This window comes from Paenibacillus lupini, assembly GCF_011761355.1.
GTDB lineage: Bacteria > Bacillota > Bacilli > Paenibacillales > Paenibacillaceae > Pristimantibacillus > Pristimantibacillus lupini.
The window spans coordinates 519,043-576,713 of sequence record NZ_JAASRW010000002.1; the positions used below are offsets into that span (position 1 = coordinate 519,043).

General features: G+C 46.1%; 59 protein-coding genes, 1 tRNA gene, 1 pseudogene and 1 riboswitch (1 of these 62 running past the window's edge). Of the genes and pseudogenes, 53 read left to right on the forward strand and 8 right to left on the reverse strand.

Going from position 1 to position 57,671, the window contains the following annotated elements; genetic code table 11:
- Positions 1–13: 13 nt before the first annotated feature.
- Together FHS17_RS07830 and FHS17_RS07835 are read left to right on the forward strand one after the other, a co-directional pair.
- A complete protein-coding gene (locus tag FHS17_RS07830) occupies positions 14–904 on the forward strand; it encodes a carbohydrate ABC transporter permease (RefSeq protein WP_167277583.1) in 891 nt (296 codons plus the stop codon).
- A gap of 21 nt (positions 905–925) precedes the next feature.
- Positions 926–1,759 carry a carbohydrate ABC transporter permease gene (locus tag FHS17_RS07835; RefSeq protein WP_167277585.1) on the forward strand — a complete coding sequence of 278 codons (834 nt, stop codon included), beginning with the start codon at positions 926–928 and terminating at the stop codon, positions 1,757–1,759.
- A gap of 106 nt (positions 1,760–1,865) precedes the next feature.
- Here the strand turns inward: FHS17_RS07835 and FHS17_RS07840 are convergent, their stop codons facing one another.
- Positions 1,866–2,513 (reverse strand): SIMPL domain-containing protein, encoded by a 648-nt coding sequence (locus FHS17_RS07840; RefSeq protein WP_167277588.1) that lies wholly within the window; start codon positions 2,511–2,513, stop codon positions 1,866–1,868.
- Between the two features lie 361 nt (positions 2,514–2,874).
- Here FHS17_RS07840 and FHS17_RS07845 point away from each other — a divergent pair, with 361 nt between their 5' ends.
- From FHS17_RS07845 to FHS17_RS07920, 16 genes and pseudogenes are all read left to right on the forward strand, one after another.
- Positions 2,875–3,084 carry a hypothetical protein gene (locus tag FHS17_RS07845; protein WP_167277590.1) on the forward strand — a complete coding sequence of 70 codons (210 nt, stop codon included), beginning with the start codon at positions 2,875–2,877 and terminating at the stop codon, positions 3,082–3,084.
- Between the two features lie 20 nt (positions 3,085–3,104).
- The gene (locus FHS17_RS07850) at positions 3,105–3,827 is read left to right on the forward strand and encodes a hypothetical protein (protein ID WP_167277593.1); all 723 of its coding nucleotides are present in this window, start codon (positions 3,105–3,107) and stop codon (positions 3,825–3,827) included.
- The gene (locus FHS17_RS07855) at positions 3,824–5,020 is read left to right on the forward strand and encodes a glutathionylspermidine synthase family protein (RefSeq protein WP_167277595.1); all 1,197 of its coding nucleotides are present in this window, start codon (positions 3,824–3,826) and stop codon (positions 5,018–5,020) included. Before FHS17_RS07850 ends, FHS17_RS07855 begins: the two co-directional genes overlap by 4 nt.
- 4 nt (positions 5,021–5,024) lie before the next feature.
- Positions 5,025–5,699, forward strand: a complete 675-nt coding sequence (locus tag FHS17_RS07860; RefSeq protein ID WP_167277597.1) for a hypothetical protein — start codon at positions 5,025–5,027, stop codon at positions 5,697–5,699.
- Complete coding sequence (locus tag FHS17_RS07865) at positions 5,696–6,088, forward strand: DUF350 domain-containing protein (protein WP_167277599.1); 393 nt, start codon at positions 5,696–5,698, stop codon at positions 6,086–6,088. The genes FHS17_RS07860 and FHS17_RS07865 overlap by 4 nt, the downstream gene beginning before the upstream one ends.
- A gap of 388 nt (positions 6,089–6,476) precedes the next feature.
- A complete protein-coding gene (locus FHS17_RS07870) occupies positions 6,477–9,548 on the forward strand; it encodes a galactose-binding domain-containing protein (protein ID WP_167277601.1) in 3,072 nt (1,023 codons plus the stop codon).
- 138 nt (positions 9,549–9,686) lie between these two features.
- On the forward strand, positions 9,687–10,526 hold the full coding sequence (locus FHS17_RS07875; protein WP_167277604.1) for a DegV family protein: 840 nt from the start codon (positions 9,687–9,689) through the stop codon (positions 10,524–10,526).
- 127 nt (positions 10,527–10,653) lie between these two features.
- Complete coding sequence (locus tag FHS17_RS07880; RefSeq protein ID WP_167277606.1) at positions 10,654–10,995, forward strand: hypothetical protein; 342 nt, start codon at positions 10,654–10,656, stop codon at positions 10,993–10,995.
- Positions 10,996–11,118: 123 nt separating this feature from the next.
- Positions 11,119–12,375 carry an FAD-binding protein gene (locus tag FHS17_RS07885; RefSeq protein WP_167277608.1) on the forward strand — a complete coding sequence of 419 codons (1,257 nt, stop codon included), beginning with the start codon at positions 11,119–11,121 and terminating at the stop codon, positions 12,373–12,375.
- A 121-nt stretch (positions 12,376–12,496) separates the two neighbouring features.
- Positions 12,497–12,976, forward strand: a complete 480-nt coding sequence (locus FHS17_RS07890; RefSeq protein WP_167277611.1) for a hypothetical protein — start codon at positions 12,497–12,499, stop codon at positions 12,974–12,976.
- 25 nt (positions 12,977–13,001) lie between these two features.
- Positions 13,002–13,751, forward strand: coding sequence for a metallophosphoesterase (locus FHS17_RS07895; protein ID WP_167277614.1), 750 nt, complete (start codon positions 13,002–13,004; stop codon positions 13,749–13,751).
- Positions 13,752–13,794: 43 nt separating this feature from the next.
- A complete protein-coding gene (locus FHS17_RS07900; RefSeq protein ID WP_167277616.1) occupies positions 13,795–14,277 on the forward strand; it encodes an NUDIX hydrolase in 483 nt (160 codons plus the stop codon).
- A 3-nt stretch (positions 14,278–14,280) separates the two neighbouring features.
- Positions 14,281–14,707, forward strand: a pseudogene (locus tag FHS17_RS31220) (HIT family protein).
- On the forward strand, positions 14,704–15,462 hold the full coding sequence (locus FHS17_RS07910; RefSeq protein ID WP_167277618.1) for a hypothetical protein: 759 nt from the start codon (positions 14,704–14,706) through the stop codon (positions 15,460–15,462). The pseudogene FHS17_RS31220 and the gene FHS17_RS07910 overlap by 4 nt, the downstream one beginning before the upstream one ends.
- Positions 15,463–15,883: 421 nt before the next feature.
- Complete coding sequence (locus FHS17_RS07915) at positions 15,884–17,344, forward strand: CoA-acylating methylmalonate-semialdehyde dehydrogenase (protein ID WP_167277621.1); 1,461 nt, start codon at positions 15,884–15,886, stop codon at positions 17,342–17,344.
- Between the two features lie 33 nt (positions 17,345–17,377).
- On the forward strand, positions 17,378–18,736 hold the full coding sequence (locus FHS17_RS07920) for an aspartate aminotransferase family protein (RefSeq protein ID WP_167277624.1): 1,359 nt from the start codon (positions 17,378–17,380) through the stop codon (positions 18,734–18,736).
- Positions 18,737–18,826: 90 nt separating this feature from the next.
- Here FHS17_RS07920 and FHS17_RS07925 read toward each other — a convergent pair.
- Together FHS17_RS07925 and FHS17_RS07930 are read right to left on the reverse strand one after the other, a co-directional pair.
- Positions 18,827–18,902: transfer RNA gene (locus tag FHS17_RS07925), tRNA-Thr, on the reverse strand.
- Between the two features lie 79 nt (positions 18,903–18,981).
- The gene (locus FHS17_RS07930; protein ID WP_167277627.1) at positions 18,982–19,194 is read right to left on the reverse strand and encodes a YrzA family protein; all 213 of its coding nucleotides are present in this window, start codon (positions 19,192–19,194) and stop codon (positions 18,982–18,984) included.
- Positions 19,195–19,362: 168 nt separating this feature from the next.
- Positions 19,363–19,449, forward strand: a riboswitch (cyclic di-GMP riboswitch).
- Positions 19,450–19,538: 89 nt separating this feature from the next.
- On the opposite strand from FHS17_RS07930, the gene FHS17_RS07935 reads away from it, so the two are divergent.
- A complete protein-coding gene (locus tag FHS17_RS07935) occupies positions 19,539–21,317 on the forward strand; it encodes a methyl-accepting chemotaxis protein (protein WP_167277630.1) in 1,779 nt (592 codons plus the stop codon).
- Positions 21,318–21,391: 74 nt separating this feature from the next.
- Here FHS17_RS07935 and FHS17_RS07940 read toward each other — a convergent pair whose 3' ends face one another.
- A complete protein-coding gene (locus FHS17_RS07940; protein ID WP_167277632.1) occupies positions 21,392–21,907 on the reverse strand; it encodes a DUF6886 family protein in 516 nt (171 codons plus the stop codon).
- Between the two features lie 135 nt (positions 21,908–22,042).
- Between FHS17_RS07940 and FHS17_RS07945 the strand changes: the two genes are divergently transcribed.
- The 11 genes from FHS17_RS07945 (at position 22,043) to thiI (ending at position 31,646) form a co-directional block, all read left to right on the forward strand.
- Entirely contained in the window at positions 22,043–22,996 is a 954-nt protein-coding gene (locus FHS17_RS07945; protein ID WP_167277635.1) for an ABC transporter ATP-binding protein, read from the forward strand.
- The gene (locus tag FHS17_RS07950; RefSeq protein WP_167277638.1) at positions 22,989–23,747 is read left to right on the forward strand and encodes a DUF2705 family protein; all 759 of its coding nucleotides are present in this window, start codon (positions 22,989–22,991) and stop codon (positions 23,745–23,747) included. Before FHS17_RS07945 ends, FHS17_RS07950 begins: the two co-directional genes overlap by 8 nt.
- Positions 23,748–23,791: 44 nt before the next feature.
- Complete coding sequence (locus FHS17_RS07955; protein ID WP_167277640.1) at positions 23,792–24,187, forward strand: GntR family transcriptional regulator; 396 nt, start codon at positions 23,792–23,794, stop codon at positions 24,185–24,187.
- A gap of 4 nt (positions 24,188–24,191) precedes the next feature.
- Positions 24,192–24,890, forward strand: coding sequence for an ATP-binding cassette domain-containing protein (locus FHS17_RS07960; RefSeq protein ID WP_167277643.1), 699 nt, complete (start codon positions 24,192–24,194; stop codon positions 24,888–24,890).
- Positions 24,887–25,642 carry a hypothetical protein gene (locus FHS17_RS07965; protein ID WP_167277645.1) on the forward strand — a complete coding sequence of 252 codons (756 nt, stop codon included), beginning with the start codon at positions 24,887–24,889 and terminating at the stop codon, positions 25,640–25,642. Before FHS17_RS07960 ends, FHS17_RS07965 begins: the two co-directional genes overlap by 4 nt.
- Before the next feature lie 177 nt (positions 25,643–25,819).
- On the forward strand, positions 25,820–26,740 hold the full coding sequence (locus FHS17_RS07970) for a prenyltransferase (RefSeq protein ID WP_243865240.1): 921 nt from the start codon (positions 25,820–25,822) through the stop codon (positions 26,738–26,740).
- Positions 26,741–26,781: 41 nt separating this feature from the next.
- Positions 26,782–27,522: a DUF6081 family protein gene (locus tag FHS17_RS07975; protein ID WP_167278191.1), complete on the forward strand. Its 741-nt coding sequence runs from the start codon at positions 26,782–26,784 to the stop codon at positions 27,520–27,522.
- Positions 27,523–27,735: 213 nt separating this feature from the next.
- On the forward strand, positions 27,736–28,335 hold the full coding sequence (locus FHS17_RS07980) for a nitroreductase family protein (protein WP_167278192.1): 600 nt from the start codon (positions 27,736–27,738) through the stop codon (positions 28,333–28,335).
- A gap of 140 nt (positions 28,336–28,475) precedes the next feature.
- Entirely contained in the window at positions 28,476–29,165 is a 690-nt protein-coding gene (locus FHS17_RS07985; RefSeq protein ID WP_167277648.1) for a lytic transglycosylase domain-containing protein, read from the forward strand.
- Between the two features lie 98 nt (positions 29,166–29,263).
- Positions 29,264–30,424, forward strand: a complete 1,161-nt coding sequence (locus FHS17_RS07990) for a cysteine desulfurase family protein (protein ID WP_167277650.1) — start codon at positions 29,264–29,266, stop codon at positions 30,422–30,424.
- 1 nt (position 30,425) lies between these two features.
- On the forward strand, positions 30,426–31,646 hold the full coding sequence (gene thiI / locus FHS17_RS07995) for a tRNA uracil 4-sulfurtransferase ThiI (protein WP_167277653.1): 1,221 nt from the start codon (positions 30,426–30,428) through the stop codon (positions 31,644–31,646).
- Between the two features lie 18 nt (positions 31,647–31,664).
- On the opposite strand, the gene FHS17_RS08000 is transcribed toward thiI, so the two are convergent.
- Complete coding sequence (locus FHS17_RS08000) at positions 31,665–32,375, reverse strand: TerC family protein (protein ID WP_167277655.1); 711 nt, start codon at positions 32,373–32,375, stop codon at positions 31,665–31,667.
- Between the two features lie 156 nt (positions 32,376–32,531).
- Between FHS17_RS08000 and FHS17_RS08005 the strand changes: the two genes are divergently transcribed.
- The 7 genes from FHS17_RS08005 (at position 32,532) to FHS17_RS08035 (ending at position 37,669) form a co-directional block, all read left to right on the forward strand.
- Entirely contained in the window at positions 32,532–33,191 is a 660-nt protein-coding gene (locus tag FHS17_RS08005; RefSeq protein WP_167277658.1) for a YjbE family putative metal transport protein, read from the forward strand.
- Positions 33,192–33,349: 158 nt separating this feature from the next.
- Positions 33,350–33,838: a hypothetical protein gene (locus FHS17_RS08010; RefSeq protein WP_167277660.1), complete on the forward strand. Its 489-nt coding sequence runs from the start codon at positions 33,350–33,352 to the stop codon at positions 33,836–33,838.
- A gap of 52 nt (positions 33,839–33,890) precedes the next feature.
- A complete protein-coding gene (gene typA, locus FHS17_RS08015; protein ID WP_167277663.1) occupies positions 33,891–35,735 on the forward strand; it encodes a translational GTPase TypA in 1,845 nt (614 codons plus the stop codon).
- Positions 35,736–35,763: 28 nt separating this feature from the next.
- The gene (locus tag FHS17_RS08020; protein ID WP_167277665.1) at positions 35,764–36,078 is read left to right on the forward strand and encodes a YlaH-like family protein; all 315 of its coding nucleotides are present in this window, start codon (positions 35,764–35,766) and stop codon (positions 36,076–36,078) included.
- Positions 36,075–36,347 carry a hypothetical protein gene (locus FHS17_RS08025; protein ID WP_167277667.1) on the forward strand — a complete coding sequence of 91 codons (273 nt, stop codon included), beginning with the start codon at positions 36,075–36,077 and terminating at the stop codon, positions 36,345–36,347. The genes FHS17_RS08020 and FHS17_RS08025 overlap by 4 nt, the downstream gene beginning before the upstream one ends.
- 20 nt (positions 36,348–36,367) lie before the next feature.
- A complete protein-coding gene (locus FHS17_RS08030) occupies positions 36,368–37,414 on the forward strand; it encodes an LCP family protein (protein ID WP_167277670.1) in 1,047 nt (348 codons plus the stop codon).
- A gap of 72 nt (positions 37,415–37,486) precedes the next feature.
- Entirely contained in the window at positions 37,487–37,669 is a 183-nt protein-coding gene (locus FHS17_RS08035; protein ID WP_167277671.1) for a hypothetical protein, read from the forward strand.
- Positions 37,670–37,715: 46 nt separating this feature from the next.
- On the opposite strand, the gene FHS17_RS08040 is transcribed toward FHS17_RS08035, so the two are convergent.
- Positions 37,716–38,258, reverse strand: a complete 543-nt coding sequence (locus FHS17_RS08040; RefSeq protein WP_167277672.1) for a YhcN/YlaJ family sporulation lipoprotein — start codon at positions 38,256–38,258, stop codon at positions 37,716–37,718.
- Between the two features lie 117 nt (positions 38,259–38,375).
- Between FHS17_RS08040 and FHS17_RS08045 the strand changes: the two genes are divergently transcribed.
- Positions 38,376–39,707, forward strand: a complete 1,332-nt coding sequence (locus FHS17_RS08045; protein ID WP_167277674.1) for a PhoH family protein — start codon at positions 38,376–38,378, stop codon at positions 39,705–39,707.
- Between the two features lie 247 nt (positions 39,708–39,954).
- On the forward strand, positions 39,955–41,235 hold the full coding sequence (locus FHS17_RS08050; protein ID WP_167277677.1) for an extracellular solute-binding protein: 1,281 nt from the start codon (positions 39,955–39,957) through the stop codon (positions 41,233–41,235).
- On the opposite strand, the gene FHS17_RS08055 is transcribed toward FHS17_RS08050, so the two are convergent.
- Positions 41,207–42,307, reverse strand: coding sequence for a coiled-coil domain-containing protein (locus FHS17_RS08055; RefSeq protein ID WP_167277679.1), 1,101 nt, complete (start codon positions 42,305–42,307; stop codon positions 41,207–41,209). The genes FHS17_RS08050 and FHS17_RS08055 overlap by 29 nt on opposite strands.
- A gap of 93 nt (positions 42,308–42,400) precedes the next feature.
- Between FHS17_RS08055 and FHS17_RS08060 the strand changes: the two genes are divergently transcribed.
- Positions 42,401–43,561, forward strand: coding sequence for a class I SAM-dependent methyltransferase (locus tag FHS17_RS08060; protein ID WP_167277682.1), 1,161 nt, complete (start codon positions 42,401–42,403; stop codon positions 43,559–43,561).
- Between the two features lie 53 nt (positions 43,562–43,614).
- Here the strand turns inward: FHS17_RS08060 and FHS17_RS08065 are convergent, their stop codons facing one another.
- Positions 43,615–43,851 carry a DUF2626 domain-containing protein gene (locus FHS17_RS08065; protein ID WP_167277685.1) on the reverse strand — a complete coding sequence of 79 codons (237 nt, stop codon included), beginning with the start codon at positions 43,849–43,851 and terminating at the stop codon, positions 43,615–43,617.
- Positions 43,852–44,117: 266 nt separating this feature from the next.
- Here FHS17_RS08065 and FHS17_RS08070 point away from each other — a divergent pair, with 266 nt between their 5' ends.
- The 13 genes from FHS17_RS08070 to FHS17_RS08130 all read left to right on the forward strand — a co-directional run.
- Positions 44,118–44,768 carry an RsfA family transcriptional regulator gene (locus tag FHS17_RS08070; RefSeq protein WP_167277688.1) on the forward strand — a complete coding sequence of 217 codons (651 nt, stop codon included), beginning with the start codon at positions 44,118–44,120 and terminating at the stop codon, positions 44,766–44,768.
- A gap of 233 nt (positions 44,769–45,001) precedes the next feature.
- Positions 45,002–45,937 (forward strand): ketopantoate reductase family protein, encoded by a 936-nt coding sequence (locus FHS17_RS08075; RefSeq protein ID WP_167277691.1) that lies wholly within the window; start codon positions 45,002–45,004, stop codon positions 45,935–45,937.
- A gap of 31 nt (positions 45,938–45,968) precedes the next feature.
- A complete protein-coding gene (locus tag FHS17_RS08080; RefSeq protein WP_167277693.1) occupies positions 45,969–46,364 on the forward strand; it encodes a DUF3397 domain-containing protein in 396 nt (131 codons plus the stop codon).
- A gap of 209 nt (positions 46,365–46,573) precedes the next feature.
- The gene (gene bshC / locus FHS17_RS08085; RefSeq protein ID WP_167277696.1) at positions 46,574–48,211 is read left to right on the forward strand and encodes a bacillithiol biosynthesis cysteine-adding enzyme BshC; all 1,638 of its coding nucleotides are present in this window, start codon (positions 46,574–46,576) and stop codon (positions 48,209–48,211) included.
- 37 nt (positions 48,212–48,248) lie between these two features.
- The gene (locus FHS17_RS08090; protein WP_167277698.1) at positions 48,249–49,511 is read left to right on the forward strand and encodes an adenosylhomocysteinase; all 1,263 of its coding nucleotides are present in this window, start codon (positions 48,249–48,251) and stop codon (positions 49,509–49,511) included.
- Between the two features lie 251 nt (positions 49,512–49,762).
- On the forward strand, positions 49,763–50,956 hold the full coding sequence (locus FHS17_RS08095) for an ornithine--oxo-acid transaminase (protein WP_167277701.1): 1,194 nt from the start codon (positions 49,763–49,765) through the stop codon (positions 50,954–50,956).
- Entirely contained in the window at positions 50,953–51,852 is a 900-nt protein-coding gene (rocF, locus tag FHS17_RS08100) for an arginase (RefSeq protein WP_167277703.1), read from the forward strand. Before FHS17_RS08095 ends, rocF begins: the two co-directional genes overlap by 4 nt.
- Positions 51,853–51,930: 78 nt before the next feature.
- Positions 51,931–52,977 carry a DUF4349 domain-containing protein gene (locus FHS17_RS08105; protein WP_167277706.1) on the forward strand — a complete coding sequence of 349 codons (1,047 nt, stop codon included), beginning with the start codon at positions 51,931–51,933 and terminating at the stop codon, positions 52,975–52,977.
- A 131-nt stretch (positions 52,978–53,108) separates the two neighbouring features.
- Positions 53,109–53,546 carry a division/cell wall cluster transcriptional repressor MraZ gene (mraZ, locus tag FHS17_RS08110; RefSeq protein ID WP_167277708.1) on the forward strand — a complete coding sequence of 146 codons (438 nt, stop codon included), beginning with the start codon at positions 53,109–53,111 and terminating at the stop codon, positions 53,544–53,546.
- Between the two features lie 30 nt (positions 53,547–53,576).
- Positions 53,577–54,527 (forward strand): 16S rRNA (cytosine(1402)-N(4))-methyltransferase RsmH, encoded by a 951-nt coding sequence (gene rsmH, locus FHS17_RS08115; protein ID WP_167277710.1) that lies wholly within the window; start codon positions 53,577–53,579, stop codon positions 54,525–54,527.
- 19 nt (positions 54,528–54,546) lie between these two features.
- On the forward strand, positions 54,547–54,933 hold the full coding sequence (gene ftsL / locus FHS17_RS08120; RefSeq protein WP_167277713.1) for a cell division protein FtsL: 387 nt from the start codon (positions 54,547–54,549) through the stop codon (positions 54,931–54,933).
- A gap of 9 nt (positions 54,934–54,942) precedes the next feature.
- Complete coding sequence (locus tag FHS17_RS08125) at positions 54,943–57,150, forward strand: penicillin-binding transpeptidase domain-containing protein (RefSeq protein ID WP_167277715.1); 2,208 nt, start codon at positions 54,943–54,945, stop codon at positions 57,148–57,150.
- Between the two features lie 101 nt (positions 57,151–57,251).
- Positions 57,252–57,671, forward strand: partial view of a stage V sporulation protein D gene (locus FHS17_RS08130; protein WP_167277717.1) — the 5' end (the start) only. 1,518 nt of this gene lie beyond the right edge of the window; only the first 420 of its 1,938 coding nucleotides appear in the window; the start codon lies at positions 57,252–57,254; its stop codon lies off the right edge, out of view.

A 57,671-nucleotide genomic window follows, 5' to 3' on the forward strand; every position in this document is an offset into this window, starting at 1 on the left:
GAGGAAGACGAGAATGAGCAGTTTGGCCGTTCAAGGCATGGAGAAGCGGCGAAAAACATGGACCTGGGTTTATTTTTTACTGCCCTCCGTGGCGATCATGCTGGTGTTTTTTATTTATCCAATTCTACTGACAGTATTCTATTCCTTTACTAACCTTGCTCTAACGGGAGAAGCTGCCAAGGATTTGCAGTTTGTTGGGCTTGATAACTATACGCGAATGTTCGAGGATCCGACGGTACGGACCAGCATTTGGAATACACTCGTATTTCTGATCGGTTCAGCTGTCATAGGTCAGCAGGTATTAGGCTTCTTGATCGCACTCTTCATGAAACACAGAAATAAATGGTTTCGCAGAGTCATCGGTACCATTGTATTAGCGGGCTGGGTTACGCCGGAGATCGTGTGCGCGTTGTGCTTGTACAGCTTTTTCGGCGATGAAGGGACTCTGAATGCTATTCTGCAATCCTTTGGTATGAGTGAGGTTACTTGGCTGTATACCGTTCCGATGATTACGATCATCCTCGCAAATATTTGGCATGGGACAGCCTTCTCGATGCTAGTGTTCCAGGCGGCATTAGATGATGTACCAAGCGAGATTGAGGAAGCTGCTATTGTGGATGGAGCTTCAAAATGGCAGGTATTGATGCGGGTAACGATCCCATACATAAAAGAAACCATTACGACCAACATGATGCTTGTAACGCTTCAGACACTAGGGGTGTTTGGTCTGATTTACGCCATGACAGGCGGGGGGCCAGGAACATCCACGACCACATTGCCAATCTTTATGTATAATCAGGCGTTCGTCAATTATCAGCTTGGTTATGGTACGGCCATTTCATTGTTGCTGCTGTTCATCGGTATCATCCTGAGCTTGTTCTATATCCGCTCGATGAAAGAGTAAACGGACAAGGAGAACAATTGTATGAGTGCAAAACAACGAAAATGGATTTTTCAAATATTGCCTTACTCCATATTGGCTTTAATCGGAGTCTGCTTCCTGCTCCCCCTGTTATGGGTGCTAGTAGCCTCCGTTGATACAAATGCGATGCAATCCTTGAAGACGCCAACTCATCTGACAGGCAATAACTATGTAGACGTACTGACGAACAAAGACAATCAGCGCGCCTTTCTGATCGGCCTCTTTATGTCTGGTGGCCAAGCTGTTCTGGTCGTTATACTTGGCTTGCTTGCGGCCTATCCGTTGTCACGTTATCAACTTAAATATAAGAAACCATTTATGCTGACCATCCTGTTTATGACCTCATTGCCAATAACAGCGGTTATGGTGCCGGTATATCAATTGTTCCTGAGTCTTAAGTTGTATAACAATATCTTTGGCGTTATTCTGTTCTTTGTAGCATCTGCTATGCCGTATGGCATATGGATGCTGAAGAACTTTATGGACTCTGTGCCTTCCGAGCTGGAAGAAGCGGCATGGATTGATGGAGCTTCCGTGTTCGTAGGGATCCGAAAGGTGGTTGCACCACTCATGATTCCAGGTATTTGTACTGTAGCGATCTTTACCTTCTCCGGCAGTTGGGGGAACTTCTTTGTACCGTACATCCTGCTGCAATCCCCGGAGAATTTCCCGGCTTCACTTAAGATCTACCAATTTTTCGGACAATATGGCATGGCCGACTACGGCAAGTTAGCCGCATTCTCCGTCATGTACGCCATTCCATCGGTGATGCTGTATATCTTGTCCCAGCGCTTTATGTCCAAAGGCTTTGGCATGCAGGGTGGGATGAAGGGATAGGGTAGAGGTGAGGGCATAGTGGGTAATCAGAAAAAACCTTGAAAGGGTTTGTGCCTTTCAAGGTTTTTTGGTTTGTTTATTATGGTGAGATATTCAAGAATATTTCTTACCCATATACATACCAAGCGCGGACAGAGGCTTTAAAGGTTAGCATCCCAGGTTCAATCGAAGTCCCGGTGTCGCCGGCCGGCATAGAAGCCGCCTTGAACATGACTGGCTCGAAGCCGTTCCGGGATGTTTCCATGACCTTGCAAGGAATGGCAGACAGGGAGACACCAAGGGTTGCGGCAACGGCAAGTGCCTTCGCACCGGCGTCGCGTACGGCCAAGGTTAATGCCTCGCGCTGAGCTTCATCTGCGTGTGAGGAACGGAACATCACATCGGATACCATGTTTGCTCCCGCGGCAACAGCGGCATCGATAATTTGTCCCGTATCCTTCGCTCCGTCAATCGTGACGCGTAATAGATGAACGGCTCTGTATCCTCGGAAAACTTGCTTTCCGTCTATAAAATCGTATTGCGGCTCGATTGTAAATTGCGCGGTTGAGATATTCTCCCGTGGTACTCCTTGGGACAACAGAGCATTTATGATAGCTTCGATCTTCTCAGCATTACTCGCCTGAAGTTCTCCTAGGCCTTCGCCTTCCTGAGCAACGCCTAGAGTGACAACAGTCTCGTCTGGAACAGCCACTGTCATTCCCTCACCGATAACCTCAATCGTAAACTCACAAGAAGGCTGATACTGCTCCTTCAATACAATCGACCTCCTTTTCAGTTGTACCGTCTCTTTCTATATAGACGTGAAGTGGACTAGAGATGTTTCTGAGAGCTGCGACCTATTTACTTCACCACTAAACAACAATACCAAATTAAGGTAAAATGGTACATATGGACTATTATTCTTCCAAATCATTCATGTTACAATTCGGAAGTCATCCGTAACTTTAACGTCTACAGCTAATATAGCACAATCACGTTTAAGGTGATTTGTGCTTTTTTGCATTGCTTCACGTTGTAATAAACCCAATATAATCTCTTCGTTTCCATAAACTTGAAACGCATTGGAGTTATACCCGTATGAATGAAAATTATAAATGAGAGGAGCACACAATCATATGAGAGTCATCCTTTTAGTTAAAGATCCAGAGCAGGGATTGAGGCAGATTGATGATCGGGAATGGGATTCTACGATGATCGCCTCTTTGGAGCATGTGAACTATTTGACCGTTCATGGTGAGGAGTACCAGACACTGGAAGGGAAGTTGAACGTTGATGCCGGGCAATTAGAGCTCCTTCTAGTGAAAATGAATAATAAGACATTATAGATGGAAAGAAGGTACACGGTATGCAAGAAGAGAGAAAACAGGACCAGCTAAAATCTAAAGTGTTCACCAAGGAAGGAGTACCACTCAAGGTGCTCTCCACCTCCCTAGGTCTTGCTTTATTAGCTAATGTGGCAGCTGCACCTATCCATGCGGAAGCGACTTCCCCAGCAGCAACGGAGTCTCCAAGTCCAAGCCCAACAGCCATATCTAGTACAAACGCTGGACCGAAGCTTGTTGAATGGTCTAGTGAAGCAGTAAAGCGATATTATGATCCTGCAGTTGACTGGAATTTGCCATTGCCATCAGATAAAGAACTAGAAGAAGCGGAAGCCGTAGAGCCGAGTGCGCAGGTAACAACCGGTTCCACCGGCGGCGGAACAACGATTATTAATCAATCTTCTGGTTTCGGATGGGATGACCTCATGTTGTACCATTTGCTGTTTAACAGCGGGAATTCCTATTCTTCACAATCCTGGGCATCTTCCCATCGTTCCTACTATTATGGCAGCAGCCGTCCATATGAGCCTAAGAGTTATTCCAATGGATCCTTCCAGAATAAACCGGTTGTAGGTTCATCCGTTGCACCAAAGACGTCCAATTCGACAGGTTCGATCACTCGTCGTTCCACCTCGTCTACTGCTGGCGGAATTGGCGGCAAATCCAGCGGATTTAGCTCCTCTTCATCGGGCGCCTCTTCTAGTTCCTCTTCAAGCTCCGTTTCATCTGGAGGCTTCGGAGGATGACAGCTGAGGTATTCAAAGTGATTGGAGAGCCTGACGAGAACCGAACTTGTAAAGTTGAACAATTAAAGGATATGGGGTTCGCTTGGGCGGACCTGGATACTGAATCCTATTGGATTGATCAGGTTGTAGGAATGGATAGAGGAATTTATGAGGAGCTTGAAAGAGCTTCCAGGCAGCTTTGGTTAATTCTAGATAAAGCCGCACGTTACATACACGGCAAACATGACCTTTATCATCTGATTGGTATACCAACGATTTTGTGGGACTTAATCGATCAATTACCTATACCAGCAGAAGGTTTCATGAGCAGATATGCAAGGTTCGATTTTGCCATTTCAGCTGAGGGCAGTATCAAAATGCTTGAATTAAATGCGGATACCCCAACAGGTTACGTAGAGGCATCTATTGCTACACCTTGGCTATGTAGTCAAGCCGGTATAGACTCCGTTAATGACAAAATGAAAGATCAGATCGCATCAGCATGGGCAATCGAGAAGCCAGACACTGTTGCTTGTGTAGCGTATGGTACGCATCTGGAGGATTCCGGGACGATTGAAGCATTAGCTAAACATAGCGGACTCAAGCTTCAGTTAGAGGACTGCTTGAATTTGTGGGTGGACAATGGGGTTCTGAAGAACGGGCAGGGGAATCCAATCAAGAGAATGTTCGCGCTTTATCCGAAGGAGTGGATGGCGCATGATGATGGAGGAGAAGCTTTAGCCTATTCGATCGAGAAGGGTTACTTGCATTTGTTCAACTCGGTGCATAGTATTCTGCTCCAATCCAAAGGGCTGCAGGCCGCTGCGTGGGGATTGTATGAACTAGGCGTATTATTCGATAGACAAGAACGTGAAGTAATCGAGAAATATATGCTGCCGACCTATAACAAACCGGTATTTGATGGGGATTTTGTATCCAAATCGATGTTTGGACGTGAAGGTGGTTCTGTAAAAATGTTTGACCAAATTGGTCAGCTCGAGATTGAAGATCAAGAAGCCTTTGATACGAGTGAGCTCTTTCCTGTTGTTTATCAGAAGCGGACTAATTTATCCCTCATTCATACAGCAGTAGGTGAGTTCCACTTGCTAGTAGGTATGTTCGTCATCAATTGCGAACCTTGTGGTCTTCTTGGTCGGGCTGGAGGGCCTATTACTGGTAATTCAAGCCACTTTATCCCGATTGGAGTGTTATAACAAGATGAAAAATATAACAATAATCATGTGTACTTTGCTGCTTTGCATATTGCTCAGTTCGTGTGCAACCAATAATCCAGAATATGTGTTTAGTACCAGTTCAGATACTGGTACATGGACAACTTCTCAAGATACTTACGTTTCATCTACCCCAGCGCCGACACCAGCTCCTCTAGTAACGGAGGTTCCATGGGATTATCGGATCGTTGAAGAGAAGGTTGGTGATATTGTTGGCAGCGATATGACGATCGTTCCGGATAACATCCTTCTTCCGAATGACGATAACTATGCAACAGGGGATAAAGTCTGGATTCTTCAATATATGGATGCAGAGTTAACAACGGATGACCAGAAACGAAGCCAGATCAAACTGTCGACATGGAATACGTTGAAATCTTTTAAGACGGAGAAGAATGCTACAGCGGACTTGGCTACTTTAAAAGAATCCATTCAAACCGAAGTTGATTTGGTTGGTGTATATAAGACAGAGAATGCAGGTAAAACGCGTGATTTTGCTGTTATCAGCCTTCCATCCGGTAACGTAGTCAAACAACCAATTAGTGATGAGAAGTATGCAGCACTTAAGACAAAATCCAAAGTTAAAGTAAATCTCGAACAAGTTCACTTATATAGTGACTACGATCAAGTATATTCGAAATTCCGGGGGTGGGCTCAATGACGATATTTATCAATCTTGTAGTTAGTGTAGTTGTAATTATCATTCTTCAATTGGCCGGCATGTTGATCTTTAGTTTAATGACGCCATTTAATGACTTGGATGAGCTGAAAAAAGGCAATATGGCAGTAGGCTTAGCGTTTGGCGGTAAATTTTTATCAACAGCCCTGATCATCGGTGTTTCGGCTTATACGAATACATCGATATGGCATATGATGTTATGGTTTTTAGTAGGTTACTTTATACTAATCATCTCCTATTGGATATTCGAGCTCGTTACTCCAGGTATCAAAATTTCGGAGCATCTGCAAAAGGGCAATGTCGCCATTGGCGCCCTTCTATGCTTCGTATTTATTGGAACAAGCTTTGCGGTAAGCAGCTTGATTGTTTAATCTTCTGGAATTACGAAGACGGTGAAGGCAAAATGTATCCTGATTTGAATGGGAATGAAATTGATCCCTTCAAGAAATAGCTAACTCGAAAGACCATTCAAGCGTTAAACCAACGCCTAAATGGTCTTTTTCTTTCGCCAAGTCACAATTTTTACCTTACAAGTCATTTGCGTGGTAGCTAAGGATAGGGGGAGATTTCTACAATGGCTTAAGAAGTGGTACATCGCCTCCGATATCCATGGAAGGTGGTTATAAGCAGCTGAGAATGAACATGAGATGAGAATTGTAACCGCTTACTTTTTGTGGGAAATTGCGGTGAGCTTACTTACAAAAGGGAGGAGGAAGCGTTAGCTGACGGTTCGGATCCTAATACAATGGAGGTAATCACATGTTAAAAGTGGTAAGAGGCAATCGATTCTTCATTTATTTGCTCACTCTAGCTTTATTGGTTCTTCAACTGCCGTTCTCTGCAGCTGTATCTGCAGCATCACAAACCTATGAAGCGGAATCTGCGACTCGTACGGGTGGAGTTGTTGTGGCAACAGATCATACAGGCTATACCGGAACAGGCTTTGTAGGCGGCTACACGGACACGAATAAAGGAAATGCTTCCACTGCCTTCACAATTAGCGCTAGTGCAGCAGGGAGCTATACGACGGTAATAAGATACTCAAATGGTACAGGTTCAGCGAAGACTTTAAGCTTATACCTTAATGGAACGAAGCTGAAGCAAATCTCACTTCCAGCGACTACAGATTGGAACACCTGGGCGACACAATCGGAGACCGTATCTTTGAATTCCGGCAGCAATACGATTACTTATAAATTTGATACAACGGATACCGGTAATGTGAATGTAGACAATATTGTGGTCAGCGACACTTCAACAGGATCTACTCCTTCTGGAACGAACCTGGCACTAAATAAGTCGATCACCTCAAACAATAGCTACACCGGTTTCTCTGCTGCAAACGCAGTAGATGGGAATACATCTACCTACTATGAGGGTGCGGCTAACTCGTATCCAAACACGTTAACTGTGGATCTAGGCAGCGCGCAAAGCGTGAACGCAGTTGTCTTGAAGCTTCCGACTGCATGGGGAACAAGAACACAGACCTTATCGGTCTCAACCAGTACAGACAACAACACTTACAGTACTGCTGCTGCATCTAATACCTACACTTTTAATCCTTCTTCCAGCAATACGGTTACGATTTCTTTCACAGCAGCATCTGCACGATACGTCAGAGTGAACGTCACAGCAAATTCCGGCTCTACGGCAGGCCAAGTGGCTGAGCTCGAAGTGTATGGAAGCGGGGGCACCGTGACTCCTCCTCCAACTTCACCGGCAGGAACTTATGAGGCGGAATCAGCGGTATTATCTGGCGGCGCTGCTGTGGCAGCCGATCATACAGGCTATAGTGGTACCGGCTTTGTAGGTGGTTTTATTGATTCTAATAAAGGCAATGCTTCGGCAACTTTTAATGTGAATGTGGCAGAAGCGGGCAGCTATAACGTTACGTTAAAATATGCAAATGGCTCTGGCGTCGCTCAGACACTTAGTCTATATGCGAATGGAACAAAAGCATTGCAAACTTCCCTTCCAGCTACAGCTAATTGGGATACTTGGAGCACAAAAGCCGATACTGTATCTTTAAATGCCGGCAATAACACGATCATGTACAAATACGATACAACGGACAGTGGTAATGTGAATATCGACAAAATCGATATTGCGATTGTTGTAACTCCACCAGTCACGCCACCACCAACCGGCACGTATGGAGCAACGATGCCTTATGACACATATGAAGCAGAATCTGTGACGTATACAGGCGCTGTTGTTGGTCCAAACACAACGTTTGGCAACATCGCTTCTGAAGCTTCCGGCAGAAAAGCCGTTCAGCTTACATCTGCTGGTCAATATGTGCAGTTTGCTTTAGCCAAGGCGGCCAAAGGAATAACGATCCGCTACTCGATCCCTGATAATGCAGCAGGTACAGGTATTGATTCCGCTATCAGCATGTACGTAGGTGGTATATTGTTCAAAGATGTTAATCTTACTTCCAAATACAGCTGGAACTATGGTGCATGGGGAACCGAAGGCGGGGAGATTCGCTGGTCGAATAATCCAAATGCAACACCAACAACACCACATCATTTGTATGATGAAGTATCTGTTGTATTGAGTCAGGAATTTCCGGCAGGAACGGTCATTAAGCTGCAGCGGAATGCAGCGAACCTGAACTTCAGCTCCACTGCAAATGTAACAATCGATCTGATCGAGACCGAAGCAATCCCAACGGCGTTAACAATGCCTTCTAACTATGTATCCATCACCAATTATGGTGCAGTGGCCAATGACAGTGGCGATGATACTACTGCAATTAATAATGCGATCAATGCTGTCAAAAACTCCGGCGGAACGTATAAAGGCGTATGGATTCCGACGGGTAACTTTACCCTAAATAACGGAAATAAAGGCGCAGGATACAATGGCAGCGGAACTAGATTGTACTTAGACAGTGGTGTTTCGATGAAAGGGGCAGGCGTATGGTATTCCACTCTATCCGGCAATTACGCAGGTCTCTATTTGCGAAGCGGCAATGTTACGATTTCCGATTTTAAAATCAGCGCAAACGACTTGATTCGAGATGACTATAATGGTGTCTCTGGTGTTGAAGGAAACGGTACAAATTCAACGCTTACCAATCTGTGGATCGAGCATACGAAGGTTGGCTTCTGGCTGACGAATCAGACGAATAACGCCACAATCTCCAACTCCAGGATTAGAGATGTATGGGCAGACGGACTTAATCTCCATTATGGTACATCGAATACAACGGTAACGAATAACTCGGTTCGTAATAGCGGTGATGATGGCCTTGCAATGTGGTCTGATACTTACTTGGATACAAACAATACGTTTAGCTATAACACCGTACAAATTCCTACACTTGCGAACAATATCGCGATTTATGGCGGCAAAGATAATAAGGTAATTGGCAACCTGCTGACAGACACAGTGGTTAATGGCTCAGGTATCTCGTTTGGTACTAACTTTAATCCTCCATCCATGACGGGAACGCTGACCATACAAGATAATGTGCTGATCAGAACCGGTTCCTATCATAAAGATTATGGCTACCAGATCGGTGCGATTTGGGCTTATTGGCTGAATAATACCGGCAAAGCTCAAAACCTGAGTGTAACCGTATCCGGCAATACAATTCAAGACAGTGTCTATTCCGGTATTTTTATTGAAGAACCAGCTCCAAGTATTTCGGTGACGTATGCTTCGAATACGATCACGAATCCGGGGACTTATGGGGTATATATCAGAGGTACAGCAACCGGCAGCTCAGCTTTTAATAATAATACGGTCAATGGCGCTCCTTCCGGTAAATTCTCTAATACGTCTACCAGCTTTACAGTAACAGGTTCGGGCAACAACTGGTAAGGAAGCTGTAAAAGGAACAACCCTGCTAATCTGAGCAGGGTTGTTTTGTTATGGTGTAATATTCCATCTGTTATTTTGAAACCAACGATTAAATGCATCGTATTGTACCTAATTTAGCATTTTTAAAGGAGGCTATTTATGCCTGACATCAGGATTGTTACTGATTCCACAACAGATTTGCCGAAGGAGCTGCTCGACCAGCACGAAGTGGAAGTCATTCCTTTGTCGGTATTTGTAGATGGAGAAACATACGAGGATAATGTTACGATTTCTCCGCTTGAATTTATTCAGAAGATGAAGATTGCCCCGGAATTGCCAAAAACATCACAGCCTGCGGTTGGTGTATTTCTCGAAATGTACGATCGGCTTGGGCAAAATGGAGATACGATTATTTCCATTCATATGACAAGCGGCATGAGTGGTACGTATTCCACTGCATGTGCTGCAGCAGAAATGTCCTCTAGCAATGTCGTTGTCATAGATTCACAGATGATCTCCCAAGCTCTTGGTTTCCAAGTGATAGAAGCTGCGAAGATGGCTCGTGAGGGATTAACGGTTCAACAAATTAAAGCCAGACTGATGAAGATTCTTGATAACACTACTTTGTTGGTTGTCGTGGATACGTTGGAGAATCTTGTGAAGGGCGGCAGAATTGGCAAAGCCAAAGGATGGATCAGCTCTATTCTTAGCATTAAGCCGATTGCTATGCTTGAACAGGGCATCTATACACCTGTCACCAAAGTTCGGACGTCCTCACAGATTATTAAGAGTCTGCTTGAACGATTTAACAGTGATACGGCCGGCAAAGAGATTACCGAAATAGGGATCTCGCATGCCGATAATCTCACCTTAGCCGAACGGCTTCGGGAAGAACTGAGCCGAATCACATCTATTCCAGTCCGTATACGTCCAGCAACACCGGTTATTACGACGCATACAGGACCTGGAGCAATTGGTTTTATGTATTGTGCGGAATAAAAGCAGAGCTGTCTCTTCTTATAAGAGACAGCTCTTTTTCATGGGCTCAGAGAACCTTGGCGAATTTTGTTGATTTTTCGCGAAGATTTGGTATTATATTGACGAGTTCATGGGGGGAGTCGATTGGGTGATCCGTATTACTTCGTTAATAGATAAAGGCTTTGAATATCATGTGCTGCCCCAGGGTTTGCAAATGCTCGACAATGTTCTGGCTGTAAAGTTGGAAGGCATAGAAGAGGAAGTAAGCATAAGATTAAGCTTCAGCTTTCAGAGCCGTGAATGGACGATAGATCAAGTGATTGACCCGAGTGTTCCTATCAAACAGATTTTTGATTACCAACCTGATTTATTAGCAGAAGGTTTGCGGCTCATCACGCGGATTGATGAGATGAATGGCATGGATGAAGAAGATTTCGAGGCAGCGTGCGAGCGCGGCGAATTTAAAGATATTTCTAGTTTAGCAAATTAACTGGCCTTTTTAAGAGGCTGGTTTTTTTATTTTTTGCCTCTAGCAGGAAACGAAGGCTAATACGCATAATGACTATATGAGAGATTTCTCAACTTGAATAACTTCTTAAGGAGTGTACGGATTGTGGCAAATGATCGTAACTGGGCAGGAAATTACAAGTATAGTGCATCAGAATATCTCTATCCCGAAACAGTAGAAGAAGTGCAGGATATTGTAGTTCGCAGCAGCAAAATGAGAGTGCTAGGATCAAGGCATTCTTTTAATGGAATAGCGGATACGAACGCAAGCCTGGTATGCCTTCAGAAGATGAATCGTGTTCTGGAGCTGGACAAGACCAATAACCGTGTAAAAGTTGAGGGTGGTATCCGTTACGGGGAACTTGGCGAATATCTTTATCAACAGGGCTATGCACTGCACAATCTGGCTTCGCTGCCGCATATTACAATAGCGGGTGCTATTGCAACAGCAACTCATGGCTCAGGCGACCGGAACGGCAATCTTTCAACAGCGGTATATGCGCTTGAGATTGTTAAAGCTGATGGTACAGTGGCGATATTTACTCGGGATGATGAAGATGGGCTGTTTAATGGAGCTGTTGTAGGTCTCGGTGCTCTAGGCGTAGTAACAGCAATTACACTGGACATTCTTCCATTGTTTGAGATCAGCCAATATCTCTACGAGAATCTTCCATTGGCGCAGCTCGAGAGTAACTTTGATGCGATATATTCAAGCGCTTACAGTGTTAGTCTTTTCACAGATTGGAAGGAATCCAAGTTCAACCAAGTGTGGCAGAAAAGATTGGCAGGAGAAGCTCGCCCAATAGAGGGAGTGTCTTTCTTTGAGGCTATTCCGGCAACGGAAAAACTTCATCCTGTACCAGGGCAGACGGCGGAAAATTGCAGTGAGCAGCTAGGTGTTCCGGGACCATGGCATGAGCGGCTGTCCCATTTCCGGATGGACTTTACCCCTAGTGCTGGTGAAGAGCTGCAGAGTGAATATTTTGTGGCACGCCATCATGCCTATGATGCACTGTGTGCAATCAATGAGCTAAGCGAACAGATCGCACCGCTCTTGTTTATTTCCGAGGTTCGTACAATTGCGGCGGATGAGCTGTGGCTCAGCCCGAACTATAAACAGGATTCTGTTGCATTCCATTTCACATGGAAGCCGGAGTGGGAGGCAGTTAAGCAGGTGCTACCTCTGATTGAAGCAAAGCTGGAACGATTCGATGCACGTCCTCACTGGGCTAAGCTGTACACCATGTCAGCTGAGCGTGTGCAATCGTTGTATGAGAAACTTCCAGAATTCCGTGAACTGCTGTTAAAATGTGACCCAGACGGGAAGTTCCGTAATGCGTATGTGGATGAGTATATTTTCTAGTACTAACAAGGAAACCGAGTCCCGGTAAAGGGTCTCGGTTTATTTTTGATAAGAATATATTTTATTAGCTGGATGCAACAAAGAGCATAATAATGCGTTTACATATTTAGGAAAGGGCGTGGTGAGAATTAGATTTGTTGCTTTACTGATATTATGTTGTTTAATAAGTGGATGTAGTGTTGAGAAGCAGTCCGAAGATAGCACTCATTCGATTCTTTATGATTTTCAAGAACCGACAAGTTTCCCGTTTGAAGTTAATGACGTCCGCACGGAGATTGCAATTGATAATGTAGATACACTTCATCAATTTGTATTTCACTATAAAAATAAGCAGACTACTCAAGAGATAAAGTATGTTTTAAGCAAAGTTATTGATGAGTCAGAAACCGCATCTTATGTAAAAGGTATGAAACCACTAGAAGTCATTAATGGAAAACAAACCTATTATGAAGAAGATGATTCGAGCCAGTCTATTTGGTGGGAAAATGAAAAAGGTTTTGTAGCTCGTTACGTCTATTATATTAATGGTAGTCAGGAACCTTTAGGCATGAATACATTAACAGAATCCGAATTAATAGAATTAGTTAAACAGGTGCAATAAATTATAAGTAAAGGGACTTATATCTATGCAATGGAGCTTTGTCGAACGCACTAATTATTACATAAAGTCAAATGTTAAACATTCTATTCGAATCGTTCATCTGACTGATTTGCACGGTACCATCCGTTTTCTTAATGGCAGCATAAGCGGAATTATTAATGACATTCAGCCAGATCTGATAATGGTCACGGGAGACTTGGTAAGTAACCAACGAAGGTTAGAGAAGGTTTTGAACGAACTAGGGCGTCTGGCATGCAAGCAAGTCTACTTCGTACCTGGCAACTATGAACGAGAGCAAACCATTCGTTTCAAGAAGCAGCCGCTTACGGCGGATCAATACAATAAGATCCTGCAACAATTGCAGAGTAATAATATAACGGTCTTGGATAATAAGCATTCCGTTGTACATATTCATAGCTCTCGCATTCTTGTATATGGCTTTGATAATTCGATTTATGGCAATGAACGTTATAATTCCAACATAGACATAGAAACGTATGATTTCAAAATGTTATTAGCGCATTCTCCCAGCATTATTACAGAGTTGGAGAATCAGAACATCTCTTATGACTTATTGCTTGCGGGTCATACCCATGGCGGTCAAATCCGGCTGAGCAATCGCACATTTGGAGCGTACAAGCATTTTCATATTGGAATGAAGTTGATGGGAGAAGGTCGTCATTTCCTCATTAATCGGGGACTAGGAACAGTCCGGATTCCTTTGCGGGTGAACTGCAGACCGGAGATAGCTGTCATACATATTAATCCTAAATAAAAGTTCGTCGTTTAAGCTAATCCATTGTATGGAGGTCCAATCTATGGCGATGCCCACTCATATTGTAGCGGTTGGTGGATTTGTAGAGAATGTGCAAGGTGAAATATTGCTTGTGAAGACGCAGCATAATGGCTGGGTATTCCCTGGCGGTCAAGTAGAAGCTGGCGAAAATTTAACCGATGCGCTTATGCGTGAAATTCAGGAAGAGAGTGGAATCGACTGCATTGTCTCACACTTGATTGGCGTGTATTCCAATACTGGCATGTATAAGTGGCATGACGGGGTAACCGATGTTCCAACAAAGCTGATGCTGGATTTTGTATGCCGTCCAATCGGCGGCCTCTTACGGACATCTGAAGAAACGTCGGAAGTCCGCTGGGTTCAGAAGGAAAAGGTGCTTGAATTGATCCATTCGCCTGCCATTCAGACAAGGTACCAGGCTTATTTGGATTTTGACGGCTCAATCCCTTACTTGGAGTATGTAACGAAACCACAATTTGATATAAGACATGATAGGAGGATATAGCACATGGATTGTTTAGGCTGCCGCATCGCGAATGGAATTGAACCGGACTTAAACCTTATTTATGAAAATGAATTTGTAACTTGTGTGCTTGATATCGGACCGTTTAATGAGGGTCATGTCTTAATTCTCCCCAAGCAGCATTATCTCGATATAGAGGAGCTTGACTCGAACACCGCGTAATGCCATCATGGATGCATCCAAGAAGGTATCAGTCGCCTTGAAGGAAGTATTCCATCCGGATGGCATCACCATCTGCCAGAATGGCGGCATCTTTAACGATTTGATGCATTACCATATGCATCTAATTCCGAGATATAAGGGGGATGGCTTCTCATGGAGCGAGCCTCTTCAGCCTCATGGAGCTGAGAGACATTTGCAGAAGACGAGAGATCGTATTCTTCAAGTCTTAACGAAGGAGACCCGTGTATGAATGCTCCTGAAGAAATTTTAAAGGTATGGAGAAAATTTGATCATTTTCCGATGGAGACGTTAACAAAAGCCTGGTACTATCAGCAAAATACAGCAAGTAAACAAAGAGATGTTTCTCTGATGAAGGAACATCGCGAGCAATATGGGATAACAGGCAATTGCTTTGACCTCTCTTTATGGCTGCTCGATGAGTTTGAACAAGAGGGGATTGAAGCTTTTCCAGTTGGTCATGATTTAGGGACGCCGGATGCACATGTGGCAGTTATTGCAAAGAGTGAACACGGCTACCGTTATTTTTGTGATCTAGGGGATCAATGGCTAAATCCTGTTCTAATTGATTCTGATTGTGAGGATTTTCATACGGATAAATTACGAGGATTTTTCCCGGCTGCCGAAATCCAAGTAAATGCTGAAGGAAACGTACTTAAGGTACAATACCATCGACCAAACGGGAAAATGAGCCAGCAGGATTTTGTTACAACACCGATTGCAATTACAGACCTATGGAAAGCTGCAGAGATCTCCCAGAATACGATTAAGCAACGGCCTTTATTAGAATGCAGAATTCCTTTCAAAGATGAAATCGCTCATTGGGAATTTTATAACTGGAGCAGCGTCTTAAGCACAACTCAAGGATTATATGAAGAGCCCGCAACTGAAGATATTAAACAATGGTGCACTCGAATCCATAACAAGACTGGTTACGATAAAACAATGCTTTCAGAAGCTCTACATTTTTATAAAAGTATGCAATGAGCCTCTCATAAAGAGGAAGATATTTCGTAAATTAAAAAGTTTCAGGAGTGGTGATATAGTTGCCTAAAACTATATGACCGCTTTTTTTGATTGTTATTTATTTAGATTTATAATAAATGACGATTTTAAGGTAGACGGAGCTATTCGAATGATTCTGGAGAAGCGTTAGTTTATGCTTACGAAGTAGCTTTCTTTCAGAAAGCTTGAAGCGTTCGCTTTTGCTCGGAGATTCCAACCTTACCTTGTTGATTCAAAGGAATCCCCGAGCAATGGCGATCGGAAGAACATTCGAATACGTAGTTTGTGACGATCAGGTTGAAAAAGCCTCTTCACTTCGTGACATTATGTCTAATGAAAACGGTAATATCGGGCTCTATACTAGACATAGATAATAAGTGGAAGGAAAGGCAGGTGGTCCATTTTGTCGCAGTCTCAGTCAGCAGTCGTTACGGTTCTGAACTATATCAACGGAGAATGGGTAGAGCCAGAAAGCGGCCGTTATGAAGACGTTCCGAATCCTGCTACAGGAGAGGTCATTGCACGAGTTCCGTACTCGGGGCAGGAGGATGTTGACCGTGCAGTCCAAGCTGCTCAGCTCGCGTTCGAGGAGTGGCGGGAGGCTGCTGTGCCTAGGAGAGCGCGGGTTCTCTTCAAATATCAGCAGCTGCTCATTGAGAAATGGGACGAACTAGCCCGGATCATCACTACGGAAAACGGTAAAAGCTACACGGAAGCACATGGTGAAGTGCAACGTGGTATTGAGTGCGTTGAATTCGCAGCGGGAGCTCCAACCTTAATGATGGGAAGCCAGCTGCCCGATATTGCTACGGGCATAGAATCAGGCATGTATCGTTATCCGCTTGGTGTCGTAGGCGGTATAACGCCGTTTAACTTCCCGATGATGGTGCCCTGCTGGATGTTTCCACTTGCAATTGCATGCGGTAATACGTTCGTCTTGAAGCCATCTGAGCGTACGCCAATCCTGGCGAACCGTCTGGCGGAGTTATTCAAGGAAGCGGGTTTGCCGGATGGTGTACTGAACATCGTGCATGGCGCACGTGATGTGGTGAACGGGCTGCTCCAAAATAAACAAGTAAAAGCGATCTCCTTTGTTGGCTCACAGCCGGTCGCGGAGTATGTGTACAAGGCCGCTACCTCGTATGGCAAACGTGTGCAAGCGCTCGCTGGTGCAAAGAATCATTCCATCGTGATGCCTGACGCAGATATGGAGCTTGCAGTGACGAATATTATTGCTGCAGCTTTTGGTTCAGCCGGCGAGCGTTGTATGGCCTGCTCCGTTGTGGTTGCCGTTGGTGATGCGGCAGATAAGCTGCAGCAGAAGCTCGTTGAAACAGCAGACCAAATCAAGATCGGTAACGGTTTAGAGGAAGACGTATTCCTTGGTCCTGTGATCAGACAGGAGAATAAGGACAGAACGATTGGCTATATTGAGCTGGGGGTAAAAGAAGGTGCACAGCTTTTGCGAGACGGACGACTGGATATAGTTGCCGAAGAAGGTTATTTTATCGGACCAACCATTTTTGATCATGTAGACCCAGGCATGACAATTTGGAAGGAAGAGTTATTCGCGCCAGTACTTGCGATCGTTCGAGCGGCGTCCCTGCAAGAAGCAATTGAGGTCAGCAATCAGTCGGACTTCGCGAATGGCGCCTGTCTGTATACGGACAGTGCGAAGGCGATTCGCCAGTTCCGTGAGAAGATTGATGCAGGGATGCTGGGGATCAATCTAGGTGTGCCCGCGCCGATGGCCTTTTTCCCATTCTCGGGATACAAGAATTCCTTCTATGGAGATCTTCATGCTAATGGCCGGGATGGCGTAGAGTTTTATACGCGCAAGAAAATGGTGACCGCCCGTTATTAATAATAAATGGCTGAAGGAGAGGAGAGTGTAGTCATGTCGATTAATCAAGAAGAGGCAGATCTGATCGCGAAGGATCGCCAGTATGTATGGCATGCTATGACACCTTATAATGAACAGGCACCTCCCATGGTTGTTACGGAAGGGAAAGGCTCGTGGATTACCGATAACCGGGGAAATCGCTATTTGGATGGGATGTCGGGACTCTGGTGCGTGAATGTTGGCTACGGCAGAGAAGAGCTCGCTCGCGCAGCCTACGAGCAGCTTAAATCCTTGTCTTATTATCCGCTGACACAAAGCCATGTTCCTGCGATCAGGCTTGCGGAGAAGCTTAATGAATGGCTGGAGGATGAGTATATCATCTTCTACTCCAACAGCGGCTCCGATGCCAATGAAGTGGCGTTCAAGATCGCAAGGCAATATTTTGAGCAATCCGGTGCTCCAAGCCGTTACAAATTCATCTCCCGCTACCGGGCGTATCATGGCAATTCGATGGGGGCCCTTGCCGCAACCGGGCAAGCTCAGCGCAAGTATATGTATGAACCACTTGCCGGAGGCTTCCTCCATGTTCGTCCACCTGACAGCTACCGTCGCCCCGAGGGAATGACCGTTGAACAGTTTAACCTGCAATGTGCGCTCGATATCGAGGAGACCATTCATTGGGAAGGCCAGGAGACCATAGCGGCAGTCATTATGGAACCGGCTATCACAGGTGGTGGAGTGATCGTTCCGGAGCCGATTTATCTGGAGAAAGTGCGGGATATTTGCACAAAGTATGGTGTTCTCCTTATCATGGATGAGGTGATCTGCGGATTTGGACGTTCCGGCCGGAAGTTTGGTCATATGAATTACGGTATTAAGCCGGATATTGTTACGATGGCGAAAGGCCTGACGAGCGGCTATCTTCCTTTGTCGGTCACAGCGGTGCGTAAAGACATTTATGAAGCATTTAAAGGGAAAGAGATGTACAGTCATTTCCGACATCTGAATACTTTCGGCGGTTCACCGGCATCCTGTGCACTAGCTCTAGCGAATCTGGAGATTTTGGAGCGGGAACAGCTGGTCGAACGGTCTGCAGCGCTGGGTGAAAGGTTAACGGAGGAGCTCTCGGTGCTGCTGGAGCATCCGATTGTAGGGGATATCCGAAGCTTTGGATTCTTAATGGGGATTGAGCTCGTAAGTGATAAGCAAACGAAGGAGCCATATCCGCTTGCCGGCGTCGTTCGAATCATTGGAGAGTGTAAGGCGAAGGGGTTAATAATCGGCAAAAACGGCGATACCGTCGCAGGCTACAATAATGTGCTTACGATCAGTCCGCCGTTGTCATCTACCGATGAGGATGTCACCTTTATTATCGAAACGTTAAAGGAAGTTTTTGCAAATTTTAAAGTTTAGGAAAAACAAAAAAAGCCTGATTGCTATCAAGCTTCCTGCGTTTGCTCTATGGTGCTCTACCAAGCTGAGCTACGTCCCGGAAAAAAAAGATGGTGCCGGCGATAGGAGTCGAACCCACGACCTACTGATTACAAGTCAGTTGCTCTACCAACTGAGCTACACCGGCATATTGTTTTGTATCGGGCACAAAACGTATTATGCCACAGCTTGTACTGATTATGCAACCCCTTTTTTTAAAAAAGTTTTTAATGTTTTTTTGCCTTGAAATGAACGACTGCACTGTACTGCATTTTCCCTGTATTTGGATTAAATACAGCATGATGCTGGACTTGATGAACTTGCAGCAGCAGAGCTTTATTATTCTCAATTTGCTGGTCAATCCTGAGCTCCAGTGTACGCAAATCGCCTGCTTCAAAAAACTCAACTTTATCTTCAATCAGATCTAAACGAAACTCCATCCTGCACGTCTCCTGTCAATGTAAGCTGAATCTATTATACCGTTATTACTAATGGTTTCAAAGAGTTGAGCCGATAGTAATAGAGGGATGGCAATAGAACCATTTTTTGTTTTACAAAAAGGTAGATTTATCCTAAACTAGTGCCTGTGTCGAAAATAGTCGTAATTACACTGAAAAAGGCAAACTTTCCGAAAGGCAAGGACGCAAAGTTATGGGCCTAATGCTGGATATAGCGATGGTTGCCAGACCGCCGGATGCAGGACATAGTGCCTTAACCAGCTATCCGCCCGTCTTTGGCCGGATAGCTTATTTTGTTTATTCAGTGACAGCGAGGAGAGACGAGGATGAAGGAACGGGTTAGAAAAGCGTTACAATGGCTGGGATCAAGCAAACGGGTTTTGGGAGGCAGACGGAAGATAGGAGTCAGATTACTCCTGTTAACCAGTATTATCACTTTCTTTAACGTAGTGGCTGGTGTATTTATTTACACGCAGAACCTATCGGTATCGCATGCTGTAAAAGAAACAAATACATTAACGAGTGCGCAGCGCGAGTATGAGGGGATATCCAATACGCTGCTTCAGACGCTGCTCTTAATGATTAACTCGATTGAGAACAACAATGACAGCACAGCATCTGCGGTGGTAGATCCGAAAGAACGTCTGGCGGACATGCCTGGTCAGCTGGAGCATTTGAAGAAAACGTTCGAGAAACTGGACAAAATGTTCCCGGCAGAAGAAGAACAGCAGAATTATATTGGACAAGGTAACATCTATGAGATCGCGTATAACGATTTGAAGAGCTCTAATGTAACGGAGTTCGAAAATTTGACTGCTGAAATGAAATCAGCACTTGTACTTAGACTCGTAAATATTTATTTGAACGAGCTGGAATTTGCGAATCAGAATGTGAATGCGCGGATTACGGTTGATGCGGCGCAAACGGATAAGAAATTGTCCGACAGTGTTGATACAGCTAATATGATTATTCTTATTAACGTTCTGATCTTGGCGGTTATTCCGTTCCTGTTCACAATTGGATTAGTAAGAAGTATTAAAGCCGGTCTTCAAGGGATTATGGGGCGTATTAATGCCTATCAGCATAATGATTTTACATATGATAAATCGCTGGACCGAAAAGATGAATTTGGCGATATTGATCGCTCACTTGCAGCCATGGGTGATAATTTGAAAGCTACGGTAAAAGCAACACTTAGCGTCAGCCAGACCGTTCTTCAAATGTCGAACCAGATGGGTGAGATGATTGGCCGCAACCGTACGGCTTCCGAGCAAGTAAAAGGGCAAATCGATCTGGGTACAGCCGTATTGCTCTCCCAATTTGATGATGCAACCTCAATCTCGGCAGTTACCGAGCAAATCTCGGCAAGCTCGCAGGAAATTGCGGCTTCAAGCGACTACATCAATAAAGACATGCAGCAAATGAAGGATGATTCCCATACAGGTTCGGTTGATATGGAAGGTGTCGTTCAGATGGTTAACCAGACGGTGGAGCAATTTAACCAGGTGACGGAAGCCTTCAACCGGATTACAGAACGATATAGTAATGTCTCGAAGTTTCTTAGTAATATCCAGGATGTGAATACGCAGACCAATCTGTTATCACTGAATGCGTCGATTGAATCAGCACGCGCTGGGGAACATGGCAGAGGTTTTGCAGTAGTTGCTGAAGAGATTCGCAAGCTGTCGGGTCAAACCGATTTGATCTCGAAAAATATTTCGAAGGAAATGCTGCTCATTCAAGAGGACGTGGCATCAAGCAGCAAGAGTATGGGGGCTTTCGCAGAAGTGATCTTCTCCACGAAGCAGGCTTCCATCTCGGCAAGTGATGTGTTCAAGGGACTGGAGAAGCAAAGCCATACGTTATCTGAGCAGGTAAGTGAAATCTCGACAGCTATTAACGAGATCACAACAGGCATCACCCACATCGTAACCGCAGTGGACAAGCTGCTTCATACCTCCTCCGAGGTGAACGGCAAGATGGAGCAAATGGGTCACTTGTCCGTTGAGCAGAATGATATCTCTGACAACCTGCAAGGGATGGCGCAAAACCTGCAGCAATCTTCTCGTGAGCTGAAAGAGAAAGCTGCAATCTTTAAAGTGTAATATTTCTTTTCAAAGCTAAATCAAAAGGCTGTTTTCCCAGTTAATCGTGATGGGAGAACAGCCTTTTTGACGTTTTATTGAGCACTTGCTTGATTAAATTGGTGTATGCCGAAATCGGTAAGGGATGATTGCAAAATAGCTTCTCGCAATGGATGTAGATTAGAGGTGAATCGAACCTCGATATCTCTCGCCATCAATAGGTCCAGTGGATTAGTAAGTGTCTGCACCGATAGTGGAGTTATCGTCTCCGTGGAGATGTAATAGCCGGCTGTTTCATCAAACAATTGAAAAGACTCAGCAGGCAGCTCATAACGGTATATGGAAACTTTCTTAATTCGATCGTACCAGCCTGTCTCCACCGTAATGACGATATTGCAGGAAGTGAGACCAAAGAACAAATGGTTATCTGCTTCAGTTAAGCCTTCTGATCTCGTGTACACAATTCTCGGGCATTTCCTTGGGAAAAAGAAGGTGAATTCATGCTCCTCATCAATCGCCCAGACGACAGGAGGCATATTGGTGCGGTTCGCCTTTACCCTGGGGACAAAACGTTCAATCGAACATTCCTCGCTAAAATGAAACAATCTCATCGTAAAACCTCCGATCCGAATCGAGATGCTTTTCTATTCTAGAGGAAATGGATAATTTTTTCAAAAAACCTCTTTACAATACTAATGACCTAGTGTACTATTCAACTATAACACTAATACAAAAGGAGCTGCGAGATGAAAACAGCTAAAATATCAAATCCATCGATTGTGCTTCAGTTGGATGGCTTAACGAAAAAGATTGGCGGCAAAGCGATTGTTGATGGTTTGTCCTTTGATATTGCGAAGGGTGAAGTGGTAGGCCTGCTTGGTCCAAACGGGGCAGGTAAGACAACAACGATGCGAATGATCGTGGGCTTGATTGGAATGACAAGCGGGGATGTACGGATTTGCGGACAAAGCGTGCGTACAAACTTCGAGCAGGCTATCAGTCATGTCGGAGGGATTATAGAGAACCCGGAGTTTTATCCGTATATGACCGGTTACGATAATTTGATGCAGTATAAACGGATGACCGCAGGTGTGACAGAAGCTCGGATCGCGGAAGTGACAAGACTTGTTGGGATGCAGGATGCGCTGGGTAAACGTGTGAAGGCTTATTCCCTTGGCATGCGTCAACGGCTTGGTATCGCACAAGCGCTACTGCATGAGCCCAAACTGCTGATTTTGGATGAGCCAACAAACGGTCTGGATCCAGCCGGGATTAGAGAGATGCGTGAGTATTTGAAACAGATCGCCGAAGCAGAGGGCATAGCGATATTGGTCTCCAGTCATTTGCTGAGCGAGATTGAACTGATGTGCAGCCGGATTGTTGTCATTCAGGAAGGCAAGCTGGTTACGATTCGTTCACTTGGTGAATCTGAGACTCCTACACAAAAGCTTCTGTCTATTTCGCTTCAAGTAGGAAATGCAGAGCGTGCACAGGAGTTAATCAATCTGATGGAGGATATAACGATTGCACGAGCTGATGCATTAACGAATCGGATTACCCTGCAGCTCAGACAGGATCAAATCCCGGGCCTTGTTGGCAAACTGTCAACGGCAGGCGTGGAGATTTACCGAATTGAAGAAGTTCGTGAAACACTCGAAGAAGAATTTATGAAGCTGACAGGAGGGAACCGCATTGCGTAATTTTACTGGATTGTTGGTAAACGAATGGCTGAAGCTCTCTAAGAAAAGATCATTTTTCGTCGCGTATGCGATTCTAGCGGTTGTATTTGGTATATTGGCTTACGCCTTCTATGAGTTATCACCTGATGGCCTTAACTCGACAGTGGATTTCGCTACAGGGACAATCATGCTGCAGGCTGCGGGACAGCTTGTACCGGTTCTTGCAGTCCTTGCAGCGGCGGGCAGCGTTACGCAAGAGCATCGTTACGGAACGATTAAATTTCTCCTGATCCGGGCCCAAAGCCGTAATAAAATTTTAGCATCCAAATATATCATTTCGGTTGTATATACGCTTACTTTGGTTCTTACTGCAGCCGTGCTTGCTGTTGTTGCCGGCTATATCGTTTACGGCGGTGGAGCTGGGGAGTCTACATGGTCGGATTTCCTAACCAATATCGCGAGCCTTGCAGTCTATTCGATTGTGTTCGTTACCATGACCTTTATGATCGGAATTTTGACGAAGTCGAACGGTGCATCAATTGGTGTCGGGATTTTCTCCATGATGGTAGGAAGTCTGCTTGTTATGCTGCTCTCCCGCTATACCATTACGAAGTATTTATTGTTCAGCAATACGGATCTGTCGGTCTATAACGGAGAAGGGCCGCCGATTGAAGGGATGACGATGGCATTTTCCATTGTTATACTGCTTGTATATATGGCGCTGTTCCTATCCGTCAGCTTTGCCGTATTTAAGAAGCGCGATATCGCATAAGCGAGGCGTTTCCGGGCCGACGAAGGAAAGGAGAATCAACATCCGTGACAATCGTATTTGACAACAATATGCCGATTTATATCCAAATTATGAATTATGTGAAGAAGCAGATCATTACCGGTAAATTAAGCCCCGGCGACAAAATTGAATCCGTACGGGACCTTGCCCTTGAGCTTCAGATTAATCCGAATACGATTCAACGTACGTTCCAGGAGCTGGAGCGGGAAGGCATTGTAGAAACAAGACGAGGACTTGGCCGATTTGTGACCAGCGAGGAGTCGACGATTATGTTAATTAAGAAAGAGATGGCGGGCGAGCTGCTCGAACGGTTTGTGCAGGGCATGAAGGAGCTTGGCTTTAACAAGAACGATATCATCGCTATCGTAACAGATGCCGTGAAGGACGGCGGATCAGACAAACATCCTGACAGGAGTGAATAGAAACGTGGAATCGATCTTGGAATTATCAGGTGTGACGAAATCTTACGGATCTAAGCATGCGCTCAGGGATGTATCCTTTCAAATTCAGCCTGGTAAAATTATTGGTTTGCTCGGCAGCAATGGCAGCGGCAAAAGTACTCTGATGAAAATAGCGGCTGGTCTCATGCAGCCATCCTCCGGTCAACTGCTTGTCTGCGGTGAGCCAAGTGGTCCGCGGACAAAAGCGTGGACGTCGTTTATGCCTGATAAGCCGCTAACGGAATCCTGGATGCGTGTAAAAGACGCTATTGGCTTCTATCAGGATTTCTACTCGGACTTTGACGAGGCGAAAGCAAATGAAATGCTGCAGTTCATGAATCTGAACCCATCGGATAAGATCAGTACGCTGTCTAAAGGGATGAATGACCGGATGCAGCTAACGCTTGCTTTGTCCCGCAATGCCAAGCTTTATTTGCTGGATGAGCCAATTGGTGGTGTTGATCCTGTTGCCCGGGAGAAGATTCTGGACGCGATCGTAAAATACTATAACGAGGACAGCTGTCTAGTTATTTCAACCCATTTGGTGCGGGATATTGAACGGATCTTTGATGAGGTTATCTTTATTAAGAACGGCAATGTGGTGCTTCAAGAGGAAGTGGAGACGATACGCTTCACCAGGGGCAAGAGTGTGGATGAGCTGTTTAAAGAGGTGTTTGCTGAATGATGGATTTGCTGAAGCTCGTAAAATATGATTGGAAAAGAAACTCCAGTTATTTGCTTGTCGTAGGATGTCTCTTCATTATCGCTCAGGCTGCACTAACAGTGACAGGACAAATAAATCATTGGTCAAATGAGCTGTTTTATGTGTTCTCGTTTGTCTTGTATCTTGGGGTGTCTGTGGTTGTCTGCGTCACGATCTGCAGGACCTATGAACGCAATCTGCGTTACTTCAATCGCCGCTTGCTTCCGCTTCCCGCTTTGTATACAGTCTTGTCGCCTTTATTGCTTGGTCTGGCAAGCTTGATTGTCATCGTTGTGCTTGGTGTTATTCATCTCCTTACCCTTGGCGTAACTTTGGATACAGGAGCACTGCTTGTGTCGGATATTTTGGCAGAGAAAGGCTTCTGGGCGATGCTGGTATCAGGGGCTCAGCTCATTGTCATGATCTTTCTTAGTATTACAGTTGCGAAGGTATTTGCGGGAAAAGCAGGCGTTTGGATTGGGGTTGCTGCATTTTTTGTTATCCAAGTTATTTGTCAATGGCTGGAGGACCTCATGTTCCCGCAAATGTCCGTTTCAACAGATGATTTTTTTCAATCGGTCAGCGAGCAGGTTAGCAATACACCGGCTGAGGTAAAAGTGGAAACGTTAGTTCCGAATTTCTGGGGACCATTGGTGTTCGAGATAGTTATAATGATTGTCTTGATCTATGTGATGACCTATTTAATCAATCGGAAAGTACAAATGAATGGATAGCCATTCTAGTCATTCTTAAAGAGCTTCTTTCGGGTCTCAGTACCCGAAGAGGCTCTTTTTTTGTCAGAAATTGATGCTTTCGCCCTATTCTTTCAGTTGACGTTCGCTTGGCGAAAGTGGTTCAATTAGGGTTGATTAGGATTGGACGGATGATAGAGAAGGGAGAGGGAAAGCAGCTTGAACAACATCATGAAACAATTTATGAAGGCATCACGAATTCGTGTCCTACCTGTTATGCTCATTCCAGTTGCACTTGGCGCACTTGGCGCGTTTGTATGGGATGGCAACTTCAACTTTTGGCTGTTTCTGCTTACATTAGTAGGATCGGGAGCGGCTCACTTGTTCTCGAATATGATTAATGATTTGTGGGACTACTACAACGGAACAGATGAGGCTGCCAAGCAGGCAGAAGGGGCTATCTCTACAAATTCCGGATATTTGACGAACGGAACATGGAGTATAGGCCTGTTTGCAACCGTGACGTGGTCGTTATTTGGTATTGCGGCAATCAGCGGCATTATTTTATCCATTATTAGCGGCTGGCCGGTTATTGTATTTGGAGGGCTTGGCGGTTTGATTGCTTATTTCTATGTTGCGCCTCCGATTCGTTTTGGTTACCGGGGAAAAGGGTATAGCGAAGTGGCGATTTTGCTGTCGTTTGGTATATTGCCCGTAGCTGGTGCTTACTATGTGCAATCATCGCAGCTTGATTACCGGGCGCTTTTACTGTCGCTTCCGATCGGACTGTTGACGACTCTTATATTATTTAATCATCATTTTCTACACTGGCAAGGGGACAAGCAGGCAGGCAAAAAGACGCTTGTCGTGGTATGGGGAGAACAGCGGGCGCTGGTCTTTTCAAGATGGCTGCTCGTTCTGGCGTATGTTTCGCTCGTTATCTGTGTTCTGGCAGGGGCATTGCCTTGGTATGCGCTTCTTGCAGTGCTGACAGCTATTCCGCTCTATTCCGTTTACGGAAAGTTGAAGGAGCAGAATCCATCGCATGCCTATTTGCCGCTTATGGGCGGATCCGTTAAGGCGACCAATCGCTGCGGGTTAATTCTTATTATTGCGTTAGTGATTCAAGGTCTAATCTAAGGTTTGATCATATACAGCATAGAAAGTCGAGGGAATAGATGATGAGTAAACAATGGGTTCTTGGTGATTTCGATACCATTCTGGATGAAGGTAAAGTATGGACGATTGGCGGCTTCCCGCTGCCGGACGGATCGTTCTGGCAATACCGCGAGCCGGATGCGGTAGTTATTGTACGCAACGGCATTCTTTATGTACGCGCGCCGCTAAGCCGTAAGCATGATAAGATTCAAATTCTCGACAATGCCAAGCATATGTATTATTCAGCGAAGCCCGTTGAAGTGCCGGTGAAGGGTGAGATCAGCTTCGAGCTGCAAATTCGCGCACGTTCGCAGAATACAGCCCCTGGCGACTTGTATGACGGATACGCATCCTTGAACCTGCTTGATTTTACAACGGGCGGAGCGCTTGATTTCTTCGCGGGCAATGACAAGTATGCAAGTGTGTATGCTGTATTACCTTTCCCTGGAGTTCCAGTGCCGGAATCGGATAAAACGAGATATTTCTGTGTGTTTAAGGAATCAACGGAGTTCCAGCCACGGGAGTTTAATACGTATAAAATCACATACAATCGGGAGAAAGACGAGATCGTCTTCTATGTTAACGGTGTGGAAATTCGCAGAGAGCATAATATTCCAGTGAAATTTAATCAGTTTACAGTGGCTCTTGGCATCATGACCGAGAAGGATTTAACACCGGAAGGCAGCGTATCCGTTCATGGTCAGACGGTAATCGGGGAATATTCTCCTATTACGATTACAGTTACTGAAGAAACTGAAGAATAAAGCTTTAAGATCAAAGCCGTTCCTTATGGAGCGGCTTTTTTTGTGCTCGAACTGCTCTTCGGCAATGATTAACACTAATATTGAACAGTACTTGAGACATCATAACAATCGAAGTGCTTGACATGGCCTTCGGTATATTGTAATGTTACTAACATAAAGAAAGTTACTTATGAAACCACCTAGGAGGCGGATAAAATGTCAAATACTTCCACTATCTCAAAAGGCTTACTTGAAGCGGTAAAAGCAAGACGCACTTATTATGGAATTAGCAAACAATCAACCATTTCGGATGACCAAATTATCAATCTTGTTCAAGAAGCGGTGAAATATTCGCCATCTGCGTTTAACTCCCAAAGCGCACGTGCTGTTGTATTGCTGGGTGAAAATCACGATAAGCTGTGGAATATTGTGAAGGAAACTCTGCGCAAAATGGTTGCAGCCGATCAATTTGCTTCTACGGAACAGCGTATTGACAGCTTCAAAGCTGGCTACGGTTCAGTGCTTTTCTTTGAAGACACAACTGTTATCGAAGGACTGCAAAAGCAATTCGCAAGCTATGCAGATAACTTCCCGAAATGGTCGCAGCAATCTTCAGGGATCGTTCAATATGTCGTTTGGACATTGCTTGAAGAGCAAGGTCTTGGAGCTTCCCTGCAGCACTACAATCCGCTGATTGATGAAGAAGTAAAGCAAGCTTGGGATATTCCAAGCAGCTGGCAGCTAATCGCGCAAATGCCGTTTGGCACGCCAACCGCTGAGCCTGGTGAGAAACAGTTCCAGCCGATTGATGAGCGTGTGAAAATTTTTAAATAATTAAAGAAGAAAGCAGCTCCGGTAAGATACGGGGCTGCTTTTCCCTATATTCGAGGTGTAATACTAGCCGTCATAGTTAAAAACATGTACAATAAAAACCGATACATCATTTATACCCTTTTAATCGACAGGAGGAACCTATGAGTATCGATTCCCGCACGCTGAAGCAGCTGCTTCAGTTACAGCTGTCTCCAACCTTGGACTTTCAATCCGCGGTTAATCCGCTTGATTTGAATACTGGCGACAGCAATACATCCATTTTTGATACTTTGCTGGCCCAGCTTATGAACGGCGATTTATCCGGCCTTAGCAGCTTGGATGAGACAAGCTCTCTGGTTTCGTCCGATTCTTTAGCGAAATTGTCTAGTATTCCAAGCCTTTATAATACGGTTATTAATACAGAAACAGGTGCTAGCAGCACAGCACCAACGGAATATGACGCATTAATTTCAGAATCTGCAGTCAAATATGGTATTGATCCAGAATTAATAAGAGGCGTAATCCGTACGGAGTCTGGATTCCAGTCCAATGCCGTATCTTCGGCAGGAGCGAAAGGGCTTATGCAGCTGATGGATGCTACTGCCCGCGGTTTAGGCGTAACGAATTCCTTGGATCCTCAGCAAAATATTGATGGCGGATCGAAGTATTTGTCCTACCTACTCCGCAAATATAATGGCAATGAACAAGTGGCGCTTGCCGCTTATAATGCCGGTCCTGGACGAGTTGATAAGCTAGGCATTTCAACAGACAGTGAGCTTCAGGCGAGTCTAGGCAAGCTGCCGGTAGAGACGCAACGGTACATAGATAAGGTGCTTAAGGCCCGCTATTAATCCGTAAGTTTTGTAAAAAACCTACCTCTAAACGAGGTCACTCATCTTTGAGAGGACTCGATAGAGGTTTTCTCATTTTTAGGAAGGTGTTGACAAAATTGCTGTATTTCGATCATTGCGCTTCAACCCCGCCCTATGATGAAGTTGTGGATACATTCGCGGAAGTAATGAAAGCCCATTACGCTAATCCTTCCTCCATTCATCGCGCGGGAACTGAAGCTGATAAGCTGATCGCCCGTTCAAGGGCACTGCTTGCAGAGCAGTTTGGAGTGAAGCCGGAGGAGTGGCTGTTCACTTCTGGTGGGACCGAGAGCAATAATCTCGCCATTAAAGGAGCAGCTAGACAATTCAAGAGCCGTGGCAATCATCTGATTACTACCCGGATTGAGCATGCTTCTGTTAACGATGCATTTGGGCAGCTTGAGCAAGAAGGCTTCCGGGTCACTTATTTGCCGGTTAACTCCACTGGCCATATCGATCTTGATCAATTAAGCTCCTCTATAACGGATGAGACGATATTAGTCAGCATCATGCATGTTAATAATGAAGTAGGCTCTATTCAGCCTATTGCAGAGATTGGCAAGCTTTTGTCGGCTTATCCTCGGATCTTATTCCATGTGGATGCGGTACAAAGTATAGGTAAGCTGCCTGTTAAGCCTAGAGAATGGGGTATTGATCTGCTAAGCGGTTCTGCTCATAAGCTTCGTGGTCCCAAAGGCATCGGTTATTTGTATGTTCGTGAAGGGCTGCAGCTGCAGCCGCTGCAGTCTGGCGGATCACAGGAGCGCGGCATGCGTGCAGGCACTCAGAACGTGCCGGGTATTGTCGCATCTGCTAAAGCGCTGCGGATGGCCATGCAGGCAGAAGAGCAAACCCGCAGCAGAATGTATGCCTTGCGTGATAAGCTTATCCAGCATGCTGCAATGCATATCCCGGAATTAAAGCTTAACGGAAGTGAAGATGCTGCACTAATGGCACCACATATTGTACATTTCTCCTATCCCGGCATGAAGCCGGAAGTAATTGTTCATATGCTGGAGCAGCATGGCGCCATTGTATCTACCAAATCGGCCTGCTCCTCAAAGGACAATAAACCTAGCCGGGTATTGCTGGCGATGGGAGCTAACTCTGAACATGCAGCTGGTGGAATCCGAATCAGCTTTGGTGATGAACATTCAGAGCAGGATATAGATAAGCTTGCTGAAATGCTGCGCCGGACTGTAGCGCAGTTGAAACCGCTCGAAAGGAGCAGATTTTAACGTGATTTACGATAAGATTATTGTTCGATATGGCGATCTCATCATGAAGGGGCGTAACCGCAACCAGTTTGAGAAGCGTGTGCTTCAACAGATTAGACTGGCCCTTCAAGAATTCCCTGCACTTACTTATGCCAAAACCTTTGGCCGTCTTACCATCAGCTTGAACGGTGAGCCGTTTGAGCCTATCTCAGAGCGTTTAAAAGATGTATTTGGGATCTATTCCTTCAGTCCTGTTATCGGCGTTCCTAACGAGCTTGAACAAATCCAGGCCGCTGCCCTTAAGGTTATGCAGGAGCTGGATCATCCGCCTGCAACCTTTAAAGTCAGTGCTAAGCGGGCGTGGAAGCCGTTCCCTCATAACTCACAGGAAATGAATCATTTGGTTGGTTCTCATGTGCTGCGGGCAATTGCGGAGCTGAAAGTGGATGTCCGTAAGCCGGAAGTTGATTTGCGCGTGGATATTCAAGAAGAAGCTACGTATATCTTTAACACTGTTATTTTGGGTGCAGGAGGATTTCCGTTTGGATCCAATGGCAAAGCGTTGCTGCTGCTTTCTGGCGGAATAGACAGCCCGGTAGCAGGGTGGATGGCGATGCGCAAAGGTTTGGAGCTTGAGGCTGTTCATTTCCACAGCTATCCGTTTACAAGTGATAAGGCACAAGAGAAGGTCATTGAGCTGGCCAGAAGGCTGTCGTACTATGCTGGGGCGCCTCTGAAGCTGCATATGGTGCCTTTTACGGAAATTCAGACAAGACTCGTACAGGCGAAGCAGGATAATCTGATGATCACCCTCATGCGTCGTGCGATGCTTCGGATTACCGAGCAGCTTGCTGAAAAAACTGGTGCAGGCGGCATTGTAACAGGTGAAAGCTTGGGTCAGGTAGCTAGTCAAACGCTGCCAAGCATGAATGTCATTGGCCGAGCGACAGTTCTTCCATTGCTTAAGCCTTTGCTGATGATGGATAAGCAGGAGATTATTAACGAAGCAGAGCGAATTGGAACCTTTACAACGTCTATCCTTCCCTATGAGGATTGCTGTACGCTGTTCCTGCCGAAATCGCCAAGCACAAACCCGAATCTGAATGTGGTGGAACGGGCGGAATCCTATATTCCAGAGCTGGAACAGCTGCTGCGTGAGGCTGTAGAACGTACCGAGGTGATCGAACTGACTCCAGATGCACAGGCATCAGGCGAGACAGCCGGAGAGGATCGCTGGTTCTAAATAAAAAGCAGAGATCCCTTAGTGGGATTCTCTGCTTTTCTCTTGTAAGGATTGTCTTTTGCTGCGAATACGGTTGTTCGTATAAAGACCTGCAGTGATAATAAGGACGATAATGAGGAGAAGGAATGACCAATAGAAAGCGGGGCTTTCTTCGAAAAATTCCTTAAATATCTTCTCGTGTGTGATCATCTTAGCTGCTGTGTAAGCAAGGACACCGGAACCGATATAAATAATCCAAGTAAATTTGTTGATCAGCTTAATGAAGAGCGTTGAGCCCCACACGATGACTGGTACGCTGATGAGCAGTCCCAGTATAACAAGCAGCATACTGCCATGTGATGCACCTGCTACTGCGATGACATTGTCGATGCCCATTGCCGCGTCAGCGATAATGATCGTTTGAATCGATTGCCAAAGCGTACTGCCAGCTTTAATATCGCCATGCTTATCATCTTCCTGAATAAGCAGTTTGTATGCGATCCAGAGCAATAAGATACCGCCTGCCAGGTGAAGCCAAGGCAAATCCAGAAGCTGCACAACTACGATTGTAGCAATAATCCGGATGCCAATCGCCCCTGCCGTACCCCATAGAACCGCTTTCTTTTGCAGATGTGAAGGCAAATTACGAGCGGCCATACCGATGACAATGGCATTGTCACCCGCAAGAATGAGATCGATAAAGACGATATTGAGCAATGCCAGCCAGAATTCTAATGTGAATAAATCCATTTTTCTTGACCCTCCCTTCTTACAATTCCTCTTCTGTTCTCGAAGTCTTCATTATCTACGCAGGAAGGACGGGGATGGATTCATTTTTTTTTAGGACATCCTTTCATAAAACTTGTCCGCCTCACATACAGGTGAAATAGAGGGGGCGAACGTAAAGTGGATAGTGTGCTCATTTTTCTTCAAATTGTATTGATTAACTTGCTGCTCAGTGGAGATAACGCCGTCGTAATCGCAATGGCTAGTCAGCAACTTCCACCTAAGGAACGCAAACGCGCCGTTTGGTGGGGCGCACTCGCTGCAGTAGGGCTGCGCTGTCTGTTGACCCTTGCGGCTATCTCGTTGCTTCAAATTCCTTATCTGCAGGCGATTGGCTCTGTGCTGCTTCTTTACATTGCAGCTAAGCTGCTTGCCGATGCAGGGCAGGAAGGCGATCTGCATATGCCAAGCAAAAAAACGAAATCCCTTGCACAAGCCATTCGTACCATTGTGGCAGCGGATTTCATTATGAGTCTGGATAATGTGCTGGCAATTGCTGCAGTCGCGGATGGCGATACGGTACTTATTTTGCTCGGGATTGCGATAAGCATACCTATGATCATTTGGGGCAGCCAGATTCTGGGCAGCCTTCTGCACAAATTCCCTCCACTTGTATATATTGGAGCTGGATTACTTGGTTATGCTGCTGGCGGAATGCTTGTTCATGATCCCGGAATGGACGCTTTATTATTCAACGGATCGAGGACAGCCGCGGAGGCGATACCTCTTTTATGTATACCGTTTGTCGTCATAATTGGCTTATTAAAACGAAGAACTTAATCTATTTTCACAAGCCGTTCACAGGTGAACGGTATTTTTTTGCAATGTTCCTTCTGTTCCCGCTGGTATTTTCATCGCAGTTCCTTTAAACTATGATAGATAAAAACTGGCGTCTTTCGTCATGTATGGGGGTAGACGTTGTAAGGAGCGGAACGCAAATGCCTAATAACAAATATTCCGCTGGAATTATTGTGTTACTAGTCGGGGTCGTTATTTTACTGGGCAAACTTGGTGTATTCAGCTTTTTGGGGGCTATTTTCTGGCCGCTGCTCGTCCTCATTCCGGGAATTTTGCTGCATGTCTTCTATTTTGGCAGACTTCTTCCCGCGGCAGTCCTTGTTCCCGGTGGAATACTAACTGTGTCTGCACTGCTGTTTATGGTTTGTAACATCTTTGGATGGGATGTACTGAAATATTTGTGGCCGCTGTTCCTGTTCGGCGTTGCTGTCGGCTTATACGAATATTATTTGTTCGGCTCGTCCCGCCCGCGTGTTGCGCTCACGGCGTCTATAGCGCTAGCCGTTGCTTCAGCTGTTTTTCTGCTTCTCGTCTTGTTATGGAGCTGGGGGATCTATATTGTTGCGCTTGTGTTAATGGTTGCCGGAGGCTGGATGGTAATCACGAACCGATCGCGTCGTCGCTGGTAAGTGCTGCAAGGTAAGGAAAGTAAATTAGAGAAAATGGAGTGGATTATTAGTTATGCAAGCAAGAGAAAACATCCGGAATATTGCGATTATCGCCCACGTTGACCACGGTAAAACAACTTTGGTTGATAAGCTGTTGCAGCAATCAGGTACATTTAGAGAGCATGAAGCTGTACAGGAGCGTGCAATGGATTCCAATGATTTGGAACGGGAACGCGGTATTACGATCCTGGCGAAAAATACGGCAATTACGTATAAAGACTACCTTATTAACATTGTCGATACACCAGGACACGCGGACTTTGGCGGAGAAGTAGAACGGATTATGAAGATGGTTGACGGCGTATTGCTCGTCGTTGATGCGTTCGAAGGCTGCATGCCGCAAACAAAATTTGTATTGCGTAAAGCACTTGAAAGCAACCTTACGCCAATTGTAGTCGTTAATAAAATTGACCGTCCTAATGCCCGCCCGACAGAAGTTATCGATGAAGTGCTTGATCTGTTCATCGAGCTTGGTGCTAACGATGATCAACTGGAATTCCCGGTTGTATATGCATCCGCTCTGATGGGTACTTCGAGCCTTGAGTCCGAACCTGAGAAACAAGAAGACAACATGCAAGCTTTGTATGAAACAATTGTAAGCCACATCCCGCATCCTACGGAAACGGTTGATGAGCCGCTGCAATTCCTTGTTACTTTGCTTGATTACAATGAATACCTGGGTCGTATCGCGGTTGGCCGCGTAAACCGTGGTATCGTTCGTCAAGGTCAATCGGTAGCGGTAATTACTCGTGAAGGTGCTGTTAAGCAAGCCCGTATCGAGAAATTGTTTGGTTTCCAAGGTCTGAAGCGTATTGAGATCGAAGAAGCAGGCGCTGGTGACATCGTTGCTATCGCTGGTATCAAAGACATCAACATCGGTGAGACAATTGCTGATCCAACGAAACCAGAAGCATTGCCAGTTCTGAAAATCGACGAGCCAACTTTGCAAATGACGTTCCTGGTTAACAACAGCCCGTTTGCAGGCCGCGAAGGTAAATGGGTAACATCCCGTAAAATTCGTGAGCGTTTGTTCAAAGAGCTTGAAACAGACGTAGCACTTCGTGTAGACGAAACAGACAGCCCGGACGCATTTATCGTATCCGGACGTGGTGAGCTTCACCTTGGTATTCTGATTGAGAACATGCGTCGTGAAGGATTCGAAATTCAAGTTTCGAAACCAGAAGTTATCATCAAGGAAGTTGATGGCGTGAAATCCGAGCCATACGAACGCCTTCTGATTGATGTACCAGAAGACAGCATGGGTTCCGTTATGGAAAGCCTTGGAACACGTAAAGCAGAGATGGTCAACATGATCAACAACGGCAACGGCCAAGTTCGTCTGGAATTCATTATCCCAGCACGTGGTTTGATCGGCTACCGTACTTCGTTCCTGACTTTGACACGCGGCTACGGCATCATGAACCATGCTTTCGACAGCTACGGTCCACTTGCATCTGGAGTTGGCGGTCGTCACCAAGGTGTACTCGTATCGAGCGAAACAGGAACTTCGACGTTCTATGGCATGCTGGGTGTAGAGGACCGCGGTATTCAATTCGTTGAGCCAGGTACTGAAATTTATGAAGGTATGATCGTAGGCGAGCATACGCGCGATAACGATATCATCGTCAACATCTGTAAAGAGAAGGCGCTGACTAACGTTCGTTCTGCTGGTAAAGATGATACAGTTAAACTCAAAACTCCACGTCTGTTCTCCCTTGAACAAGCGCTTGAGTATTTGAATGACGATGAGTACTGTGAAATTACGCCGAAGTCGATTCGTCTTCGTAAAAAAATCTTGAACAAGAGCGAGCGCGAGCGTGCAGAGAAACATCGCAAAACAGCGCAAGCAGGCGTATAAACACCGGGCAGGCTAAGGGGGTTACGGCATGCAGCAATGGTTGAGCGACCATCACGCCGTTTCATATTTGCTTATACTTGGATTTACGATCTATATCTTCAATAAAGTGTTCAGGGCGAACAATCAGAAGCTTCCGATCTTGAAGGAAGTGCTTGTCTACATCCTGATGGCGTTTGGTTCGCTAGTCCTTATGGTTCTGCAAGTCGACAAACTTCCTATTATTCAATGTATGGGGATCGCCGTTCTAATGATGCTTATGCTTCGCGGGCGGCAGCTGTACGACAAATGGAAAAATAACAGGGCCGGCAACGGCGCCATAAAGGAAGCTGATTCGGGCAAATGACGTTTGATGACGCCTTGTTCAACTGGCTGCAGATTCATATCGTAGCCGAAGATCGGCCGGATGATCATGCGGCTATGGATACCTGTGAGTTTTTCGCGCAAATTTTGTCGGAAGACCACGGTGTATCTGGCCAGCATATTGCAGCAACAGATGCGACTATGGTTCATGTGAAGTATGAACGTAATGGAAGCACCAAGCTGCAACTATATCCTCGGGAAGCTGCTGAGCAGCTTCTCGTTGATATCAGGTCGAATCCGAAATACAACTGACATGAAGGTGTGATGATCTTATGACGCAAGGCTCGGCTGCACTGCCACCTCGTGGAGTAAATGCCAAGACCGCTCCAAGATCGCCTAAGCCACCTAAGAAAAGACGCGTGCTGAAAGTAGTTTTGCTGCTATTATTGGCTGTTATTTTGTTAATCGCAGCATACGTCGGATTTCTGGCTACCAAGGCGAACAAAGCGATTAACGACATTGGTACTGTATCCAATAACGAAGTACAGATTCCAGTTGCGGAGTCAGTGAAGAAGAAAGCTGTGGGAATGGTACTGCTTGGCCTTGATACCAGGGCAAAGGGCGGTGGCATGAACACCGACGTCATGATGGTTGCTGTCTTTAACCCGAACTCCAAATCAGCGACTGTTATCTCGATTCCTCGGGATACTTTGCTGGAGCTGGAAGGTTATGGTGAACGGAAAGCTAACGCTAACTATGCTACTTTCTTTAGTCAAGCCCGCTCGGACAAGGGGATGGACAAGGAAGCGGCAGAAGCAGATGCTAAACGTGCCATTCGGGATATGCTTGGTAAATACTTTGGTGTTGACCTCAAGTATACAGCTGTTGTGAACTTTAAAGGCTTCGAGGATGTTGTAGACGCACTAGGCGGTATTGAAGTGAACGTCGATATGGATATGAAATATGTCGACAATTACGATGGTACGAACATTAACTTGAAAAAAGGTCTGCAAACTCTTGATGGTGATAAAACGCTTGACTTTGTTCGTTACCGGAAATCGAATGACGGCAAAAATATGTCCAGTGACTTCGACCGGAACCAACGCGAAAGTGAAGTTGTAGCCAAGATTGTTGACAAGATGAAATCACTTGGCGGTATTGCGAAAATGGGCAATGTCATCGATGCTGTTGGCGACAACATGTCGATTGATATGCCACCGAAGGAAATCCAAAACCTGATGAAGACCTACTTCGGCATCAGCAGCTCGGATATTCAGTTCATTCCGCTCGAAGGAACATGGAAAAGTCCTTATGTCTATTTGGATGAAACCAAGCTCAGCGAGGCTCGTGCAGCTTTACAGGCGAAAATGGCTGAATAACCATAGACTAGGGATTGGTTTACCGCTATAATAGGTGTACGGATATGATTCCTTTCGATGGAGGTCATGCGGATGCCCAAAGCCGTAACCGCGTCATTTAAGACTAATAGAAGCGGTGATGAGAGCTTGAGACTATTCTCAGGTTTTAAGGCTGACGACTGCATCTGTGTGCCGATCTCGGTATGTATCCGGATGGAACCGAATAGAATAATGACAGGCTTGTTTGAAGGACTTGCTGTCATGAAGAAAGCCTAGTGAGTAAATCACTAGGCTTTTTGTGTCTTTAGCTGCGGTATACAAGCTAGTGAAGATTCTGTAAATTTTTTGCCCGCTGCTGCACTTCTGGGTCTTGAGGTAACACCTCTCGAGGGAGCTGCGGTACAATCCGGCCGATGATGTCGGCCATCTCTTCCGCGAAGCCGCTAACCGGTCTGCCGCGGCGTATATCAGCTCCGATTTCGTTCAGCCGCTGTGACAAATCCATATCGGCTGTTACGATAGCATCAATGCCGTAAGGATCTTTATGGAAAGCTTCAGCGACGGAATATTTAATCGTCCCTACTCTGGAGCGATCAAGCTTGCTGTCGACATCGATCCCAACCACGGCGGTGTTACCGAGTACGACACAGTGCGCATTCGTAACACCTTTGATGCCCATGGCCAGCTGTTCCAAGTGCTTCGAGACCTTCTCAGGATCTGCAATGTGTTTTTTCTGAGGACTTGTCTGCTGAGCGCGAACAGTGCCATTATTTTGAGGAGAGGGTGATGTTTCGTTTCGGGCGACGGTGCCGCAGCCAGCCGTAATTGCCGCAATTGCAATCGCCGCAATAAGTTTCTGGTACATGTTCGTTCCACCTCATTTTGTCTTGTTGCACATCGTCTATTCAAACTTTAGTGTACCCGCAGCCAAGTATGGCTATGTATGCCTATCCATTGAATGACCGACGCCGGGAGGGTTTTCATGAAAAAAATATTCGTGCTCGACACTAATGTGCTGCTTCATGATCCGCAATCGCTATTTGCCTTCGAGGATAACGAAGTCATCATTCCCGCGGTGGTGTTGGAAGAAATCGACTCCAAGAAGAGGCTGGCAGACGAACTAGGGCGCAACGCGCGTTCCATATCCCGGTTGCTCGATGGTATGCGAGTGGATGGGCGTCTTCACGAAGGTATAACACTGCCTAACGGCGGGCTGTTAAAGGTGGAGCTTAACCACAGAAGTTTCATGCGTGTGCAAGAGATGTTCGGTGAAATGTCCAATGATAACCGAATACTTGCGGTCGCGCTCAACTATCACTTGGAACAGCTGGAGACGCAGCAAGTAAGTAGTGTCGTACTCGTGAGCAAGGATGTTCTCGTCCGGATTAAAGCGGATGTGCTTGGATTAATGGCACAAGATTACTTATCCGACCGGACAGTATCCACGACAGACTTCTACGCTGGTTATGAAACGATATTTGTCCATCCGTCAGTCATTGATGAATTTTATACGTATCGATTCCTCACAAACAAGAGCTTTCAGGCTGGCATCAGGCTGAAGCCTAATGAATTCGTCATATTGCGAGATGAGATGGGCTCCTCCAAATCGGCTCTGCTTAAGGTTAGCAATGACGGCGCACGCCTAGAGCCGTTGTTCTTAAGTAATGATCCGATCTGGGGAATAACAGCTAGGAATGCTCAGCAGCGTATGGCCCTAGAGCTGCTGCTTAACGATGAAATCCCGCTCGTCACTTTAACCGGAAAAGCCGGCACAGGTAAAACGCTTCTGGCGCTTGCTGCTGGTCTATTGAAGGTCGAGGATGAGCATAAATACAAAAAGCTTCTGATTGCCCGCCCGGTTGTGCCAATGGGGAAAGACATCGGTTACTTGCCGGGTGAGAAGGAAGAGAAACTTCGTCCTTGGATGCAGCCGATCTATGATAACCTGGAATATCTGTTTGATACGAAAAAATCCGGTGATATCGATAAAATATTAATGGGTCTTGGCAGTATCCAGGTCGAAGCACTTACCTATATTCGCGGTCGTTCGATTCCGGGGCAATTCATCATTATCGATGAGGCGCAAAACTTAACGAAGCATGAAGTGAAGACGATTGTCTCCCGTGTTGGGGAGGGCAGTAAAATCGTGCTCATGGGTGATCCAGAGCAGATTGACCATCCTTATCTCGATGCAGTGAGCAACGGGCTCACACATATCGTGGAGCATTTCAAAAGCGAAGGAATCAGCGGTCATATTACACTGGAAAAAGGCGAGCGCTCCAAGCTCGCCCAGCTCGCAGCAGATCTTCTGTAATCTTTAAAAATGTAGCGGTGCCGGGAAATCCCAGCACCGCTATTTTGCTGTTTTAAGGCAGGTTAATAGGGCGAACGGAGTAATTCATCGGAAGAACATTTAAATTACGGAGCGAGTCACATTAACCTACAGGGCAGGTGGGATCAAAGTCCTAGACTTGTTTGGACAACTCTGCATTTTATTGCTATGATAGGTTTTAATAGAGATACTGCGGGGGCGTAATGATATATCAGAGAGGGAGACGTGTGTGGCTACAAGGAGATATATGATGATCCTTGCAGGAGCAGTGCTGTTGTCCGTTATTTTGCTTATACCTAATCTGGACCCAAATAAACCGGCCGCTACCGGCAGCAGCTCCCATGATGCAAATACAGGACCTGTGACTCACGAGCAGGATGATGAGCCTATGGAATCCATTGTTGTAACCGTTTCCATGACATCTGCGGAATTCGCGAACCTGGAAGAAGCAAGTCAACGCTTTATGCTGAAATATCCGAACATCAGGGTGCTTTTTTCCAATGTTGAATCCAAGGAAGAGGCTTATGTCGCATGGAAACAGGAGCTGGAGCTGGGTTCTTCCTCGGATATTATGCTGATGGACAGCGGATGGGTGCGGGAGTTTGCCGTTATGGGCCTGCTTGAGCCTGTTGACAGTGTGAACACGGCAAGTACAATTTCCGATCAGCCCACGAAGCTGCTAGCTCCATTGAAGTGGAACAGCTACCTATGGGGTCTTCCTTATGATGCGGATCCGGCTGTGCTCGTGTGGAATAAGGCCATGTTATCAGAGCAAAAGTTATCAGCCCCGCCGAAGGACTGGGACAGCTTTATGAATTTGACTGATCATTTGTCAGCCCCTCAGGAGGCATCCAAACCGCTTGTTTATTTGCCAAGCGATTTTAGCCTGACGACAGCTTGGCTCGATGGCTGGAGCAATTCAGCACAGCGGGGCACAGGGGCTTTGTTGTTTAGTGAAGAGTCAGCAAGCCGACTGAAGGCGTTGGCTGGTTTGACGATACCTTCTTTTAATCTTAATAATCGTATGTTAGGGACAGAGTTGGAGCAGCAACGGATGCTGGCTTCTGTTCTTCCGTGGTCAGAGTATAAAGCACTTCCTAAATCAGAGCAGGACAAGCTGGTTCTTGATAAGGATAAATTACGCAACATATGGCTCGGAAGCCGCAGCTTTGTCGTGTCTGCTGCTTCGGAGAAGACGGAAGCCTCATTTAGCTGGATAAAAGAAATGACAAGTGTAACCGAGCAAGAGCGCAGCTACGAGCGTTTCGGGAAGCTGCCTGCCAAAAACTCCATATACGAAATAAGCGGATATTCGGGCACAACAGCCCAATATCCGCCTTCGTGGATGTTACCTTTGTTAAATGAGGAACCAATGGATGAGCCGCCAGCACCAAATTGGCACAGTGAGTGGAAACGCTGGCAAGCTTTGTGGAAGCTGTATACGTCGGGTGCGACGGACATCACTTCCTTTATCCAATCGATTACAGCTTCACCTTCAAATGAACAATAAGTTCGCCATCTTGCATTTCGACTGATTTTGCTTGGATCAATGCAATAATATCACCTGGATAAAAACCTAGATCAAACTTTTGTTCGAGTGTTTTCCTTGTTGTATCCGGTAATGCAAATCCGTTAAATAACAATTCATCGACATGGAATACGATGCCGTTCTTTGGTTTCTCTTCTACCGTATAATGGCCGGAAACTGCGATATCCATATTGTCGTGCTTGCCGGAGGCGGTCACTTTGCCATCTTCAAACCGGAACGAGAAATCATTAAATCTTTCATCCTGTTGCCTTAGAAATGCGTTAAGCGCGTCTTCCGGAATACGAAGGGTATAATTAAAGCCGTCAATATCGAGATACTGCTTGTTATCCTCGATCCAGTTCGGCAATTTGTTCATGGCTTTGGACAAAGCGCCAAAGTAAAGCTCAACTTCTTGCAAACCAGCCGTTTCCCAATAATTCGTCAACTCCTGCATAAGCAGGCGAAGCCGATCTGCGTCGGACCGTCCGGCAAGCTCACCATCAATTTGCTGCTCCAGCTGTGCGACTCGATCCCGTTGCATCTTTAAACGGTTTTCGATTTCTTCAAGTTCTGTTTTTCTTCCGTCCAGCTTAGTGTACTCTTCTTTCAAACTCTTATATTCGTCCGTGTAGGAGTCCAGTGTATCCCGGTCCTTCGTGAAAATAATATCGACATAGTCCAGCATAGCAAACAATTCATGTAAGGAATCAAAGGATAGTATAGCTCGAAGCAGTATGTCACGTTCACCCATATAATAAGCGCGCAGCACCTTACCGGCTTCTTCGCGTTTTTCCTTGATCAACTGTTCCCTCTCCAGGATACTCTTGTCTGTAATCGACATATCATCTGTAACCTTCTGCTTCTCCGTCTGAATCCGAGCTATTTCTTTGTCAATTTCAACAATAGACAAGCTTTTCTCAAGAATTTGATTGACCTGTTCGTCCTCCGTCAGTTGAGGCTCCGCCATGACAGGAAGCTTGCATACAGCAAGCATTAGGATAATAAGAAGGATAAAGACGAATCTGCCTCGAACATAAACGCGATGGAATGCCACCAGCCGCCTCCTCTCTCATGTTGCTAGGCCTGTACAGCAATCATTGTATGCGACAGTTCCATTTATTATATCTTATTGGCAGGGGATGAACAGTTGAAAATAGGCAAAAAAACGTTAATTCAACGCATTGCGGATCATATCGCGAGGCAGCCTGCAGTAGGCTGGGAGCCTGGCAATGAAGCTTCTGCAAATCGACTTCGCTGTATTACGTTTAAACAATATATGAGCATGTGTTTGTATGACGAGAGGGATGGTTATTACCGGTCAGGCTCGACTCGTATCGGCAAGCAGGGGGATTTCTACACTAGCTCAGCTGTAGGTATGGTGCTTGCGCATTGTCTGACGTCATCCTTGTTCCAATATGCAGAGCGGCATATCAGAGATGACAATTTTCAACTTGTTGAGTGGGGGGCAGGCACTGGCAGACTGTCTGTGCAGATTCAGGAGGCATGGAAAGCCCGGGCAAAGGGAATTCCTATACTTTGCCATCCTGTGGTAGTGGAGGATCATCCTGGCCATCGTGAAGAGGCTAAGCTGGCTTTGGCACACTATGATTTGCCAAAGTTCCTTTCTTCGGAGGAAGCTTTGAGTGCAACTAGCGGACTTTGGCAGGGGAGGCCTACGGTCGTACTGGTCAACGAGCTGCTGGATGCCTTCCCGGTCCATCGCGTTACGATGGAGAATGGAGAGTTGGTGGAGCTAGGTGTAGCTGGAAGTGCGGAAGCTGGCTTTTACGAAGTGTATATGCCCTTGTCCGATGAGCAGATCGCTGCATCGCTGCAAAGTGATGGCATTGGGTTAGCAGAGGGGCAGCAGACTGAGGTGAATCTAGAGGCTGGAGAGTGGCTCAGTCAGCTCAGTGAACGAATGTCCTCAGGCCGAGTTATCATTATTGATTATGGTCATGAAGCAAAAGAGTATGCAGCAAAGCATCGGATGAAGGGGACTCTTCTATGTTACTCTGAGCATGTTGCAGCGGATGAGCCATATCTTCGAATAGGGGAGCAGGATATAACAGCGCATGTGCCGTTCACATCGGTCCGTAAGGCCGCGGAAGAGGCAGGGTGGATGGTTACCTACTTCGATACCCAAAAGCAATTCCTGGTCGATAATGGGGTGCTGGAGCTCCTTCAGAATCATACGGAGACAGATCCGTTCGGGGAGACAGCAAGGAAGAACAGGGCTATTCGCCAGCTGCTGCTCAGCGATGGGATGAGCGAGACTTTTAAAGTACTCATATTGGATAAATATTAAAAAAGGTGCAGCTCCGTTTTGGAGCCGCACCTTTTTGCTGTTTGCATACAATTTTAGAATGGATTGCCCATCTTGAAAACGGTCCAATAAGTAAATCCTGCAAACGAAATGACCATATATCCCCAGAACATGAGTATGTATGTACGTTCGCTAAATTTTAGATAACCCAGGAAAACGAAAGCAATCGCTTGTGCAAAAAACAGAAGTGCGAATTCAGTCATGTGACCTGCTGTAGCCATCAAGCCGATCACAAGCGTCCAAAAACCGAGTACCCGATACATGCGTGCCATTAAACCATCCCCCCTTCGTTATGACCCGAATTTCTATTGTACATTATAACGGTTGATTTTGGCAGTGTAAACAAGCAGGCACGAACAAATTCAACTATTTTGTGTAAAAATGAGCGGTTATGACAACAGTTTGCGCGTTAATCAGATGAATTATGTATGAGCACATTAAAATTTGGTTATACAATTTAGTATCCAATAGATTCTATGAACTCTACCAAGGGCATAGAGATAAAGTAAGCGCCTTTACGTAAGGAGGTTTTGGTCGCATGACAGCAGTCAGACAAGATGCGTGGAGTCCGGACGATGATCTCATTCTCGCCGAAGTTACACTACGCCATATTAGAGAAGGTAGTACCCAGCTTGCGGCGTTCGAAGAGGTAGGAGAACGTATTGGACGGACGTCTGCAGCTTGCGGATTCCGCTGGAACAGCTGTGTCCGCAAACGTTATGAAGAAGCGATTCAAATCGCCAAGCAACAACGCCAGAAGCGCAATTATTTGAAAAAACAGGCGATTGTCGCAACTCCTCATGTCTCTTCTATTGCTGTATTTGATGCAGAAGAAAGAGCCTTTAGTGCTAATGCGGTAACGACGGAAGAAGGTTTATCCGTTGATTCCATTATTCGTTTTCTTAGACAATTCAAGACCACTTATCAGGATGTAAGTCGTCAAGTGAAGTCTTTCGAGAAAGAACTGAGGGAAAAAGAGGACGAGATTGAACGATTACGCGATGAAAATGAGAGATTGTCTAAAGAAGTAAACAATGTTCAAACCGATTACCGGGCCGTCAATGATGATTATAAAACATTGATTCAAATTATGGACCGGGCACGCCGGCTGGCGGTGTTAACGCATGAAGAGGAAGCAAAGCCTCGGTTTAAAATGGATGCGAACGGCAATTTGGAACGAATTGAGTAAGTAGATGCCCCGCCGGGAAGATAACGGCGGGGTGTTCGCTTTTTCAGCCCCTTTGCGGGATATACAAGATTAGGTATGCTATATATACGAGCATACTTTTTTTATGCCAAGGCACTGATATGGCCTATTTTAGTGGCAATTCTTTTTAGTTGATGCTTACGAAGTTAAGAATTACCACACCAAGGCCTTGTTATGGCTTTTGCAGTGATAATTCTTTTTAGGAGGACCATTGATTGAAAATACATATAGTTGGAGGCGGAGCCATCGGTCTCCTGCATGCCGGGAAACTCGCACAGTCAGGGCAGGAAGTTATTGTATGGACCCGAACAGAAACTCAAGCGGAGTTATTGCAGAAAGAAGGCATCAAGCTAGAGGCTCTGGATGGTTCTGTGAGGAATGCAGCATTGAATAGTCATAGTCTCTCTAATCTAGAGTCCGTGCTGGCAGAAGACCCAGAGGAGCCTGCCTGGATCTTACTCACGGTAAAGCAAAGTCATATAGATGAGCTGCTTGTTGATCGATTGAAGAGATTGAGCGGGCCGCATACGGCAATGCTCTGCTTGCAGAATGGGATTGGTCACTTGGACAAGCTGGCACATGCTTTGCCCAAACTCGCACTCTATGCAGGGGTTACTTCTGAAGGTGCGAGACGGATCGAAGAGAACGGAGTGCGGCATACCGGAAAAGGGCAGCTATGGTTTGGACCTGCAAATTGGGACAAAAAGGACGAAAATCTCCAAAATTTGTTGTTGAATGTCCTGCAATCGGCAGGATTCAGCGTAGGGCTGTCGAATCAAATGAGAGATCGGATTTACCAAAAGCTGCTTATTAATGCGGTGATTAACCCGCTTACCGCTATTTTTGATATAACGAACGGAGAGCTTCCTCGGCATCCATCACGAATTAAGCTTATGCAGTCACTGTATCAGGAGACGTCAACCATCTTAACGGCTGATAGCATGATGCTTGCAGGAGATGGCTGGCAGCTTGTACTGGATGTATGTGAGGCAACTTCAGCGAACGTATCGTCCATGCTGAGTGACGTTCGGTCAGGTCGTGAGACAGAGATTGATTGGATTAACGGCGGAATATCCGCGGTTGCAAAGCGTCACGGAATTCCTTCTCCGTTAAATGATGCCGTAACCGCACTTGTGAAACAATTACAGTAAGTAAGGATACATGAGGAAAGGTGGGGATGACATGGGATGGTTATGGGATAGTATTAAATACGTCTATGCCTACTTGGCTGTAATACCTGTCATTCCTTTTGCGCTCGTTTATTTCGGGCATGGGTTGTTCTCGGAGGACCGGAAGAAAGCGTTGCAATTAGCGATGGACGTGACGACCGCACTGCTTATTGGATGTGTAGCTGTATTATTTGACTCCTTGTTCAACAGCCACTTTGGGCTGTACGCGATTATTCTCTTCATGCTTCTTGGAGGCGGTATGCTGGGTAATATGCAATTCCGAAAGCGAGGCAGTGTAAATGTCCGGCGGATTTTCCGGGCGGTGTGGAGACTTGGTTTCTTTACAATGAGTATGGCTTACCTGCTCCTCATGTTTATCGCAATTGGGCAAAAAATCTTCTCCGCATAACTTATAACAGTAGTGAAAGAATAGAGCGAAAGAGCAGCCTTTCAAGCTGAATGATGGCCTGTAGCGCATACGCAAGGGGACATTATTCTTGCAAAAAGGCTGTTTTTCTTTTTGACGCGCGGCTTATCCTTTGTGTACAATCAAATTGTTGCATGATTGATTACAGTTATACAAAATATAAGATTGATTTAGGAGGAACTGGCTGCGCTATGAATACGGAACATTATGACTTGCCAAGCGCCCAGCCTTTAACAGAGGCGTATATACATCGGACGGACGCAAATGTAGATTTGCTGTATGGCTATCATCCTGAACGGGAACAGGATTGGACAACTCGTTTGGAGCGGCTGGAGAAATTGGCTGGAAGTAGAGCAAATGCGGCTGAAGTTGCCGAAGTGCTGAGACAATACAATAGTCGTTATACAACACCTGAGGTAGATGCTTCTATTCGTGCTATTGCTGAAGGAGCACCGGTTATTATTGGCGGACAACAGGCGGGACTGTGGTCAGGAGCACTGCTTGTGATACATAAAGCAGTTTCCATTGTTAGTGGCGCCAAATGGGCTTCTCAAAAGCTTGGATGTAAGGTTGTACCCGTTTTCTGGATTGCGGGCGAGGATCATGATTGGGATGAAGCGAATCATACCTTCCTGCTGAACGCAGAACAGGAGCTGCGCAAGCTTACCTTGCAGCGCCCGGAAGGACCAAGAACTTCCGTTAGCCGTACAGCAGTTGATGAAGACAGCTGGAACAAGCTGCTGGATGAGCTGGAGCAAACACTTCCCCACTCGGACTTTAAACCAGGCCTGCTCGAGGAACTGAAGCAAATTGCAGGACAATCTCATTCCTTATCGGACATGTTTGCGGGCATTTTGGCTTTTTTGTTCGGGAAGGAAGGACTTGTGCTGCTTGATGCGGATGATCCAAAGCTGCGCAAGGTAGAAGCACCAATGTTCCGCCGAATGATCGAGCAAAACGATGAGCTGGAGCAAGCTTATAAAGCAGCTGCTGAGAAAGTGAAGTCGTTTGGTTATCAACTGCAGGCTGATGTTGTGGACGGCAGTGCGAACCTCTTCTTGTTCAATTCGGAGAGCGGAAATGAACGGACACTTCTGCATAAGCGTGACGGGCAGTTCCAGGATCGGAAGGGAACAGCCTTCTGGTCGAAGGAGCAGCTGCTGCAGCTTGCGGAAGATCAACCTTCACAATTCAGCAATAACGTGCTGACTAGACCTATTATGCAGGATTATCTGTTCCCTGTTCTTGGCACGGTGCTGGGACCTGGAGAAGTTGCTTATTGGGCATTAACCGGAGAAGCTTTCCGTAAGCTAGAAATGGAAATGCCGATAATTGTGCCGCGAAGTTCCTTCACTTTGGTAGAAGGTACGATTGCGAAGCATATGATGAAATATGAGCTGTCCTTCGAGGATGTGGCAAAGAGATTTGATGCTCGCAAACAGCAGTGGCTGACGGAGCAGGATCAATTGTCCATCGAAGAGCGATTCCAAGAAGTGAAGCAATCATTTATTTCGATGTATGGGCCGCTTTTGGAGCTTGCTGGCTCGGTTCAGCCGGGACTTCTCAAGCTAGGCGAAACGAATCGTCAGAAGATCGTGGAGCAGATCGAATATTTGGAATCAAAAACGAAGGATGCCTTCAACAAGCAATATGATGCATCCATTCGCCAGCTAGACCGTATTGCGCTTTCGTTATGGCCGAGCGGCAAACCGCAGGAACGCGTAATCAATATGACCGGTTATTGGAATCGTTATGGTTCCGTTTGGCTGGAGAAGCTCCTCGAGCTTCCATTTGAGCCAAGCGGCGGTCATCAGCTCGTCTATTTATGAGTTATCCCGAAGAATGTTGTAGGAGGCTACTGAAAGAATGAGTACACAAGAAAATAGCATTATCCGCGATATCGCCCTTGCCCCGGAAGGACATTTAAAGATTGACTGGGCGAGTGCACACATGCCGGTATTAAACCGGATTCGCGAGCAATTTGAGCAAGAGCTGCCTTTTAAAGGGCTGAAAGTAACGATCTCGCTTCACCTTGAGGCGAAAACTGCTTATCTGGCTAAAGTAGTGAAGGCAGGCGGAGCAGATGTAACAATTACAGGCAGTAACCCGCTGTCTACGCAGGATGATATTTGCGCGGCACTTGTAGAAGACGGGATTACTGTCTTTGCCAAGTACAATCCGGATCCACAAGAATATAAGGAACTGCTTATTAAATCTCTGGAATCCAAGCCTGACCTCATTATTGATGACGGCGGCGATCTTGTGACGATTCTCCATACAGAACGTCCGGATCTTCGTGTGAATATTCGCGGAGGGGCGGAAGAGACTACGACTGGCATTATCCGCTTGAAAGCAATGGAGAAGGAAGGCACGCTCAGCTTCCCGATGGTTGCCGTTAACGATGCTTACTGCAAATATTTGTTCGATAACCGTTATGGTACCGGCCAATCTGTCTTTGACGGAATCAACCGTACCACTAACCTTGTCGTAGCAGGCAAGACTGTTGTTGTTGTCGGCTACGGCTGGTGCGGCAAAGGTGTTGCGATGCGTGCAAAAGGTATGGGCGCAAACGTTGTTGTCACAGAAGTGGACGCAATTAAAGCGGTAGAAGCTTATATGGACGGCTTTACTGTACTACCGATGAGCGAAGCGGCTAAAGTCGGCGAATTGTTCATCACTGTAACTGGGAACAAGGATTGCATCCGTGCCGAGCATTACGAAGTAATGAAAAATGGTGCGATTTTGTCCAATGCAGGACATTTTGACGTGGAGTTCAACAAACCGGAGCTTGCAGCCATGTCTACAGATATTCGTACCGTTCGCCGCAATATTGAGGAGTATAAGCTGAAGGACGGTCGCAGCATTTATGTGCTGGCGGAAGGTCGCTTAGTTAACCTGGCTGCTGGTGACGGTCATCCAGCTGAGATTATGGATACGACCTTTGCCCTTCAAGCTCTTGGCCTGAGATATGTGAACGATGAGTATGCTGCGATCGGCAAACAAGTCGTAAACGTTCCTTATGCGCTTGATGAGCAGGTTGCACGCTTCAAGCTGGATTCACTGAATATCAGCATCGACAAGCTGACAGCTGAACAAGTTACTTATCTTGACAGCTGGAAGGAAGACTAAAACCTATTTTTCACTTGTATATGACAAAAAAGGGACGTGCCAAATGGCACGTTCTTTTTTTGCGGTCATTGGACTTGCGGCAATCGCCGTACAATGAAACAAGGGGTATGCTTACGAATAAGAATTACCGCAAATGGCCCAATTAGGCCATCATTGCAGAAATTCTTAGGAGAATGCTTACGACGTAAGAATTACCGCAAATGGCCCAATTAGGCCATCTTTGCAGAAATTCTTTTTAGGAGGGATAGGCTATGAGAAGTTCCGTTGACACAATACGTCTTATGGATCGCTTCGGTGCCCGTAACTATAGTCCGCTTCCTGTCGTTATCACGCATGCTGAAGGAGTGTGGGTGGAGGATCCGGAAGGCCGCAGGTACATGGATATGCTCAGCGCTTATTCAGCGTTGAACCATGGACATCGGCATCCAGCCATCATCCGTGCACTTAAGGAGCAAGCGGATAAAGTAACCCTTACTTCTAGAGCTTTCCACAGCGAGGAGTTAGGTCAGTTGTACAAGAAGCTGGCAGAGTTTACGGGCAAGTCCAAAATTCTAGCAATGAATACAGGTGCAGAAGCAGTGGAAACAGCCTTGAAGGCGGCGCGCCGCTGGGCTTATCGGGTTAAGGGCGTACCGCACGGTCAAGCGGAAATTATCGTCTGTGAAGGGAACTTCCATGGCCGGACCATTACCATTACTTCTTTCTCCTCGGAAGCGCAGTACCGTGCAGGCTTTGGTCCTTTTACACCTGGATTCAAAATTATTCCATACGGTGACGCGGAAGCACTTGAGAATGCGATCACTCCGCATACTGCAGCTTTTCTTGTAGAGCCGATCCAAGGAGAAGCGGGCGTTATCGCTCCGGCTGACGGCTATTTGAAGCAGGCCTTTGAGCTGTGCAGACAGCAAAACGTTCTATTTATTGCTGATGAGATCCAGACCGGCTTTGGCAGAACAGGCAAACGTTTCGCCTGCGATTGGGAGGATGTTATTCCCGATATGTATATTCTTGGAAAAGCACTTGGCGGCGGTGTCCTGCCTATATCGGCCGTTGCGGCTGGTGATGATGTGCTTGGTCTATTCGAGCCCGGCTCACATGGTTCAACCTTTGGCGGTAATCCACTCGCATGTGCTGTTGCGCTTGCTGCGCTGAAGGTGATGGAAGATGAGAAGTTGGCTGAGCGCTCCGAACAGCTTGGTCAATATTTTAAGCAATGCCTGGAAGCAATAAGCCATGAAGATATTATCGAAGTAAGGGGAAAAGGGTTATTTATCGGTATGCAGCTGTCAGTGCAGGCGAGGGCTTATTGTGAAGCGTTGTTCCAGATCGGGCTGTTATGCAAGGAGACTCATGAGACGGCGATCCGCTTCGCCCCGCCGTTAACTATTTCGAAGGAGGAGCTCGACTGGGCGCTGGAGCGAATTAAGGAAGTGTTCCAAATATGAAGACACCTCCGAAAATTGCGTTGTTGTCGGTTCCTTTTGGTCTTGGTGCCGGAAACCCCGGAAGTGAACTAGCTCCCCGCCATCTCCTTCATCTTGGTCTTTTACAGAGTCTGCAGCGGCTGGGATGCCATATTGACGAGCAGAAGGATATAGGGGCCGGTATTCAAATACCACCCATTCAACTGCCTATGAAGCATTCAGCAGAAGTCATTGCAACAGGGACGGCGCTCGCTGGAGAAGTATATACGGCTGTATCAGCCGGTCAATTTCCTTTTGTACTTGGTGGGGACCACAGCCTTGCAATGGGAACATTAGCAGGCTTATCTGCTTATTACCCGAGACTTGGTGTCATATGGATCGACGCGCATGCTGATATGAACACAGAATCAACCAGCCCTTCCGGCAATATGCACGGCATTCCGCTTGCTGTCGCTCAAGGAAGGGCACAGCTGTCTTTATCGCATTTGTGGCCTGGAGCAGGCATTGTTTCCCCAGCTAATATTGTCCTGATTGGGGCTCGTGATCTGGATCCAGCGGAAGAGGTACTCATTCATTCTGCAGGTATTGCTTGTTTCGGGATAGCGGATATCCGCAAACTTGGTATCGATACGGTTATTGCTGAGGCGATTAGACTAGCTGGGGCAAATACTGACGGTATTCATCTCAGCTTTGATATCGATAGTGTTGATCCGACTGAAGCACCAGGAACCGGAACTCCTGTACAGGGTGGATTAACTTCAGAGGAAGCGCGGAATGCCCTTCGCCAGCTTGGTCTGTCTGCAAGACTAACATCTGCTGAATTCGTAGAGGTGAATCCGCTTCTGGACCGCGCAGATCAGACAGCGAAGCTAGCGGTGGAGCTAATTGAAGTATTATTGAGCAACTTAAGGAATTAATCACCATTTACTCCCTTTTGCAACATTTCCAAATATTGAGCGTCTAGAACGGTGGACGACAAAAAAGGGGGAGTAAAGATGCGTAATATAACAAAATGGTATACGTTCTTGCTCATGATTATGGTTGTTGCACTTATTCTAGGAGGATGTTCAAGTTCAAACGACAGCAGTAATAGTGATAGTGCTACTTCTAGTTCGAATGGCGCTGCCGCAGCAGCAGACAGTTTTGAAAACCAATCGGTAGCCACGGAAAACAGCGCAAGCAGCTCGTCGGCAGAGGCGCCGACTGCAGTAGCAGGTGAAGCTGGCAGCGGTTCAATCGGGGAGATCGCAGCGGAAGGCACCGGAACCGCCATGAATCAGAAGCTGATTTATAAAGCGAATCTGACAATAGAAGCCGTTGATTATGATAAAGCCGCAACAGCGCTCCGGAATGCTATACATCAATCTGAGGGCTACATTTTACAATTCCAAGACGGGCAGTACAATGGGGAGAAGAGCTCTACTTATACCATCAAGGTTCCCGCTGCCGGGTTCATGGCGTTCATAGACCGGCTGGATGGCATCGAGCATAAAAAGTTTGAGCGGCAGATCAGCGGAACGGATGTGACGGAAGAGTATGTGGATCTTCAATCACGGCTGACAGCTCAGCAGGTGGTGGAGGAACGACTTCTTGCCTTTATGGATAAAGCAACTAAGGCAGATGATCTGGTTAAGTTTTCTGAGCAGTTATCCACGGTACAGGAAAATATTGAACGGCTGAAGGGCCGGATCCGCTATTTGGATAATAACGTTTCTTATTCAACAATCGAGCTGAGATTGTATCAACCGGATGCGAAGGCAGAGACGAAAGATAAGGAAGACGGCATCGGGGATAAAATGTCTGAAGCAATCAATGACAGTGTCGATGCTATGATCAGCGTTCTGCAAGGCCTGCTTGTCTTCATTGCAGGCGCACTGCCCATTCTGTTACTGCTATTTATTATCGGTGTTCCTGTTTATTGGCTGCGTGGAAGAAGCCGGGCAAGAAACAAATCCATGCCTTCCATCCCGCCGCAAACTCCTGTAACCCCTTCAGTTAAAGAAGAAACCGAGGAGGATGACCCGAATCATCCAAATGGTTAATCATATGAATTAAATTTATTAAAAATCCTGCTCATTGAGCAGGATTTTTATTTTAGGTGGCGAACTACTGTATCTTAGTGGGAGAATGTGGTGCAAAGTGGGGGATTCGGGGGAAGGGGTGGGTCAATCTCATGTTTATGGGTGAATATCAACATACCATTGATGAGAAGGGCCGTATTATTATTCCTTCTAAGTTTCGAGACTCGCTTGGTACCAGCTTTATCGCAACCCGCGGATTGGATAATTGCTTGTTTGTTTACCCGATGAGTGAGTGGGCTGTGCTTGAGCAGAAGCTTAAGTCGCTGCCACTGATGAAATCGGATGCCCGTGCGTTTACACGGTTTTTCTTTTCCGGAGCTACGGAATGCGAGCTGGATAAACAGGGAAGGGTAAACATACCAGCTCACCTTCGCGAATATGCGAAGCTGGACAAGGATTGCATGGTGCTTGGTGTTTCCAGCCGTGTTGAGATTTGGAGTAAATCGACATGGGAAGGCTACTATGAGCAATCCGAGCAAGCGTTCAATGAGATCGCGGAGAAATTGGTCGATTTCGACTTCAACTTCTAGAGTAAACAACAAGAATGGGAGGATGTTAGCGTGTTTCAGCATATTACAGTGCTTTTGGAAGAGGCGGTTGACGGACTGGCAATCAAGCCGGACGGCATATACGTCGACTGTACGCTTGGCGGCGCAGGCCATAGTGAACGGATTGTGTCCCAGCTGAGCGATGGAGGGCGTTTAATCGCATTTGACCAGGATGATGCAGCGCTGGAGAACGCACGCGTAAGGCTTGCTCCCTATATGGATAGAGTAACGCTAGTCAAAAGCAATTTTCGCTATTTGGAAGAAATGCTGCTCACGTGTGACGTTCCAACGGTAGACGGTGTTCCTCAGGTAGACGGTATTTTGTTTGACCTTGGTGTTTCCAGTCCACAGCTTGATGAAGCGGAACGTGGCTTTAGCTACAATCATGATGCACCGCTTGATATGAGGATGGATCAGGGAGGCGCATTAACGGCTTACGATATCGTCAACAGCTGGGAAGAACGGGAGATTTCCCGGATCCTGCATATTTATGGGGAAGAGAAGTTCGCAAGATCGATCGCGCGTAAGATTATTCAAGCTCGAGAGAATGCGCCGGTGGAGTCTACAGGCGAGCTTGCGGAACTGATCAAATCCGGTATACCAGCAGCAGCAAGAAGAACAGGCGGCCATCCAGCCAAACGTTCGTTCCAAGCGCTTCGTATTGCAGTGAATGATGAGCTTCGTGCAGAAGAAGTTGCGTTAGAGCAGGCAGTCAAATGTGTTCGTCCAGGTGGCAGAGTATCTGTCATTACGTTCCATTCGCTAGAGGATCGCATCTGCAAGCAATTATTTGCGAGTTATCTTGAAAAATGCACTTGTCCGCCGGATTTCCCAAAATGTGTATGCGGTGGCACAGGACAGCTTCGGTTAGTGAACCGCAAGCCGATTGTTCCGAGCGAGCAGGAGTTAGAAGTTAATCCACGCTCTCGTTCGGCCAAGCTGCGTGTCGCAGAAAAATTGTAGGTTAGAGGGGGTTCTTTCATTGGCTTATATTAATGGCAATTTGGCAATGCAGCCAAAGCGCAAGCCGGATCAACGGCCAGTCATCCGTGAGACGAAACGGATCGTTGTAAAGCGCAAGCCGATTCCGGTAAAGGAAAAGCTGCTTTACATGTTCACCGTTGTTTTTTGTGTGATCGTGCTTGGTGTAATTGTGAATCAGTATGCCAAAAATTACGATATGCGCGTGCAAATCAAGCAAATGAACAACCAATACGCAGTTATGAATATTGATATGAAAGAATTACAGAAACAAGTAGAAATGCTAGGCGATCCGGAGCGCATTCGCAAGATGGCCGAAACGCAAGGTATGGCCAGCACTGAGCAGCCTGACATCATGGTAAAAACGCAGCAAGCTAAGACCGAATAGGTGACGACCATGATAAAACGAATTAAGCTTCGTACGTTGTTGTTTGGAGGGATAATGACCCTCCTTTTTGTTGTTTTAATCGGCAGAATCTATTGGGTACAAGTAGTCAAAGGTGACTTTTGGTATGACGAGGCCAAGACGAGGTGGGCAGCGGAAGAGAAACTTGTAGCGAAGAGGGGGTCTATCACTGACAGAGACGGCAACATGTTCGCTATGGATTCCATTGCTTATGATGTATCGGTTAATCCGGCTATGATTCATTCCTTAAATATAGCAGATGAAGTAGCAGAAGGATTGCATAAGATACTCGGAAAGTCAGAAGCTGATCTGCTTAAGATCGTGACCGCACAAAAGGATAATGGCGATTACTATCAGCAGCGGGAGATTCACGAGGAAGGCTGGAAGATTGATAAGGCGCTAGCCGATAAAATCGTTGAGTTCGAAGACGGGTTGAAGAAAAAATACGATAAAAAAGACATTGGTATCATCATAAGCAATGATCAGAAGCGTTATTATCCTCGTAATGCAAAGGCTTCCCAATTACTTGGTTATGTGACAAAGGAAGGCGAAGCCAAGACCGGTATTGAAGCCTTCTTCGATGAAAAATTGAGAGGCATTGACGGAGAGCTTAAGTATGAGAAGGACGGCAAGCGGGTACAGCTCGCGAAAGGCGATGTAGAATACCAGCCGGCTAAGGATGGACAAGACATTGCATTGACGATCGACATGGATATTCAGGATTATGTCGAGAAGGCACTTCAAGACATTGATGATAAGTACCATCCGAAGAGCATTACAGCAATCGCGGCCGATCCCAATACGATGGAAATCCTGGCGATGGCCAATTATCCGACATTTGATCCGAATACTTATTGGGACAGCAATTATGAGAATGCTTATAATCATTCGATCAAATCTCTGTATGAACCGGGATCTACCTTTAAGATTGTGACGCTTGCCGCTGCGGTGCAGGAAGGCATCTTTAATCCAAATGCGACTTATCATTCTGGTTCGATTGCCGTTCCAGGGACACCGGTACGGGATATCAACAAAGTTGGCTGGGGTACCATTACTTATCTGGAAGGCCTGAAGCGTTCCAGTAACGTTGCCTTCGTAAAGCTAGGCTGGGAACAGCTGGGCGGCGAAAAGCTGCTGGATTATATTAATCGGTTTGGTTTTGGCAAAAAGACCGGGATCGAGCTCGGCGGAGAATCCGCAGGTGCAATTAATGTTAATTTATCTATTCCGTCTGATATTGCCCGCGCATCATTTGGTCAAGGTAAAGTACAGGTAACGGCGCTTCAGCAGGTTGCGGCTGTAGCTGCAGTGGCAAACGGCGGTAAGCTGATGGAGCCGCATATTGTCAAGCAGATCTATGATCCGAATACCCAAACTACGGTGAAGACCGAGCCAAAGGTAATTAATAACAATGTTATTTCAAAGGAAACCTCGAAGAAGGTTGGCGAATATCTCGAGCAGGTTGTATCGGACCAAGAAATTGGTACGGGACGCAATGCCTACATCGAAGGTTACCGGGTAGCAGGTAAGACAGGTACGGCGCAAAAGGTAATCAACGGCAAATATTCTTCAGACAAATTCGTTGTATCTTTTATCGGATACGCACCTGTTGAGAATCCGAAGATTGTCCTTTATATCGTAGTTGACGAACCAAACGATTCTACAGTTGGTGGTGGTGCAGTAGCAGCGCCAGCCTTCAAGGACATTGTGTATAAAAGCTTGAAGCATATGGGTATCGCACCTGAGATTCAAGGTGCCGATGACGAGAAGAAAGAAGTAACCGTTACTGTGCCAGCGCTCTCCAAACTGACCGTATCTGCTGCGAAGTCCCAGTTGAAGTCACGTAGTCTTAATGTCGAGGTAGTTGGCAGCGGCAAAACGGTCATCCAGCAAGTACCTGCATCAGGAGCTTCTGTTCATCCTGCCCAGAAGGTTTATTTGATAACTGAGCAGCGGGACAAGCTCAAGATACCGGATATGACGGGCATCTCCTTGCGGGATGCGCTGGAAATTGCTTCTGTTCTTGATATTCGTGTAACTGCGGAAGGCGCAGGATATGTCGTGAGTCAAAAGCAGGTAACGAAAAATGGCGAACGGCTGCTTCAGCTTACTTTGTCTCCTGAATTACAACAGGAATCAGGACAAGATGAAGCTGCTGATGCAGATGCATCCAAGGCAGATACAACAAATACGCAATAATCAATAAACAGCTTGTTCTATCCCCCCCTTGTCCCTCATAAGTTGGGAATGAGCGTCAGCGTACGCTCTGCCGAAGGATGAGGCGGAGGGGGACAAAGGATATGAAGGTATCAAATGTAACATTGCGTCGCCGGCTGTTTATTGTGTTAATGATTTGTGTAATTGCTTTTGCAGGTTTGATCTTTCGGCTTGCCTATGTTCAGTTATGGCAGGGGGAGAAGCTGTCTGCCAAGGCAGAAGATTCCTGGCGGCGCGAAATTACTTATAAGGCGAAAAGGGGCGAGATTTGGGACCGCAACGGGGTGAAGCTCGCCTTTGACGTGAGCACGCCATCCGTACTTGCTATACCTGTCCAAATTCCGGACAAGGCAGCGACTGCGGCCAAGCTGGCCCCTTATTTGGACATGACAGAGGAATCGCTTATTAAGCTGTTATCAAAGAAGGAACGGATTGTGGAGCTGAAGCCGGGCGGCCGGAAAATGTCGCTGAATGAAGCACAGGAAGTAAGAGACCTGCATCTG

Bases quoted from the DNA above. Each gene is read 5' to 3' on its own strand.
- FHS17_RS07830 (WP_167277583.1), top strand. From the start codon at position 14: ATGAGCAGTTTGGCCGTTCAAGGCATGGAGAAGCGGCGAAAAACATGG.
- FHS17_RS07835 (WP_167277585.1), top strand. From the start codon at position 926: ATGAGTGCAAAACAACGAAAATGGATTTTTCAAATATTGCCTTACTCC.
- FHS17_RS07845 (WP_167277590.1), top strand. From the start codon at position 2,875: ATGAGAGTCATCCTTTTAGTTAAAGATCCAGAGCAGGGATTGAGGCAG.
- FHS17_RS07850 (WP_167277593.1), top strand. From the start codon at position 3,105: ATGCAAGAAGAGAGAAAACAGGACCAGCTAAAATCTAAAGTGTTCACC.
- FHS17_RS07855 (WP_167277595.1), top strand. From the start codon at position 3,824: ATGACAGCTGAGGTATTCAAAGTGATTGGAGAGCCTGACGAGAACCGA.
- FHS17_RS07860 (WP_167277597.1), top strand. From the start codon at position 5,025: ATGAAAAATATAACAATAATCATGTGTACTTTGCTGCTTTGCATATTG.
- FHS17_RS07865 (WP_167277599.1), top strand. From the start codon at position 5,696: ATGACGATATTTATCAATCTTGTAGTTAGTGTAGTTGTAATTATCATT.
- FHS17_RS07870 (WP_167277601.1), top strand. From the start codon at position 6,477: ATGTTAAAAGTGGTAAGAGGCAATCGATTCTTCATTTATTTGCTCACT.
- FHS17_RS07875 (WP_167277604.1), top strand. From the start codon at position 9,687: ATGCCTGACATCAGGATTGTTACTGATTCCACAACAGATTTGCCGAAG.
- FHS17_RS07895 (WP_167277614.1), top strand. From the start codon at position 13,002: ATGCAATGGAGCTTTGTCGAACGCACTAATTATTACATAAAGTCAAAT.
- FHS17_RS07900 (WP_167277616.1), top strand. From the start codon at position 13,795: ATGGCGATGCCCACTCATATTGTAGCGGTTGGTGGATTTGTAGAGAAT.
- FHS17_RS07910 (WP_167277618.1), top strand. From the start codon at position 14,704: ATGAATGCTCCTGAAGAAATTTTAAAGGTATGGAGAAAATTTGATCAT.
- FHS17_RS07920 (WP_167277624.1), top strand. From the start codon at position 17,378: ATGTCGATTAATCAAGAAGAGGCAGATCTGATCGCGAAGGATCGCCAG.
- FHS17_RS07930 (WP_167277627.1), bottom strand. From the start codon at position 19,194: ATGGAGTTTCGTTTAGATCTGATTGAAGATAAAGTTGAGTTTTTTGAA.
- FHS17_RS07935 (WP_167277630.1), top strand. From the start codon at position 19,539: ATGAAGGAACGGGTTAGAAAAGCGTTACAATGGCTGGGATCAAGCAAA.
- FHS17_RS07940 (WP_167277632.1), bottom strand. From the start codon at position 21,907: ATGAGATTGTTTCATTTTAGCGAGGAATGTTCGATTGAACGTTTTGTC.
- FHS17_RS07945 (WP_167277635.1), top strand. From the start codon at position 22,043: ATGAAAACAGCTAAAATATCAAATCCATCGATTGTGCTTCAGTTGGAT.
- FHS17_RS07965 (WP_167277645.1), top strand. From the start codon at position 24,887: ATGATGGATTTGCTGAAGCTCGTAAAATATGATTGGAAAAGAAACTCC.
- FHS17_RS07975 (WP_167278191.1), top strand. From the start codon at position 26,782: ATGAGTAAACAATGGGTTCTTGGTGATTTCGATACCATTCTGGATGAA.
- FHS17_RS07985 (WP_167277648.1), top strand. From the start codon at position 28,476: ATGAGTATCGATTCCCGCACGCTGAAGCAGCTGCTTCAGTTACAGCTG.
- FHS17_RS08000 (WP_167277655.1), bottom strand. From the start codon at position 32,375: ATGGATTTATTCACATTAGAATTCTGGCTGGCATTGCTCAATATCGTC.
- FHS17_RS08010 (WP_167277660.1), top strand. From the start codon at position 33,350: ATGCCTAATAACAAATATTCCGCTGGAATTATTGTGTTACTAGTCGGG.
- typA (WP_167277663.1), top strand. From the start codon at position 33,891: ATGCAAGCAAGAGAAAACATCCGGAATATTGCGATTATCGCCCACGTT.
- FHS17_RS08020 (WP_167277665.1), top strand. From the start codon at position 35,764: ATGCAGCAATGGTTGAGCGACCATCACGCCGTTTCATATTTGCTTATA.
- FHS17_RS08025 (WP_167277667.1), top strand. From the start codon at position 36,075: ATGACGTTTGATGACGCCTTGTTCAACTGGCTGCAGATTCATATCGTA.
- FHS17_RS08030 (WP_167277670.1), top strand. From the start codon at position 36,368: ATGACGCAAGGCTCGGCTGCACTGCCACCTCGTGGAGTAAATGCCAAG.
- FHS17_RS08035 (WP_167277671.1), top strand. From the start codon at position 37,487: ATGCCCAAAGCCGTAACCGCGTCATTTAAGACTAATAGAAGCGGTGAT.
- FHS17_RS08040 (WP_167277672.1), bottom strand. From the start codon at position 38,258: ATGTACCAGAAACTTATTGCGGCGATTGCAATTGCGGCAATTACGGCT.
- FHS17_RS08045 (WP_167277674.1), top strand. From the start codon at position 38,376: ATGAAAAAAATATTCGTGCTCGACACTAATGTGCTGCTTCATGATCCG.
- FHS17_RS08065 (WP_167277685.1), bottom strand. From the start codon at position 43,851: ATGGCACGCATGTATCGGGTACTCGGTTTTTGGACGCTTGTGATCGGC.
- FHS17_RS08070 (WP_167277688.1), top strand. From the start codon at position 44,118: ATGACAGCAGTCAGACAAGATGCGTGGAGTCCGGACGATGATCTCATT.
- FHS17_RS08080 (WP_167277693.1), top strand. From the start codon at position 45,969: ATGGGATGGTTATGGGATAGTATTAAATACGTCTATGCCTACTTGGCT.
- bshC (WP_167277696.1), top strand. From the start codon at position 46,574: ATGAATACGGAACATTATGACTTGCCAAGCGCCCAGCCTTTAACAGAG.
- FHS17_RS08090 (WP_167277698.1), top strand. From the start codon at position 48,249: ATGAGTACACAAGAAAATAGCATTATCCGCGATATCGCCCTTGCCCCG.
- FHS17_RS08095 (WP_167277701.1), top strand. From the start codon at position 49,763: ATGAGAAGTTCCGTTGACACAATACGTCTTATGGATCGCTTCGGTGCC.
- rocF (WP_167277703.1), top strand. From the start codon at position 50,953: ATGAAGACACCTCCGAAAATTGCGTTGTTGTCGGTTCCTTTTGGTCTT.
- FHS17_RS08105 (WP_167277706.1), top strand. From the start codon at position 51,931: ATGCGTAATATAACAAAATGGTATACGTTCTTGCTCATGATTATGGTT.
- mraZ (WP_167277708.1), top strand. From the start codon at position 53,109: ATGTTTATGGGTGAATATCAACATACCATTGATGAGAAGGGCCGTATT.
- FHS17_RS08125 (WP_167277715.1), top strand. From the start codon at position 54,943: ATGATAAAACGAATTAAGCTTCGTACGTTGTTGTTTGGAGGGATAATG.